The sequence below is a fragment of the Algoriphagus aquimarinus genome (assembly GCF_900112005.1).
Taxonomy (GTDB): domain Bacteria; phylum Bacteroidota; class Bacteroidia; order Cytophagales; family Cyclobacteriaceae; genus Algoriphagus; species Algoriphagus aquimarinus.
Genome location: NZ_FOKK01000001.1, coordinates 461,371 through 519,041 on the forward strand (window position 1 = coordinate 461,371; position 57,671 = coordinate 519,041).

Here is a 57,671-nt window from a genome sequence, read left to right on the forward strand (position 1 = left end):
TTCGATTCCATGGGCCTTCATTTTTTGAATGACTGCGCCCCATTCTGCAGGAATCCAGTATGCCTTTGGCACTTGCACGTTCTCGACAGGTCTATCCATCAAAATGCTTGGTACTATCTGGGTGATTTTTTTTCCTTCCCATACCACGTAATCTCTTCCAGTGATAGCTGAGGTTTCGGTTCTCGAAGCGATCCCTAAAAACTCCATAGAATCTGCTGGGGTTTCTCTGAAAGCAAATTTCACTGTGATCTCACTTGGTTTTTGATTTTTGTCAGATTTCACCGCCGCTTGAAGCTCCGAAAAATGCCTGCTAACTGTTTTGATAGCTTGTTCTAGGAAAACATAAGTTCCTAATACGCGCTGCTCAAATGGCTTTAGCGAGTGATTTTCTATCAAAATCGAAGGTATATGCTTAATGTCTCCATAGGTATGAGAAAATCGTGGGCTAAATGAAAATGCCACATTTCCTTGAGTGAAGTCATTACCATTTGCAGCAAACAATAGCGGACCTGGGATATGTCCTTCATCTTTCAATGCCTGATCTACTTCTGGCTGAAAATAGGTAGATAACCAGTTTGAAATTTGAGGAGAGTAACCGCCGGTCGCTACATAGCCGTAGGTAATGTCGTATTGATAGTCCGCGCCGTCAGTCACGTGAATGTCCACATAAAGATCAGGATCGAAGCTGTTGATAACTTTTGCTACAGCTTGTATTCCTGCAGTTTCTAACTTGGTATAATCTCGGTTTAAATTTAGATTTTGAGCGTTCGTTCTCCAGCCCATTTCTTTTGGACCGCGCTGATTTACTCTACCATATTCACTTCTTCTTTCATGCCCATCCACATTCAGAATCGGGATAAAAAGTAGGTTTGCATCATCCAGAAGTGCTAATTTGTTTCCTTGAGAAATGTCTCGAAGCAACATCATACCTGCATCCTTGCCATCTATTTCTCCTGCATGAATTCCTGCCTGAAAGAATATCAAGGGCTTTTTGGATGTGGATAACTCATCCTCCGAGAAGCTTCGATCTTTGGAAGCGATCACCAACTCTATAGGCCTTCCTTGTTCGCTAGTGCCAAGGGTTACGATTCTGAGGTATTCAGAATTTGCCACTAATTTCTCTACCCAAGCAATAGTTTCTGAATATGTAGGTGACTCTAAACCATCAGAAAGTTCAAAAGGAGTCACCCATTTATGAGACTTATCCACAAGTAATTCTTTGCTTTTGCCACTCCACGGAAGGGTAGGAGGCATAATGTCCTGGGCGAAGGATGCGAAAGGCGAAGTAAGGATAAGGATCGTTGAAAGAATGTAGAGTAATGGTTTTTTCATTTGGAGTTCTTTTTTCAAATATCGAAAGTACTTCGATAGTAGCGAATCAATTTTGGTTAAAGTGACTATTGACCATTTAAAAGATCAATAGTCAAGTCTGGGAAGAAGATGAGCTTTTGATTAAGTGCCTTAATATTAGCTTTTGTACATGATTTCGTAGTATTCCTTCGCCATTCGGTTACTCTCAAATCCCTCGACCACATCTTTCATTCCTTGTTCTACGATGTCATCCCATTTGTCTTTATTTTCATAGTAGGTTGGGACTATTTCCTTTTCTAGCACCTGAAAGATGTTTTCTAAGTCAAAATGGTCTTGTTCCGGAATACTCATGTTTACGTAATCTGCTGTTGGCACAATGAAACTGTTTTTGCCATGCTCGGCAAATTCACAAATCCAGCCATCGAATGTACTGAAGTTCACTGCCCCGTTCATGGCTGCAGTCATTCCCGAAGTGCCGCTTGCTTCTCGGGGAACACGTGGATTATTTAACCATATATCTGCCGCTTGCTTGAGTCGCTTACTTAAGGTGAGTTCATAGTCTACACAGACAGCTACATTTGGATATTTTTTGCTAAGATGTACCAGCTGATTGAATGTGGAAATAGCCCCATAGTCAGAAGGGTATGGTTTTCCAGCCCAAATAATTTGTATTGGTCGTTCTGGATTGTTAATTAATGCTTCGAATCTGGCCAGATCTCTAGTGATTAAATCAGGTCTTTTATATCCAGCAAAACGTCGGGCCCAAACTATTGTCAGCACGTTTGGATCAAGTAATTTTCCCGTCTGATCTGCTACCAGTTCGAAGGCTCTTTTTTTCAAATAGTGCTTCCTGTCTTCAAATGCCGGTTTGTTATCTGTATTCATGAAATGATACAGCTGCTTGTCCGCCCAGTAAGTATAATTCTGCGAGTTGGTAATCGAGGTAATTTCAGGAATATCCGAATATTTACTCCACATCTCTCTGCTCACCTTGCCATGAAGCTTACTTACTCCATTAGCTTTTCTGGCAAATCGAAATGCGGCCAAACTGTGATTGAAAAGATCTCCTTCCATCCCCGTCAGCTCTCTGACTTCTTCCAACGGATAGCCATTGAAATATCCCATTTGATCACATAAGTAGATATCATGCTTCTCGTTTCCAGCTTCTTCAGGAGTGTGTGTGGTGAATACCAAACGTTTTTTTACTTCTTCTTTGGAACCAAACTTTCTCATCAGGTGAAAAACAGCACTGACGCCGTGAGCCTCGTTGAGATGATAGACATCAGGATTGAAATTCAATTCGTCAAGTAATTTGGCTCCACCGATCCCCAACATGATGAACTGCGCTACTTTGGCGGCAGTATCTGAATCATACAGTCTATGTGTGATGGTTTGGCTGAGGTAGTCGTTTTCTGGTAAGTCGGTACTCAAGAGAAACAGCGGCGCACTGTTAAAAGTCTCTGGAGCTAGATACATAGCTTTTACCCAAACAGGATTGCCGTGAATGGTTATTTGAAACTTGATGCCGGTATCTTGGAGAAAGCTATAGGTCTTTTCATACCACTCAGCCTTAAGGGTCTGATCCTGATTTCTTCCTTGATCGTAATAGCCATATTTCCAGAGAATGCCGATTCCGATCAGATTTTGTTTGAGTTCATAGGCACTTCGTAAATGAGATCCTGAAAGAAAGCCCAGGCCTCCACTATAGATTTTGAGAGGTTGATGGATGGCAAATTCCATGGAGAAATAGGCGACCTTCTTGGAGTATTCCGACGAAATCTGATACGGCACGCTATAGTTTCTAAAATCAGTCATTGTGGATTGGTTATTTTTTCCAATTTAGTTGAAATCCGTAGACAAGATTCAGGAAGCGATACGTAAAGTATTTGAACTGAATTCGGGCTTTGATTTATAGTCTTATTTTCTTTAGAAATTCTTTATAAATAGGTGTAAACAGAAAGCGCAGAACTGATATAGTTCTGCGCTTCTACTTTTGTATATGTTGAGTTTTATGCTGGCAAAGCTGCCAGTCCATTTCCATCCGGCTTATTTTTCAAAACTGGATTGTCTTTCAAGATCATAGTTGCGCCGTTGGCTGGAGAATACGCAGTCCACTTTGGAAGAGTTCCAGCATTAGGATCCCCTGTTCTCATGAAGGAGAGGAGAGAAGCCGACATTTTCTCGGATAACTTTCGAGGTCTATCACCTCCACCTGTGTGGGTGTACATTCGGTCAGTATTGTCAAACCAAAAGCAAATATCTATGCAGTGAAAAGCTTTCATTCTGCCACTGTATAGCTCAGGTTCCCAGCCGAACCAAGCCAGATAAACTGGAGCCTTCTGCGTCGATTTTGCGTTTGCTGTAGCGACTGCTCCTTTTCTATTGGAAAGAATCATAGCCCAAAGATCTGCTGGGGAAGCTTCTGGGAAGTCTTTGCGATATCCTGCGATTACTTTATCTGTGGCTGTTCCAAAGTTAGCATTCAGTTTCTCGGCTACTCCAGTCCAATCAATTTTCTCTAATTCGGGGGATGTCCGCGTTGGATTCCACTCGTGGAAAGTAGTGCAGATCATTAAAGGAATGTCCGAAGCCAAGCCATTTGGATCAGAGAAGAACTCACCTTCTGGGATGTTTGCTCCATCCGCCACTGGGCTAAATCCTCCTCTAAATCCAGGCAACGGATTATCTTTTCGCATTTTTGCCATAGCCCTATTTGCTACATCTAGGTATTCCCGCCATGTCAGATCCTGCAACTTATCCACAGTATCTGAAGTCAATCCTGCTTCTTTCATGACGTATTCACCAAGGGTGCGAGAATATTCTTGGTTGGAAGCCTGAAGCATAGATCCACTCAAGGCAACCCCTTTATGCACCAATCCTTTTGCCGCAGGCATAGCCATAGTCGCAGTGACTTTTGCACCTCCTCCAGACTGACCTATAATCGTTACATTTCCTGGGTCACCACCGAAATTGGAAACATTATCCCGAACCCATTCCAGCGAGGCAATGATGTCGAGTTGACTGACGTTTCCGGAATCTGCATACTTAGATCCACCCACTCCCGAAAGATCAGTGAAGCCTATTGGCCCAAGTCTGTGATTGATTGATACGAAAACCATGTCACCACTTTTACTTAGGTTTTCCCCGTGATACCCGTCTTGCTCTACTGCGTTTCCGTTAGTGAATCCGCCACCATGAAGCCAAACGAGCACAGGTCTTTTTTTACCGTCCAAAGCCGGTGTCCAGACATTCAATTTGAGGCAATCTTCACTTAAGTCATCGTAATTCCAGTGATCTGCAAAGGAGTAATCTGGACTTGCATAGCGATTGTCCATGATTTGCGGAGCTGTATTTCCCCACCAAATAGTTGGCTTCACTTCAGTCCATGGAGCGGGTTTCTGTGGAGGCATAAAACGGTTTTTGCCCGAAGTGTCAGCTCCATAGGGAACCCCGAGAAAAGTATAAATATCATTTAATACATAGCCTCTCACCTTGCCTGAATTGGTATTTGCAATGGCAATGTCGTCGCCGATCTGGAGAAATTGACCTCCGTTGGCTGCCGGTTTTGAAGTGGAATTTGCTTGTGTAGAAAAAGGTACAACGGCTGCTAAACCTAATCCCGCCGTTCCTACCCCGACTTTCTTAAAGAATTCGCGTCTATTATTTTTCATGCTTAGGGTTTAATGTTAAAGGTTTGATCTTGAATAAAATATAGCAATTAAAGAATCCAGCCTTGGCGGGAAATGCATATTTAAACCCATAATTTATTTGAATGGGATATTATTGTTTCAAAATGAAAAAATAAAGGCTAAAAGTCAAAAAATCACAAAAAATTAAATAATTAGCTTAACAAATCCTTTATCGCTGACTCTTGAGTTGCATCTTCCAGCATGATCATCAAGTTGTCTCCTTCCATCAATTCGGTGTGTCCGTTTGGTGTGATAAATTTGTTATCACGCTTCACTATTACGACAAGAGAAGTGGGTGGAAATCCTATTTCGAGGATCTTTTTTCCGTTGGCCGCACTGCTAGATGAGAGTCGTATTTCCATAACCGCATTTCTGAAATCATCCGATAATTCTAGATCTAGTAGCGTTTTTCGCTTGAGTTCTGCAGGCAGGGCCAAACCCAATAGTTTGGCAGCCAGAGGCAAAGTAGGGGCCTGAATAGCTACTGAAGTAAGGACAATAAAGAAAACAATATGAAAGAGAGTCCAGGATATTTCAATTCCTGCAATCATCGGTACTGTAGCAAAAACAATCGGAACTGCACCTCGCAATCCTACCCAAGAGATAAAGGTTTTTTCTTTGAGACTGAATTTGAAGAAGGAAAGGGCTAGAAATACGCCCAGAGGCCTCGCGATGAAAATCAGAAACATTGCTGCGCCTAAAGCTACACCAGCAACAGGAAATAGTTGTTTTGGGAATACTAGCAATCCTAGAGTAATGAACATTACCACTTGCATCAGCCAAGCTACGCCGTCAAAAAACTTCATGAGGCTCTTCTTGTGTGCCATATTGGAGTTACCCACAGTGATAGCGGCAATGTAGACTGCCAGAAACCCGTTTCCATTGCAAAGATCTACCACGGTGTAGGTAATCAGCACCATTGCCAGTAGCATGACAGGATATAGTCCCTCGAAATCCAGCTTGACTTTATTGATGAGCAAGACAATTGCCCGGCCGAATACCCATCCTAAAAGTCCACCTACAACCATTTGGATGACGAAAAGGGGAATGATTTCCCAAATGGAATTGGTGTCCAAAGTGATAAAACCAAGGATGGAAATCGTCAGAAAGTAAGCCATGGGATCGTTACTGCCACTTTCTAGCTCTAAAAGTGGTCTCAAATTTCCTTTCAATCCTAGGCTTTTAGCTCGCAAAACTGAGAAAACGGCTGCTGCATCTGTAGAAGAAACTATGGCTCCAAGAAGCATACTTTCTAAAATAGATAATTCTGTAATCCAATATACAAAGCCACCCAAGGATACACTCGTGAGTAAGACACCAATCGTCGATAGCGATACTCCTGGCCACAAAACTGGTTTTATACTAGGCCACTTTGTGTCCATACCGCCTGAAAACAGGATGTAGGTCAGAGCTATAATCCCGAGCACCTGCGTGATTGCTGGATTGTCGAATTTAATGCCGCCAATCCCATCTGATCCGGCTAACATTCCTACTCCCAAGAAAATTAACAGCAGAGGTACCCCTGTTTTACCGGAAGTTCGACTGGCCAATACGCCTGCTAAAAGTAAAAGAGAACTGATTAAAAGTATGTTTTGAGCAGTAAAGATCATAAAGGTTAAGGTGGTTTGGTAAAACTAGGCACGTAAGGCCATTACTAAAAGTTATATAAATAGATTGAAATTGTGGAGATATCTAAATCTGAAGATATCCATAATATAAAATGAAGACCGACCACTTTTAAGTAGCCGGTCTTGATTCTAAATGCTAAAATCTTTTTCTTAAATCTTGACTCCGACTTACTGGCCTACCATAAAGATCGCATTACTCAAAATCAGTTTTCCAGACTCCCAGAATCCTCTGAAGATTGGATCATCCACAAAGTAAACAATCTCACCACGACCTGCACTTTCAACGCCTATCACCATGGATTCACCCATTTTTGATTTGACCTTGTAGCCAATGTAGCCTGTGCGGTGGGCCTCATTGGAGGAAATCACTCCCGCATTTACACCCTTGTCTAAGTAAGCAAATCTGCTCGCATTGTTTTTCAAGGTGTAATATTTCCCGCCTGTTCCGTATCCAAGTGGATGTGTGACATCCATGTCCACTTGATAGATTGCGCCAGCTGCTCCGCCAGAAATCGCTACTCGCTCGCCTTCTTGGTATGGAGCTAGACGTTCGGCTTTTGCTAAGGAATCTGCTTCTTTTTGAGCTGCTTTTTTATCATCATCTGAATCATAAGTTTTCAATGCAAAACCTTCTTTGTTGGCAAAAAGACTTAATGCTCCGTCGATAGCAATCAGTTTTCCGCCTTCACGAATCCAATCCATTAAGTTCTTTTGGCCTGATTCATTCAGTGCACTGCCGCGAGTAGATGGCATGATGATTACATCGTATTTGCTCAAGTCGTAGCGGGACATGTTTCCGGTTTCCAAGTTGCTTAGTGGATAGTTTAGCTCCTTTTCGAAGAAATGCCAGATAGCTCCGTAATTCAAAGAATTAGTGCCTTCTCCACCAATCAGTGCAACTTTTGGTGCCTGAAGTACGCGGACATTAGGCGAACCAAAATCTTTTCCTTTGTCCACATAGCCAGTCATAGTAGTGGCAAGCGTGACGCCGAATTTATTGGCGATGTCTACCATTTTCTGATCAAAATTCGAAATGTATTCGTTACCGCCTTTGGTGATCATGAGTGATCCGGCGGGGAAGCTTTTCCCTTCTACTTCGAAAGGAAATTCATTGTATTTCACGCGAATACCAGCATTCAGAAGCGCAGACAAGAAAGCTACATCACGTGTTCCTTGCCAGGCTGCAATGTAAGCGACAGGAGTTTTTCCTGCTTGATTTGCGGTGAAAGTTGGTTTCTCATATGCTGAGGTAGCTTCGAGTTTTGTCTCTACTGCGAAAGCTTCCAAGCCGTATGCATAAGGCATGGCCCAGCTCGTGATATCATAGGTGATGCTGTCATGCAAAGTAGGACTTGGTTCGAAAAATACCTGAGTTAAGACAGATTTGGGCTGGTGAGCACTGATGATGATGTCCTTATCTGTGGTGGCGAAAGACTCACTCTTGCCAGTTCCATAGGCAAAGCCTTTCAATCCTGATTTTGAACTAGCCATTCCATAGCGAATGCCATTTTTATCTAGCAATTCAAGCAGTTTGGCTACCTGAGCTGGGTTGCTTTCACCTTTGATGATAAAGCTTTTGTATTTGCCTTTAGGATTGGTTGAGTTGTCTTTGTAGAATTTTGCAAACTCAGAAAGCAATCGCTCAGCATTCTTGCTTGTCACTTCGGCAGCCGACATAGCGGCGGTGTAGTGTCCCTCGATTCTATAGCTTAATGTAACCGTGTCTCCTACTGAATTTAATCCACCGATGCCAGCTTGTCCGCCACCACCTTGCTCGATAGTCATGCCGATAGCCCCGTTGAACATAGGGTAGGAATCCCCATAGGATGGATAAAGCAAATCAAACTGCTCTTTGGTAAAGTAAAATCTTCCAGCCTCATCGAAGTATTTAGCTGTATTTCTGCCAAAAATATCCTGAAACTCATGCTGAAATGAGCTCAATTGCTCATGAAGAGGCTCGGCTGCAGGAGCCATGTAGAATGGATTGTTGATGCCTTGCTCATGGAAATCCAAGTGTAAGTGTGGCATCCACTCTTGGTAAACTTTCATTCTCGCCTGAGATTCTACCTGTACTTGCCAAGCCCAATCACGGTTTAGATCAAACAAATAGTGATTTGCACGTCCACCTGGCCAAGGTTCGTTATGCTCCACAGATTGCAGGTCTGGCTGAAGAGTAGTGTTCATTTTCTGGTTGTACCAGTTCGAGTATCTGTCACGACCATCAGGGTTGATCGCTGGATCGATGATCACTATTTGATTTTTCAGCCATTCCTGAGAGGTGCTATTTTCTGGGTTTGCCAGGGTATAAAAAGATGAAATGGCTGCTTCCATACCTACCGACTCATTTCCATGGACATTGAAAGACATCCAATTGATTGGAACTGAAGTTGAAGGTGAGCCTTCTATCAAACCTGCTCTCTTGAGGTTGTCAGTTCGGATCTGCTCCAGATTACCCATATTTTCGGAGCTCGAAAGTATCGCGATGATCAGTGGGCGTTTCTCATTGGTTTCGCCGTATTGGATGAGCTTGACATTCGGATTATTTGCCGCTACATGCTCGAAGTAATCGACCATGCGATGATGGGGGGTGAATCGGTCACCGGGTTTGTAACCCAAAAATTGCTCTGGTGTCTGGATCTGAGCCCAAGAGCTGATGGTGATCGAAAAAACGAATAATGATAAGAGTATGAGTTTTTTCATAGATGGGAATATATTATGCTAGCCTGAAAGTTAAAGTTATTTGTGTTTTGCTTTAGCACCGATTAAAAAAAGCTGGACGAAAGGTCAGGATCGAGCTGGAAATTCCTAATGTGACAAAAGTTGCTGAACGACAAAATCAAAAGTCTGTTCTTTGCAGTATCAAATAGAAGTTTAATCTGAATAATTATAGCGATGTATTTCCAACATGTATATGACAAATCACTGGCCCAAGCAAGTTACTTTATAGGTTGCCAGGCAAAAGGTGAAGCAATTGTAATTGATGCCCAGCGTGATATGGATGTTTACTTGAAAATAGCCAAGCAAAACAACATGAAGATTACGCACATTGCCGAAACGCATATTCACGCAGATTTCCTGAGTGGTTCTAGAGAACTGGCTTCTGTGACAGGTGCTAAAATGTATCTATCGGATGAAGGACCAAAAGAATGGCAATATGAATTTGATCATGAAGGTCTACATCATGGCGATAAAATTGAAGTCGGAAACCTAAGTTTAGAAGTGCTTTACACTCCAGGTCATACGCCCGAGAGTATCAGTTTTCTATTGACAGATCATCCTGCTACAGATAAACCAGTCATGATTTTCACAGGAGACTTTGTATTTGTTGGAGACATAGGAAGACCAGATTTGCTTGAAAAAGCTGCTGGATTAATAGGAACTCAAGAGAAAGGAGCAAAACAGATGTATGAATCTGTTCAGCGATTTGCTCAACTTCCAGAGTATGTTCAGGTTTGGCCGGGTCATGGTGCTGGATCAGCCTGTGGCAAAGCCTTAGGTGCGGTTCCTAGCTCAACGGTGGGTTATGAGAAAGTCCGAAACTGGGCGTTCCAATATGCTTCAGACGAGGAAGGGTTTGTGGATTATTTGTTGGATGGACAGCCGGAACCGCCGAAGTATTTTGCGATGATGAAGCACCTGAACAAGGTGGATAGACCCTTATTGGTAGAAGTACCTAAGCATCCAAAACTTGACAAGGAACAGTTTCTATCTGCTTATAAGGACGGGCTGAAAGTAATTGACACTAGAAATAAAGTGGATTTTGCTAAAGGGTTTTTACCAAATAGCATCAATATCCAAGGCAATAATTCTTTCTCTACGTGGGCTGGGTGGTTGCTTAATTATCAAGAGCAATTCATTCTAGTAGCTGATGAAACTCAGATGGAGGACCTCACTCGAAAACTGATGCGGATTGGTCTTGATAATATCTACGGATTCATTGACGATGTCAGTGAGCTAGGCGTGGAGCTTCAGACTGCAGATGTGATTGAAATTGAAGAGTTCAAATCTCTGGTTGGAAAAGAGGATGTGCAGGTAGTCGATGTAAGAAATACGACAGAATATGCTGCGGGTCATATAAGTGGTGCCGACCACGTGTTCTTAGGGACTTTGCCAGACAATCTGGATAAAATCAGTAAGGACAAACAGGTAGTAATTCATTGCCAAAGTGGAGATAGAGCAGCTATTGCCTATTCTATATTAAGAAAGAATGGATTTGAGCATATTAAAAATTACTCAGGAGGAATGAAGGAGTGGTTGGAAAAAGGAAATGAAACAGTTAAAAATTAAACAATCATATTATGGGGTTTTTATCAGCAATTTTCGGAAGTAAAGACAATACTCAATTGAAAGAGGCAATCGAAGGAGGAGCATTTCTGGTGGATGTGCGTTCTTCAGGAGAATTTGCTTCTGGATCTGTCAAAGGAGCGGTAAATATTCCTTTGGATAAGATTGGCAGTCAATTGACCAAATTCAAGGGCAAGAAAAATATCGTTGTCTTTTGCCAGAGTGGCAACCGTAGCGGACAGGCGAAGAGCATTTTGGAAAAAAATGGTGTTCAGAATGTCATCAACGGAGGTTCTTGGAGCAATGTCAATCAATGTGTAGGATAAGAGAAAAGGGGAGCTGCAAGGCTCCCCTTTTCTTTTGCAACCAAAAGCTTACCATGAAATCCGTAAATCAAATTTTCGATTTTCATGGTAAAAATATTTTTTACTCAGTATAATATTTATCCAGTTATTAGAAATAGCAGTATGGATACTTCTATTTGGTGAGCGAGAGTCATGAGACTCTTGCGTCTTGGTAATTTTGAAACAGATTGCTTCGCTTTGCTCGCAATGAAGCACCACCTTCGCGGGAGACCTTACACAAAAGCCTCTCGCAAATACTTCGCAGTGTAATTTCCTTCTTCCTTCATCATATCTTCAGGTGTTCCTTCGAAAGTGAGGTATCCACCCTTATTTCCACCTTCTGGGCCCAAGTCGATCACCCAATCTGCCGATTTGATGACTTCCGTATTATGCTCGATGATGATGACCGAATGACCCTGATCAATCAGGGCATTGATGGAATGGAGGAGTTTTTTGATATCGTGGAAGTGAAGTCCTGTGGTCGGTTCATCGAATATAAATAGAATATGATCCCCGTGTTTGGTGCCGCCTTTTCCTAGGAATGAGGCCAGTTTCACACGCTGAGCCTCACCACCCGAAAGGGTGTTTGAGCTTTGGCCCATCCCAATGTAACCAAGCCCTACTTCTTGTAATGGCTGAAGTTTATTGATGATTTGGGTTTTTCCTTGGAAGAATTCTAGTGCTTCATCGATGGTCATACCTAAGACATCTGAAATGTCTTTTTCGTTGTATTTGACATCTAAGATCTCATTTTTGAATCGCTTGCCTTTGCAGGATTCACAAGTCAAATGAATATCAGCCATAAACTGCATTTCCACAGTAGTGATACCTTCACCGGCACAGTTTTCACAGCGTCCACCATCTACGTTGAAAGAGAAAAATGCTGGTTTGTAGCCTCTCTGCTTAGAGATAGTCTGCTCAGAGAATAAGGTTCTGATTGCATCGTATGCTTTCACATAGGTCACTGGATTGGATCGGGAAGATTTTCCGATAGGATTTTGATCCACAAATTCCACCTGAGAAATGGATTTGTAATCGCCTTCGATCTTGTCATATTTTCCACTTTCGTCTATGACTGTACCTAGCATTTTGCCTAGGGCAGGATAAAGCACTTTCTTGATCAAGGTAGATTTTCCAGAGCCAGAAACCCCAGTTACACATGTCAGGGTGTTGAGTGGGAATTTGACAGAGATATTTTTCAAGTTGTTTTCTCTTGCGCCTTTTACTAGAATGGAGTCCTTCCAGGGACGATTACCATCTTTTTTGAAGATTTGCTCTTCACCACGCAAATACTTGGCAGTGTGAGTTTGTGCCGAAGTCATAAGCTCTTTGATTGAGCCTTGGAAAAGCAATTCTCCTCCGTGAACGCCCGCGTCTGGCCCGATGTCTATAATCTGATCGGCAGCTTTCATCACTTTCTCCTCATGCTCTACCACGATTACGGTATTGCCCATGTCTCGGAGTGATTTCAGGACATCTACTAGTCGATCGGTGTCTCTTGGATGTAGGCCAATGCTTGGCTCATCCAAAATGTACATAGAGCCGACAAGAGCCGAACCTAAGGAAGTAGCAAGTTTGATACGCTGAAATTCTCCACCTGAAAGTGAGGCGGTCAATCGATTCAAGGTCAAATAACCTAAGCCGACTTGATCCATGTATTCCAGTCGACTCTGAACTTCTTTTAGCAGTCTATTGGCAATCTTCGCTTGATGTGGAGGAAGTTCAAGGGTATTGAAAAAGGGTAATGCCTCATCAATGGGCATCAGAACAATGTCAATGATGGATTTGTCTGCGATTTTGACGTATGAAGCGTCTTTACGCAAGCGAGTTCCCTTGCAATCTGGGCAAGTAGTGCGTCCGCGAAAACGCGAAAGCATAACACGGTATTGGATTTTGTGAGTTTTGGTTTCTAGGTCTTTGAAAAATGCGTCTAAGCCCTTGAAGTATTTGTTTCCAGTCCAAAGCAACGCTTTTTCCGTATCGTTCAGATCCGCATATGCTCTGTGAATAGGGAAATCAAATTCAATCCCTTTTTTCAAAAGAGGCTCTACCCAAGCTCTGGAAGACTCTCCTCGCCAAGGTGCTACCGCTCCTTCATAAACTGAAAGATCCTTATCAGGAATCACCAAATCAGGATCGATTCCCAATACATTCCCAAAACCTTCGCAGGTGCGGCAAGCACCAAAAGGATTGTTGAAAGAGAAAAAGTTAACTGATGGAAGCTCGAATTGAATTCCATCGAGTTCGAATCTATCAGAAAAGCTCTTGGACTCTTTGCCGGGAATCGTGATTTTGCAATCGCCGTGACCTTCAAAAAGAGCAGTTTGCACTGAATCTGCAATTCGGAATTGATTATCCTCGTCTTCCTTATGAACCGCTACACGGTCAATTAGGATCTCGTAATTGCCTTTTTGGATCTTTTTTTCCTGAAGTAAATCTTCCACGAAATATGCTTCATCATCAATTAGAATTCTTGTATAGCCTTTTTGAAGAAGCAATTCCAATTCTTGATTGATCTTCCTCCCACGTTCGATTTGAAGCGGACAAGAGATCATCACTTTCGAGCCTTCTTCAAAAGACTGAACGTAATCTACTATGTCCGTAACTGTATGATGTTTGACCTCTTTACCTGAAATAGGAGAGATCGTTTTTCCCACTCTGGAGAAAAGCAACTTCAGGTAGTCATAGATTTCTGTGGTAGTACCGACCGTAGATCTCGGGTTTTTGGTATTGACTTTTTGCTGAATTGCGATTGCTGGAGCTACACCTTTGATGTATTCCACATCAGGTTTTTCCATCCTGCCGAGGAACTGCCGAGCGTAAGAACTGAGGCTTTCCACATACATGCGTTGGCCTTCGGCAAAAAGTGTGTCAAATGCCAAGGAAGATTTCCCCGAACCTGAAAGGCCGGTGATCACCACAAATTTATTTCTGGGAATCGCAACGCTCAGGCTTTTTAGGTTATTCACCCGGGCATTTTTGATAATAATGAATTCCTTGGGGTCGAGTGAGTCGATTTCTGTAGTAGCGGATAAAGTGCTCAAAGTCATAGCTGGCAAAGTTACAAAAGGAACAGAGGAACTGATCAAAAAGTTGGGAAGGTTGTTTATTTAATGTTCCGGTGGCTGTCGAGACACCCTTGAAATATCTGTTTGACAGGCGCCGCTGACTACCAAATTAGAGCTTTGAAATTGGTCTTTAGAGCATTATTAGGGTAATGAAATGCAGATTTGATACGACTTTGTATTTAAAATAATTTGCTACATTTTGTACTTTACTAAGATACATCTGTTAAATTGTACTATCATTTTTATTAAATCCGCCAACTATCTTGTTTCCAAATTCACCATACTTTTTGAATGTCTGATCTTCGATTTAATATACTGGACAAGGTTCGAGAGAACTCCAGATACATCGTTTATAAAGCGCATCGTGTCTTGGATTCCAAACCTGTTACCATTCAGACCTTTCGTTCTGCCTATCCTACTTTTCGGGATTTGAATCACATGAAGCAGGAGTTTTCGATACTTTCTAAGCTTTCACATCCAAATATTGTACAACCGATTGGATTGGAGCATTTAGAGAATCTCCCTATTCTGGTCAATGAAGATGTGACTGGGGAAACGCTCGCTGAGTACTTAAAGAAGGGAAGGCTGGATTTAATCGAATTCCTGAAAATAGCCATGGGGATCACCAGGGCTGTACTTTACCTACACAGTAAGAATATTATCCACAAAAATATTAACCCCACTAATATCATCGTCGATAGTGATGGGGAAATAAAAGTTTGGGGCTTTGACTTTGCCATTGAACGGGGTCGGGATTTGAATTATTCCAATGTCAGTGAGGCACTTGAACTTGGACTTCACTATATCTCACCCGAACAAACAGGTCGGATGAACAGACCAATTGATCATAGAACAGACTTATACTCTATTGGAGCTGTATTGTATGAAATGATCACTGAGCGACCTCTTTTTAAACTTTCTGATCCTGTAGAGTTGATGCATGCCCACTTGGCTCTATTACCTGAATCACCTCACAAATTCCGTGATGATATTCCGGAGGTGATGGAAAAGTTGATTCTCAAATTATTGAAGAAAAACACGGAAGAAAGATACCAAGGCTGCTCTGGCTTATTGAATGATTTGCAACAGTGTTTGGACCGGCTGCTGGATATCAATGAGGTCTCTAATTTCAAACTTGGTACTCAGGATCATTTGGATCAGTTTCAGATCTCTTCGAAGATCTATGGAAGAGATGAGGATTTGGCTCAAATGCATGAGATTTTCAAGCGGGCAAAAAATCAAAAAGCCGAATTAGCGCTTGTGAGCGGGTATTCCGGTGTAGGGAAATCAAGCTTTGTACGTGAATTTCAAAAATATATAGACCTGGAAGGGGGATTTTTCATTTCGGGAAAGTTTGAGCAGTATAAGAAGAACCCACCGTTGAGTTCGCTTTTGCTGGCCTTAAATGATTTGATAGATCAGATTTTGATGCGTGGAGAAGAGCAACGAACCTACTGGAAAAACAGCATTATGAAGGCTGTGGGGAATTCTGGTCAGTTGCTCATCGATATTATGCCTGATTTGGAGCTTTTGATAGGTGCACAACCTGAAGTACCAATCTTGCCCATGACAGAATCCAAAAACCGGTTTAATCAGGTTTTTAATAGTTTCATCCGCTCATTTGCAAGTCAGGATCATCCGATGTGCATATTCTTGGATGATTTGCAATGGCTGGATACCACGACCAGGCGATGGCTGGAGACTACACTTCAAGATCATAGTCTGAAACACCTACTGATTATCTGTGCTTATAGGGAGAATGAGGTTTCTCCATCGCATCCTTTGATGTTGATGCTGGATAGACTAAAGTCTCATGATGTGATTTCTACTCTGATAGACTTGAAGCCTCTTGATCAGAATTCGGTGGCCGAAATAGTCTCAGATTCCTTGTCTATATCTGTAGAAAAAAGCGCTGAACTGGCACAAATTATCTTCAGAAAAACGCTTGGGAACCCATTCTTTATCAGACAGTGCCTACTCACTCTCTATGAAAGCGGAGCAATCAACTTATCTCAAAATACTCAGCACTGGACATACAGTGCAGAAAAAGCATACCGAGTAAAAATCAGCGATAATGTCATTGACTTGATGGCAGAATTGTTTTTTAGACTACCTGCTGAAGTTCAAGTAACACTAAAATACGCTTCTTGTATAGGCAATACGTTTTCGATAGAAGTACTAAGTGGGTTGATTGATATCAGCGAAGAGGAGCTGGATATGCAGTTAAAGCTAGCTGAGAAGCTGTGCATCATAGAAAACATCAAAACCAAGGAGCGATCCGGTGACGATGATTATGGATTTCAGCATGACAAAATCCAACAGGCAGCACTTGGGATGCTTCCAGATAAAGAGAAAAAAGAGGTTCGGCTAGCTATCGCTAAGAGTATCATAGCGAAGCTGGGAAACATAGAGCAATCCGATCACATCTATACGGTCACGGATCATTTCAATTTTGCGCAAAGTCTCATCACTGATGAATCACTTCTGAAGAAGGTAGTTTCGATGAATATTGCCGCTAGTATTCGCGCAAAATATGCAAACGCCTATGAATCTGGGTTGATATATATTAGAACAGCCATGGAGCTGGTAGAGGAAAAGGGCCTGATTGTACCTGAGAAAATGTTGCGCGATCTGAATTTGCAACGGGCAGAATCGGAACATTTAATAGGAAATAATGATGTCGTCGAAGCATTTTTTGATAAAGCATTAAGCTATACCGATGATGTAATAGACAGAGCAATAGTCACTATTCGAAAAATCCAGTTCTTCAATAATATTCGAAATTTCGAAGCTGCATATAAAGCTTGTAGAGAAGTTACCGCAGAATTGGGAGTGAAAATCCCATCAAGTTTTTCTCCTCCGAGTTTAGCAATTGAGTTTGTGAAATATAAAAGCCTAATGGGCAATCGTGATGTAGAAGATCTGATCAATCTGCCGGAAATGCAGGATGAAAAGCTTAAAACTGCGATTTTGCTTATGGCTGCTGCCGCTCAGTCGGCTTTTCAGATTCGTCCAGAACTGTGTGTTTTGGTCAGTGCTATCATGGTGAACCTATGCCTGAAGCATGGGAATGCAGATGGGGGATTTATAGGATTTCTAGGCTTTGGCCCAGTTTTCCACAGTGGGATTCTAGGCTTTAGAACTACTGGATATAAACTTGGACAGTTGACATTGGCACTGGTAGAAAAGTACCAAAACTACGGTGCAAGGGCTGAAACAAGTTTTGTGACAGGATATTTTGCTATTCCCTGGCGAAAGCCGGCATTGGAAATGGAGACCTATTGGCAGAATGCCTATGAATCTGGATTAGAAGTAGGTGACCTTTTTCATGCGAGTTGTGCGAGTTGCGCTATGATCCAAAGTCATTTTATGCGTGGCGTCCAGTTTGATTCAATATTAGATTCAAGTGCCGCTTACTTGGATTTTCTCAATAGAATTCAGTTGGAGGAGGCTGTGCTTACAATAGCGGCTGTAAACCAAGCGATTAAAAATCTTAAGGGACAGACTGAAAGTAGTCTTTCTTTCTCAGATCAGAATTTTAACGAAGAGCAATATATCAAGCTATTAGCTGGGTTTAACTCAAGACATTTCGCCCACTTCTACTACATCAATAAGATGCAATCGCTCTATCTCTGGGAGGAATATGAAGCGGCTTTTGAAGTGTCTTTGATCTCAGATCAATATTTGAAAGATTCTCCCGGAATGCTCCACACTGCAGAGCATTATTTCTACAAAGGATTAATTCTGGCAGCCCTTATTCCTTCTGCTCGAGCTACAGACAGGCTCAAATGGAAGCGTAGTTTGAGTAAAATTGTGGATAAGTTCAGAAAATATACCCGACACAGTCCGAGTAATTTTGAACATAAATATGAATTATTAGTAGGAGAACTAGCGAAGGTAAATGGCTCAGTAGATGGTGCTCAAAAGCACTATTATCTAGCATTGGATGCTGCAGAAACGTATGAGTATCTCCAAATTCAAGCTTTAGCCAATCGAAAGTTGTTTGAACTACATCTGAACGGCGACAAGAAAAAAATTGCGGCGATTCATTTAAGTGATGCCGAGTATACATATGAATTGCTTGGAGCAAAAGGGATAGCAGATTTGATGGCATCCAAGCGTAGTTCTAGTAATTTTTCTCAGAAAGAATTCAGGTTTGGTCAGCGAGCTGATGATAAGAGTACCATCCAGAAGTTTTCTAATCAGGACTTGGATCTAAAGTCAGTAATGAAATCTTCTGAGGCAATTTCTAGGGAAATCCGACTGAAGGATCTCTTGACTATTTTGATGAGAATCATCATCGAGAATGCAGGCGCCCAGCGCATGGTCTTATTACTGAAAAATGAGGAGGGATTCACCGTGCAATCCGAATCATGTACCAAATATCCAGATCCGAAGCTCTTTGAAAATCTTCCCTTAAAAGACTTTGATTCCATTGCAAAGGAAGTGGTGTATTACGTAGCCAAAAACAATGAAAACGTTATTCTGGACAATGCTGCACAGGATACTCGTTTTGCCAAAGACGTTTATATTCAGCAAGATAAGTTGAAATCCATCTTGTGCGTTCCGCTAATTAAGCAAAATGAAGTTACGGGAATCATCTACCTGGAAAATAACCTGATAGAAGGAGCATTCACTGCTGAGCGTTTGAATTTGATCAATATACTATCAAGTCAAATGGCGATTTCTCTAGAGAATGCACTTCTCTACCAAAATATGGAGGATAAAATCCATTTGAGAACAAAGCAACTCAATGAGGAAAAGGAGAAAGCGGATCATTTGCTATTGAATATTTTGCCTCCTGAGATAGCCTATGAGCTTAAAAACCATGGAGCTTCCAAAGCCAGACATTTCAATAATGTCAGCGTGATGTTCACTGATATTGTGAATTTCTCAGGACTGTGTGAGACGCTTTCTGCTGAAGAACTGGTGGCAGAATTAAACTACTTCTATTGTGAATTTGACAGGATTGTGGAGAAGTACGGTGTCGAAAAGATCAAGACTGTAGGAGATAGCTACATGTGTGCAGGGGGATTGAATCTGCAGAAGGATTTTGATGCAGCAAATATCATCTTGGCAGCTTTTGAGATCAATGACTTTATTCAGGCTCATCAGAGATCAAAAATCTCCCAAGGAAAGCCAGTAATAAGTATGCGAATAGGAATTCACACAGGTCCCGTGATAGCCGGAATAGTCGGTTTGAAGAAGTTCGCTTATGACATCTGGGGCGACACAGTAAATATTGCTTCCAGAATGGAAACGGCTGGAGAGGCCAGTAAAATCAACATTAGCGGTTATACCTATGAGTTAATCCAAGATAAATTCACCTGCTCTTCGCGTGGTAAAATTGAGGTGAAGAATAAGGGACTTGTTGAGATGTATTTCGTAGAGAGTAAAATTTGATCCATACTTTTTGAGAGCTTGGGTCAGTTGAGTGATATAATTTTAATATTCATTTTAAGCCCCATATTATGAGTTACTTATCCTATCCTAGGATCAATTTTTACGGTAGATTTTTTACAGATCCATCCACCGTCAATAATGACCCTACCCATTATGAAGTGGATAACACCGTCCCTTCTCCCTGGCAAAACCCGAAAGGGTTACATCGATTTCAACTACAGGAATGCTCTGTAGTCTCCACTATTGGAGCCAGTGGCGAAGTATCTGATCCACTGGTAAATCTTCCTTTTGTTACTACAGACCAACCATCTTCGGCGAAAATTGCAGACATAGATGTTTATCAGCAAGGCGTTCCGACTATTTACGGAATGCAGGTAAGTATCCCTATTTCAGAAGGTGTAAGTCTCACAGGTTTGGTGGATCCAGCTGTTTTGAACCAACTCTGGTGGGTGGCAGTATTGGCGACGCGCAGCTGGCAGGATTCAGATTATATGATGGACAGCTTCGGCGGAGATATGAATGCCTGTGGAGTTTACCAATCAGTCATCCGAGTGCCACAAGCTACTTGGCCAGCAGACTCTGTTTCGCCAGTTCTTGCATTGCTGAAAAGCCAGACGACTTTAGAAGATGGAAATTACCTGATCTCCATGCGATTTGTAGTCGATGGCTATCGCAATGTACCCGAGGATGTAAATTTCCAAACGGGTAGAATCACCGGATCCTTGGGGCCAGTGATTGGCTCAGAACCTCGCTATAATCCAGGAGCAAGGCTGCTAGCTGGTAGAACTCAGGATAAAAGTGATCCTTGGAATTGGCCAATGTTTAACAATTGCCCTTTTGTCATCGATCAAAACCGAAAGCTTCTAATTCTAGATCTGGCGAATGGCATTTGTAGGCAAAATGCTGGCGGTGCTCCGGTGGATTTGGGGACTTTGACGGCGAATGTTACGTTGGCGGATAATTCTCAGGTGTCACTAGGCAATGTGGATTATTCCGAATTTTGTTACAATCTCTATTCTCACATTGTTGAGATGCCTTTGTCAGATGCACAGTTGACTCAGGTACTTTCTGGTTCACTGAGCTTAACGATTTCTAGGACAGATATAGGTCCGCAAATGATTTTCCAAGAGAATATTTTGCAAACAACTATAGAAGTGGAGGTTCGGCCAATCCGTATGTCTGGTTTCCCAGGTACTACCTCTTCTACGAGTGTATATGTAAGCAGGCTTCAGGAACCATTAGTGGGGAAACAGCTCCAAGTGGATGTGGTGAGTGTGCATGGTAATACTCCTGGAGCAACAGTTCCACCTAGTAATCCAGGAAATACTCCACAAGCAGATGGCGCTATTGAAGCTGCTATTTCACCCACCGACGCGAATGGGTTTGCTACAGTGACCATCAATGTGCTTTCTGATCCAGGCTCACGGACTCCACAGTTAGATGGGCAATTGTATTTCATCAATATCACAGATCCTGAGCAGTTGGTATCTGAGCCTATTTCCCAAAGCGCCATGATTTCCTGTCTGGTTTGGTCGGCGTATCCAATAAATGAAAATCCAACTTGGCCAGAAATTCAGGAGATATTCGCTGGTTACGTGAAGTTGTTTCCGGGCATGACAGAGAAGATCAATCTGATCGACTATAATTCCTTCCAGACTTTTGCACTAAACCCTCCATTCGGCTTGTATCAGGCTCCTCCAGGTCCACTTGGGATTGATGCAGGGGCGATTCCTTTTTTCATGAGTAGAGAAGTCACTGATCCTAGGTATATGCCTGTGACGAGAGATATGTCTCCAGAGCGAACCATGACGGTTTTATATTATGTAAAGAATATGCAAGACAATCCTATTACCCCTCCCACCTCATGAAAAGATCAAATCTAGTAATACTTATAGCTGTAGGGATTAGTACACTTGCTTTTTCCAGCTGTGCTACCTCTGAGAAAACTGAGGAGAAAGCCAATTCAGATGTCTTAGTATCTAATGCAGCCTTGGACTCTAATGAAGTAGCGAATGCGTTACCTTTTACCATTGAATTTGTGGAGCAAAACTATGGAGCAAAAGCTGCTTTACCGAGTTTGCAATCTTATGCGAGTGCAATGAATCAGGCCGGGGAACTATTCATTGCCGGAGGAAGAAGACAGGGACTACATACCTTTAATCCTGCGCCAGCTAATAATTTTGTAAAAGATAGCGCCAATAACTTCTTGTTTATCATAGATCCTGTTGCGGGTGATCAGTGGTCTTTTGATGTGAATCAGTTGGGAGACGAGCTTTCAGCTCCACTTCAATCTACCAATCTTCAGTCTTATCATGATGAGGCTTCGGACTATATGTATATCGTGGGTGGTTATGGTTGGAAAGCCGATGGCTCAAACATGGTGACATTTGGGACAGTGATTCGATTTAAGCTGGAAGATGTATCTGCGGCAATCAAATCGGGCGCTTCTGCCAGTAGTATTAAGTCTATGATGCAGATCGGAAAAGATGATAGACTGGCTATCACAGGTGGAGAATTGTTTATGATGAATGGCAGCTTCTACTTGGTTTTTGGACAAAAATTTGACGGTCAATACCGAGCCTTTGGCGGGACAGATTTCACGCAGGAATATTCTAATCAATTCAGAGTTTTTAGGCTTGACCCTCAAACGCTCAAAGTTACCGCATACGGAGCTACTCCAAATTCTGGTGCAGATCAACCTTTTCACCGTAGGGATGGAAATATCCTAGAAAGTATAGATCCAGCTACTGGTATGGAGAATATCACAGCTTTGGGAGGAGTATTTCGACCAGGAATTATTGGCGGCTATGATTATCCGATTTACATTTCTAGTCCATCCGGCGTGGCAATGGATTCCACTATTCATCAGAGATTCAGCCAGTATGAGTGTCCTGTGATTACTGTTTATAATGAAACTGCTCAGGATACTTCCGTATATCACACCATGTTTGGGGGAATAAGCATGTACTATTATTCCCAGACCCCAGAACAGCGAGCTGCCTTTGACACGGTAACTGCTCAAGGAAGAAATGACGGTTTACCATTTATCGCAGATATCAGCACCTTCCAGAAATCCAGTTCTGGCACCTATCAGGAATTTATTCAGTCAAACCCAATTCCTGGAAATAGACTGCTGGGGTCAAGCATTAGTTTTATAGGAAACAGAAGTCTTGAAGCCGCCCTAATGGCTTTTGACAATGGAGTGATAAGACTGAGTAACGTGCCTACCGGAGAGAGGATTTTGGCTGGCTATATCTATGGCGGTATCGAGGCTCAATATCCATTTCCAAGCATTCCAAATCAAGGAACCTGGGTTTCCAACACAGTTTTTGCTGTCTACGTGACCAACTCACCGGCTGGAGCGATTCCTGCTAGTTTTGGTAAAAAAGCAAGAAATGGCGCTCCGCTGACTAGATTACCTCACTAAATTGAAGCCTGCTTAGTTCTGAACTGAGCAGGCTTCTTTGTGTTTAAACCCTTCTTAATAGCACAAAAATTCGTTATTTCGAGCCATGGAATTACAATACCTGCTAGACGGGTTAGCTGAAGGCTTACAGAATATGACTTGGCTGGAAGCTTTTGCAGTATTTTTTGGAATTGCCTCGGTGTTTTATTCTATGAAGGAGCACATCTGGGTGTACCCGACAGGGATTATTTCCACACTGATCTATGTTTGGATTTGCCTGCAGTACAAGCTGTACGCCGATATGGGAATCAATGCATATTATTTCGCCATGTCTATATTTGGCTGGTATGTGTGGACTCATCCCAAAGAAGGAAAAGCTGAATTACCCGTCACCTGGCTTAAAGCTAGTGGTTGGGCAGTTTCAATAGGCATTTTTGCGGTTTCATACTTTATTCTATCGTATGTATTGGTCAATTTCACGGATAGCGATGTGCCTTATTGGGATTCTTTTACGACAGCTTCGGCATTTGTAGGGATGTGGTTGATGGCAAAAAAGAAAGTGGAAAACTGGATATTTTGGATTATAACTGATTTGGTTGCTGTACCGCTATATTTCTACAAGGGCTTAGTTTTGACATCATTTCAATACCTTTTCTTTACTATTTTGGCCATTATGGGATTATTTGCTTGGATTAAATCTTCACGAAAAAATGCCTAGTCTTAAACGAATTTTAATCTTGGGGCCTGAATCCACAGGGAAAAGCACTTTAGCAGAAGATCTGGCTTCCTATTTTGGAGAACCTTGGGTGCCAGAATATGCTCGAGCATACTTAGAGGATTTGGGTAGAGAATACCGCTATGAGGACATGCTGAAAATTGGCGAAGGTCAAGTCGCTCTTGAGGATAAAATGGCTAAAACTGCTAAAAAGTATCTTTTTTGTGACACTGATTTGAGAGTTATCCACATTTGGTCGGAGCATAGATTTGGGAAGACTGATCCTTGGGTGTTGGGTCAAATTAAGAAAAGGAAATACGATTTGATCTTACTTACAGACACGGATTTGCCGTGGACTCCCGATCCTCAGCGAGAATATCCTGAGTTGGAAATGCGTAATTATTTTCTTGATCTATACAGCAATCTAGCTAAGCAAAGCGGTTTTCCTTATTACCTCATTTCTGGAAATAGGGATGAACGGCTCAAAAAAGCAGTTAAAAAGATTTAGTTTTAAGCCTTAACCCTAGTAAGACATGACTCGAAATATTTTATCCCTTTTTCTTTTGGTGCTCATTTTTTCCTGCGAAACAGCAGTAGAACAGAAGCCTTCAAAGCCAAATGTTATCCTAATCCTAGCTGATGATTTGGGGTTTGGAGAAGTGGGTTATCAAGGTCAAAAGAAGATCAAAACTCCGAATATTGATGCCTTGTCTAAAACTGGGATGGTGTTTACTAATCATTATTCTGGAGCTCCAGTTTGTGCACCTGCTCGATCTGTATTGCTTACAGGCATGCATATGGGACATTCTTACATTCGTGGCAATGATGCCATGAAAGAGCGTGGAGATGTATGGGATTATGCCAAAGCTTCCGCCGATCCCAACTTAGAAGGTCAGCGGAATTTGCCTGTAGATACAGAAACAATGAGCAAAATGCTCCAAAGGGCTGGCTATAAAACAGGTATCGTCGGAAAGTGGGGGCTAGGCGCTCCACTGACCGAAGGAATTCCAAATAACCTAGGTTTCGACTATTTCTACGGGTACAATTGCCAGCGTCAGGCACATAATCTTTATCCAACACACTTGTGGGAAAATAAGGAGAAGGTGATGCTGAACAATGAGCTTGTCATCCCTACTACGAAATTGGATGCTGGTTCCGATCCGAATGACCCAGCTAGTTATGCCAAATATGAGCAGAATGATTATGCTCCAGATTTGATGCATGAGAAGGCGTTGAGTTTTATACAAGAGAATAAGGATGAGCCATTTTTCCTTTACTATGCATCTCCTCTTCCACATGTTCCATTGCAGATTCCAGGTTCGGATAGAGAAGGATACATTGCTGAACTAGGTACAGAAGATCCATATGATGGGAAGAAGGGTTACTTTCCAAATCAATATCCAAATGCTACTTATGCTGCGATGATCACGAAGTTGGATCAGCAGATTGGAGAGATCCGAGCGAAGTTGATAGAGTTGGGGTTGGAGGAAAATACTATGATCATCGTCACCAGCGACAATGGCCCAACTTATACCGGAGGAGTGGATTTTGATTACTTCGAGAGTTCTGCGCCTTTTACCAATGGTTATGGAAGAACAAAAGGATTCGTCTATGAGGGTGGGATTAGAGTTCCCATGCTCGTGAGCTGGCCGGGCACAATCAAACAAAGCACTTCAGATCACATTTCAGTTTTTTACGACATTTTCCCTACACTAGCTGAATTAGTAGGCATGCCTATTTCTGAAGAACTGGATGGTAAAAGCTTCCTTCCAGAGCTATTAGGCAAGGAGCAGGAAAAGCATGAATATCTCTATTGGGAATTTCCAGAAACGGGAGGCCAGCAGGCAGTGAGAATGGGAAATTGGAAAGCCGTGAGACAAAATATAGTGAAAGAAAACAACCTCGATATAGAGTTGTATGATCTTTCAAAAGATATTTTAGAGCAGAATAATATAGCTGCTCAGCATCCGGATTTGATCAAGAAGTTTGAGGAGATTATGGCAAAGGAGCATGAAGTTCCCGTAGTTAGCACCTTCAGAATGGCTGCCTTGGGCGATTAATTGCATTGCATGCAATCTGATTGATTACCATTTTCCCAATGAAAGCGTAGCCGCTTCTACTAATCTCATCATGTCAGGATGAGCGTTGTTATTTAGGATAATGATGGTTTTGCTTTCTTCCAAAAATCGAACAATAATCGTGGAGTAGCCTGGATTTCCTCCGGTATGCATGACCATTTTCCCGAAGGGGCTTTGGGGTTTGATCTCCCAGCCAAAACCGTAATAGCTGCGGGTACCATCATTTAACTTAAAGGCAATATATGCCTCCTCCATAGTTTCTTTGGTGACGAGCTTCTCTGTATAAAGCGCTTGATCCCATTTCAACAAGTCCTGGGCACTACTACTTACCCTTCCTGGCCCTTTTCTGTTGCCAAGCCATACGGTGTAATCTGAGGAATGAAATGTATTTGCATTGACATAATTGCCATTTTCATCCTTTTGGTGACCTGCAGCAAAAGTCTGAACCTTTGCTTTTTCCTCCAGAGATCTGATGGCAGTATTTTTCATTTTTAGCGGATCAAAAATCCAAGCTTTAGAAAGTGCTATAAAGTCTTCACCGGTTACTTTCTCTACCAAAGATGCCAGCATGACATAGCCTGTATTGCTGTACTCATATTTGTCACCTGGATCAAATGATTTCACAGGAGCATATTTCCGTAAGTATTCGAGAATGTCTTGGTTGCCTGCTACCTTACTTTTGTCCCAATGAGTATCCATGACAGCTTGATAATCCGGCAAACCGCTGGTATGGGTGAGCAGGTGGCGGATAGTAATATTGGGATAAGGGATTTCTATGTAGTTGGAAAGCTGATCATCAAAATCCAGCAGACCTTTCTCCTTACATATCATGATCATCATGGCTGTGAATTGCTTGGAAAGCGAGGCTAATTCGAAGATGTCATCTTCATGAAGCAAAATCCGATTCTCGTATGTACGCATTCCCATGGCTTCCTCGAAATGAATTTTCCCATTTTCTGCAACGAGAATTACACCTGAAAACCCTTCAGTTTTAGCTCTCTCAACGGCTTCTTTTAGGATTTTTTGTTGGGCAACTACATTAGCCTGGAAGGAAACAAGTGCCAAAAGTAAGAATGCGAGGAATCTGTTCATGACAAGGTGGTTAGTCAGGAATTTACAAAACCTTTTGCTATTGCACTAATCAGGTGCAAAGGCGCTTTATGATTAAAAAGTTGATAGGTATTTGTTATTAGATGTACTTGTTCATGTATACCTGTTTCGTATGCTATCCAGATTCATATCCAAGTCGATTGTCCCCTTCTTTGTTAAGAGTCTTTTCGCTTGATTAGTTTAATTTGCTCTTCTAACACTTCCTTAACAGCTTGGCTTTTTAGTAGCGCTCCTGTGAGTTCCATTATTTCATCTAATTACTCAGTTGGAATATTTAAAGTCGTCCTTATGGTTTTTGATGCTAGATGGCATGATTCGAACTATAGGTAACGTATTGATATAAGAGTGTTTCGGTTAAAAAAATCTAAAAAGAAAGCCACGGAAAAATCTCCCGTGGCTTTCAGTATTTACTAAAGGGTTTGGATTATTCCACGCCGCCTTTTCTAGTAGGAGAGCGTACAGCTGGCCATTCTGTTGGCTCACCGTTTCTCCCGATTGGAACTCTTACTTCTTTAGAAACCATTCCTTCTTCTTCACTTGCCATGTATACCATGATAGCTGCCATGATTACGTTGTTTTGAACATCGTCAAAAACAATTTTGTCATAAGTATCTAAGTTGGTGTGCCAAGTATAGTTGTAGTAAGACCAGCTCAAAGAGCTCAAAGAGAACGCTGGAACGCCAGCTGCCACGAAGGAAGCATAATCAGATCCACCGCCACCTGGATTGCCAGGGAATGTAGTTTCAATATCTCTAGTGATGTTTCTTGGAACTTTGGACATCCAACGACCTAGGTACTCATAGCTATCTACAAATCCTTGACCTGATACGTTAGCCACTCGGCCGGTACCGTTATCCTGGTTAAATAGAGCTTGGATCTTAGGCATCATTTCAGGATGATCTTCTACGAAACCTCTAGAGCCATTCAAACCTTGCTCTTCAGAACCCCAGTGACCTACTATGATTGTTCTCTTAGGATTAGGATATACTTCTTTCAATACACGCATTACTTCCATCATCATGATGGTACCTGTACCGTTATCAGTTGCTCCTGTACCGCCATCCCATGAGTCAAAGTGAGCGGAAAGCATCACATACTCGTCAGGCTTTTCAGTTCCTTTGATTTCAGCAATCGTGTTGAAAGTAGGCACCATTCCATTTTCTTTGGATTGTGCGTTCAAATTAATCATTGGCTTCTCGCCACCTTCAGCTAATCTGAAAAGTAGGCCGTAGTCCTCAAGAGAAAGATCTACAGTAGGTACTTTTTTAGTAGAAGCAGAGAAAATTTTGTTCGCTCCGAATCCTTGAGACCAGTAAGAAGTGATAAGTCCTAGTGCTCCAGCATCTTCCAATGCAGTTGGCAAGTCTCTACGTCCTTTTCCTGTTTTTTGAAGTCTTTCGTTCCATTCTCTAGCAGAAGCAGTACGATCTTCTTTCATTTTTGCGAATGATTCCTCAGTCGCAAATTCTTCCCAATTGTAATCTGGACGACCAGTCAACTGAGGAGCAGAAATCATTACGTATTTGCCTTTTACAGATGGAAGCCATGCCTTGAAAGCTGCTTCATCAGCTAAATCTGGTATAACAACTACTTCGCCTTGAGCTCCGCCTTTTGGTGAAGAGGGACTCCATGCTAGTTGCATTCCAGCTAGAGATCTAGTCCAAGGAGCCACCATATCGATGTGCGTGATTCCTCTTTCCCAGCCTCTCCACTCGCCCCATTGCTCGTTGCGTGCTTCGATACCCCAACCTTTGTATTTGGCTACTGCCCAATCGTGTGCTTTCTGCATTTGAGGAGAACCAACCAGTCTTGGTCCGATTCCATCCATCAATTCATGTCCGATTTGCTTAAGTTGGGAGTTTTCAGTTTCCTCTTTGATGATTTTATCAATCACCTCGTCTTGAGCTTGGACATTACTGCCTAGGAGCAGCATCAAGCCCATGCCTAATAAGTATCTCTTTTTCATATGTTAATATTTGGTTTTTTTTTATTCCTAAAATTATGATTTGCTGGTATCATTTCCGCGCCGTTGGTGGATTTGTACGGGTGTTGATGGAGTTGTCCTATAGGTTTTGAACCACTTGGCATGGATTTCCAAAAGCTAATACATCGTTTGGAAGGTCTTTGGTCACTATGGATCCAGCTCCGATAGTGACGTTATCACCAATTTTTACTCCTGGGAAAATCACCACATTTCCACCTATCCAAACATTGTCTCCAATGATAACAGGCTTGGAAAAGGTGTGATAGCGAGTGTGATCGCCTTGTTGATAGATTCTGTCGGATGCTTTGATCGGATGAGTTGCTGTATAGATTTGAACCATTGGAGCGATCAAGCCATTTTCTCCTATTTTGATCAGATTATCATCGAGGAAAATGCAATTTGAATTAATAAAGGTATTATCGCCTATCTCTATATTTTCCCCATAGTCACAAAAAAATGGAGCTTCAATCCAAACGCCTTCTCCTTTTTTTGCGAGTAACTCCTCCAAAATTTTATCTCTTTCGATTAGCTCGCGCGAGTCCAGCGTGTTGTATCTAAGCAAAAGTGCTTTCGCCGTATGGTACTGTTCCAAAAGTTCTGGATCACGAGAATTGTACAATTCACCTGAGAGCATCTTTTGTTTTTCAGTTTTATGAAGCATACAAGCCTAATTTCTAGAATTTATGAATGGTCTACTTACTTGTTGCCTTCAAAATAATTATGGAAAAATAGCAGCTGGTACTGCACGGCATCTCTCCAGTAATCCCAAGAATGACCTCCTGGGCCTGTCATGAATGTGTGTGGAATGTTGTTGTAAGCTAGTTTTTCATGGAGTTTCACATTTACATTGTAAAAGAAATCCTCTGTTCCGCAGCTGATGATCAACTTCAGTTTATTTGCGATCAGACGATTGCTTTGAAACATCACAGAGTATTCCTCCCAGCGAGCAGGATTTTCAGCTTTGGTACCTAGGTATTTTTTCATCTCCCAATTTTCAGGAAAAGGTGCAATGTCCACTCCACCACTGAGACTTCCTGCCGTACCATAAGTTTCCTGATGACGGAATGCGAGATATAATGCCCCATGTCCACCCATGCTCAAACCTGTAATGGCTCTTCCTTCCCGGCTATCAATCGTGCTGTACTTTTGGTCTATGAACTCCACCAATTCTTTTCCTACATAGGTCTCATACTTGGAGCCCTCTACTTCTGGACTGTCCCAGTACCAGCTTCCAAAATTCCCATCAGGCGTCACGATGATTAGATCATACTGATCTGCATAATTCTCCAGTTGTGGAACTTGATTTAACCATGCTTTATAATCCCCCGAATACCCATGAAGTAAATACACCACGGGATATTCTTTGGAATCGTTGTAATCTTTTGGTGTGATCACGACTGCCTTAATCTCCTTTTGCATAGCTGCGCTGAAAGTAGCAACGGTATCTACGCTGGCAAGCGTAGGAAGCGATAGCAGGAAGAAAAAAGTAAGTGCTAGTAGGAGGGTGAACTTGTGTTTCATTTCAGAGTCTGAATAAGGTGAATGGGAAGGTTAAGTGTAGTCTAGGCAAATATATTGATCAGATTTTTCTTAAAATATTCTGCGCTCTCTTTCACACTTTGAATGGGGTTCTGCGCGAAATTACCGCCTTGCTCTATGTAGTAATATTCCATTCCAGACATAGCTGCATCAGGGAGGATTTTGGTGTAATCTATGGATCCATTTCCCATCTCGGTGTAGTCTCGGCTGATTTTGTCCATATCCTTGATGTGCCACATGACAAATCGGCCTGGCGCTTCCATGAAAAGCTCATGTGCTGTGCGAGGAGAGCTGTGAGCTACCCAGTACAGATCTATCTGAAGTTTGACTAATTCCGGATCAGTATTGTGCAGAATAATATCGTATCCCATTTCACCATTGTGATCAATAAATTCAAAATCGTGGTTGTGGTAGGCAAAGCCGAGTCCAGCTTTATTCACACGCTCACCTATCAAATTCAGCTTATCAGCTAGGATTTTAAACTTTTCTATGGAGCGAGATTCAGGGTCGAGCCAAGGCCAAGTGATATACTTTTGTCCCAATGCATGAGCACCTTCAATGCTCTGATCCGTATAGCGAATAAGCTCATCTGTAGTGCCGTTGAAATACTTGATAAAATCGTAATGCCCACTTGTGCTTTGAAGGGAATTGTCTTCCAACACCTTCTTGAAATCAGTTGCTGGCATGCCATAGAAACTTTGCGTAGCTCCATCATATCCGTAGGTTTCGGTATCCTGATAGCCAAAACCAGCGATAGTTTTAAGGGCTTTCTTTGGATCCTCAGCCATTGGGGCTCTAATGGTAAAGAGCTGCAGCCCCATTTTGTAGGGCTTTTTTTGTGAAAATTTGAAACTGGAAAGACCAAAACTTGCGACTGATAGCGCAAATCCTGATTGCTTGATAAAATTTCGGCGGTTAAGCATGGGTTTAGGTTTGAGGTAAGAATTCAGCCTTCAAGATAGGGAGTTTGCTTATTCTTTAACTAAAGATTGCACATTGCTGGAAGTGGTAAACCGCCTTTTATCTGAATTTTCTGACTCCAAAAAGGCATAATTTTATGTGACATAGTCTCTTTATATCCAGTAGTCTGGTGCCTTTCTAGTAGTAGCGGTAAAGAATAATGTGGATTATTATAAGACTGAGTATTCTACCTAATTAGGCCTAAATTGAAAACAGATCCTACAAATTATGCTGTCAACACTTACATTTTCCTTACTGACGTTTGCCTGTACTTCTTCCCCATTCGCCAAGAATGATATTGATTTCACTCTGGAGTTAAAAGACACTTTAATCTATACTAATCCTGTTTTTGAGCCGGTGTTGGCAGATCCATCAGTAGTGAAAGTTGGAAATGAATTCTTTGCTTACGGCACAGAGGACAATTGGGGTGATGAAGGAGGCTATCATTTAGTAAGTGTTTTGAAATCAACCGATTTGGTTCATTGGGAATTGCTAGGCAATTCTTTGGATAAGAAGCCAGATTGGAAAGATCGGGGTGGCATTTGGGCTCCGGACGTTACTCAGGTAGGAGAACAGTTTTACATGTACTATTCCTTTTCCACTTGGGGAGATCCTAATCCCGGAATCGGTTTGGCAATTGCAGATAAGCCTGAAGGGCCATTTGTAGATCAAGGGAAAGTATTTGACTCTGATGAAATAGGCGTAGCCAATTCTATTGATCCGTTTTTTATGGAAAATGACGGGAAGAAATATCTGATCTGGGGAAGTTTCCATGGCTTGTATCTTAACGAATTGACAGCTGATGGCAAAAAACTGATTGGAGACAAAATCCAACTTGCTGGAAATCACCTAGAGGCTGCCTATGTCTATGAAAAAGGAGGATATTATTATCTTTTTGGCTCAGCAGGTACCTGTTGTGAAGGAGTAAGTAGTACTTATAAAGTTTTGGTCGGTAGATCAGAGCATTTATCAGGGCCTTACTTAGATCAGGAGGGTAATAGTTTAATGGATTCCGATTCAGGGACTTTAGTAATTGGAGCAAACAAAGGCGACATTGGTTATGCTGGCCCGGGTCATAATGCTGAAATAATCACGGATAAGGCTGGTAATGATTGGCTTCTTTATCATGGCATGGCCAAGAAAAGGCCCAAACTTGCCAATGGCACAAATCGACGGGTTTTGCTTTTGGATAAAATAATATGGTCAGATGGCTGGCCGAGTATTGAGGGCAAGCAGCCTAGTTTTAGTTCTGGGCCATCTCCTGTTTTGGAATAGATTTATGCAAAGATCTGAAAAAGAAGCAAATGAATATTTGAGTTGAGGTTGGAGACATTGGCGAATTGCCTCAGATAATCAGGCTCATTTTAGATTTTCATTATTACCTTGGGATTTAAAGTCAATATTTATTTCAATTACATTAACCCAAACCTATTATGAAAAAGACCTACACTAGAAACACTACTAAGATAAAGCCTAGTTTGAAGCAAGGAGTTGCCCTTTCAGGGACGTTCATTGTCCCAAAACCTGCTAGTAATGTTAAAAAACCGCTTTAAATCAATTCTGGCACTAGTTATATGTGCTGGGCTGATTTCTTGTACTACTGGAAATGATTCCAATAATTCGGTCACACTAGTTGATCGAATCCCTACAGAATATACAAATCAATTTTATGTCAGCAATCGGGCGCCTTTGGCGCCCAGTGCGCTGATCAAACTTCCTGTTGGCTCGGTGAAGCCTGAAGGATTTCTCAAAGAATATCTTATTCGTCAGAAAAATGGATTAACCGGAAATCTAGGGGAAATCTCTGCCTGGCTTCAGAAGGACAATAATGCATGGCTTTCCAAAGACGGTACAGGTGAATGGGGCTGGGAAGAAGTGCCTTACTGGCTGAAAGGCTATGCCAACATAGGCTACATCATGAATGATCAGCGCATGATCGATGAATCCATGATCTGGCTGGAAGCTGTGCTTACTAGTCAGAGAGAAAATGGAGACTTTGGCCCAAAACTTATGGATGGAGATCATCCTGATTTTTGGGCAAAAATGATCATGCTTTATTGTTTGCAGTCCTATTACGAATACTCGCAGGATGAGCGTGTCATCGCTTTGATGACCAACTATTTCAAGTATGAGTTGACGGTTCCTGATGATGAATTTTTAGAAGGATACTGGCAGCGACTGCGTGGAGGAGACAATCTTCACAGTGTTTTATGGCTTTACAACCGAACTGGAGACGATTTTTTGCTAGAGTTGGCGGAGAAAATCCATCAAAACACCTCAGATTGGGCAGGAAGAGATTTACCGATTGACCAGGTTAGGAATTACTACGAAGTGCGCGATGGAGGTGAAGTCCCGGATTGGTATCGTGATCAGGTAGATTGGCACAATGTGAATCATGCTCAGGCTTTTCGTGAGCCAGCTCAGTATTACTTGCTGACGAAAAACGAGAAAGACCTTCAGGCGACTTATGAAAATTTTAAAATCATCCGTGAGCATTTCGGTCAGGTTCCTGGCGGAATGTTTGGCTCAGATGAAAATGCACGCCCTGGGTATGCGGACCCGCGCCAAGGTGTAGAAACTTGCGGAATGGTGGAGCAGATGAACTCAGATGAGCATTTGCTGAGAATCACTGGCGATCCATTCTGGGCAGATCATGCCGAGGAAGTTGCATTCAATACGTATCCAGCTGCAGTAATGCCTGATTTTAAATCGCTGCATTACATCACCTCACCGAACATGGCTGTACTGGATGCTGAAAACCACTCACCAGGAATTGCTAATAGCGGCCCGTTCTTGATGATGAATCCTTTTAGCTCTAGATGTTGTCAACATAATCACGCACAGGGATGGCCGTATTTCATAGAAAACCTCTGGATGGCGACGCCTGACAATGGCGTAGTGGCGGCGATGTATGGAGCGAGCAAAGTGACTGTGAAAGTCGGAGATGGCATTGAAGTGAACATCGAGGAAACCACACATTATCCATTTGATGAGGAAATCAAGTTTACGTTGAATACAGAAAAAGCTGTTGAATTCCCACTTTACCTACGTATTCCAGCTTGGGCAAAGGGAGCTTCGATCACCGTGAATGGTGAAGTAGTGAAAGACAATATTTCTGGAATTGGCTATGCGAAGATCAGTAGAACCTGGATAAATGGAGATCAGGTTGCATTAACTCTTCCAATGGAAATCCAGACTAAAATTTGGGAGAAAAACAGCAACAGCCTGAGTGTAAGCCGAGGTCCTTTGACTTATTCTTTAAAGATTAGAGAGAAGTATTTCAAAAAAGACAGTGACCAAACAGCCATTTGGGATTCTAAATGGCAAAAAGGAGTAGACACGAAGAAGTGGCCTTCTTGGGAGATTCACCCGGTGACGGATTGGAACTATAGTTTGGTAGTGGATGAAAATGATCCAGCCTCTTCATTTGAAGTGATGAAAGGACATTGGCCGAAGTCTGATTTTCCATTCTCACTGGAGGAAGTTCCGATTAAAATCGTGGCCAAAGCCCGACAGATTCCAGAATGGCAATTGGATCAATACGGACTGGTGGGAGAATTGAAAGACCTGCCAAAGACTTCCGATCAGCCGGTGGTGGATGTGACACTAGTGCCCATGGGTGCTGCCAGATTGAGAATCACAGCTTTTCCACAGCTTTTGCATAGCAATAACTAATAAACCTATACTTATGAAGAACACACTGATAATCGGAGCCTGCCTGCTTTTTGCGCAGCATATTGCGATAGCTCAAACGAGCCAATACAAACCTGTAGAAGGTAAAATCATGACCGAATGGGCTGCTCAGGTTACTCCTGAAAATGTCCATCAGGAGTATCCTAGACCTCAGATGACTCGTTCAACTTGGGTGAATTTGAATGGACTGTGGGATTACGCGATCAAGGCAAAGGGTCAGGTAATTCCTACAAGTTTTGACGGTGAAATTCTTGTGCCATTCGCGGTGGAATCAGCACTTTCGGGTGTGGGGAAAACCGTGGGTAAGGACAATGAATTGTGGTACAACACGACTTTTTCCACTCCAAAAAAATCAAGTAAGGACAAAGTGCTATTGCATTTCGGAGCTTCTGACTGGGAAACGGAAGTCTTTGTCAATGGGAAAAGTATAGGGAAACACCGTGGAGGTTATGATCCTTTTGACTTTGATATTACAAATCATCTGAAATCGGGCAAGTCGCAAACTTTGCAGGTACGTGTATGGGATCCGAGTGATGAGGGACCTCAGCCTCGCGGCAAGCAGGTTAATAACCCGAATGGCATTTGGTACACTCCTGTGACTGGTATCTGGCAAACAGTATGGCTAGAAACTGTACCGGCAGCCTATATTTCTGGATTGAGAAATGCATCAGATATTAAAAGCAAGGAGATTATAGTCACTCCAGAGATTGTAGGAGCTACTGCTGGTCAACAAGTGAAAGTATCGGCTTGGAAAGACGGAGTAATGCTCGCTGAGCAGACAGTAAAGCCTTCGGAAACAGCGAAGTTGGCGATCAGTGATGCACAGCTTTGGGCTCCGGGAAATCCAGTGCTTTATGATTTGAAAGTAGAATTGGTAGAAGGAAAGAAAATAGTTGATGCAGTGGGAAGCTATGCGGCTTTGAGAGAAATCAGCATGGCTACAGATGAAAATGGTATTCAGCGAATGATGCTGAATGGAGAGTTCTTGTTCCAATACGGTCCACTAGATCAGGGATGGTTCCCAGATGGTTTGTACACTGCGCCTAGCCATGAAGCTATGGTTTTTGACATTCAAAAAACGCAGGACATGGGTTTCAACATGATCAGAAAGCATGTGAAAGTGGAGCCTGCGACTTGGTACCATGCCTGCGACAAAATGGGCATGCTGGTATGGCAGGATATGCCAAGTGGAGATATGGGGAATGGTTGGGAAATGAAGCTTGCCGTGTTGGGTAGCCAAACTGACAAAGACAGAACTCCAGAGTCAGAGGCGATTTTTAGGGAAGAATGGAAAGAAATCATGGATGATTTTTATAATTTCCCTTCCATCGTTGTCTGGGTGCCTTTCAACGAAGCTTGGGGTCAGTTCAAAACCAAAGAAATAGCCGACTGGACAAAGATCCATGATTCATCTAGATTAGTGAACTCTGCCAGTGGAGGAAACTTCGAAATGGATGGAAGCAAGATCGCCGGTGATATCATCGATTTGCACAATTATCCAGATGCAAAAATGCCAGATCCGAAGATTTACGGTAAAGATAACATCCTTGTTCTGGGTGAATTTGGCGGATTGGGACTTCCTGTGGATGGACACGTTTGGCAGCAAAAAGATAACTGGGGTTATCAGAGTTTTAAGAATCAGGAAGAGCTTTACGCTCGCTATGAAGGTCTGATTACAAGATTGGGAGAATTGGTAGAAGCAGGGCTTTCAGCGGCGGTTTACACGCAAACCACGGATGTAGAAGTAGAGACTAATGGACTAATGACTTACGATAGAAAAGTCATCAAATTCGATGTGTCAAAGATGAAAAGCATACATTCCCCTTTATATAAAAAGTGAGCGCATGAATAATCATTTCAATAAAATCTTTGGTGCAGCCGCGCTGGGGATTTTCTTATACAGCTGCGAAAGCAAACCAAAAGAAGAAATCAAAGCCGAGGAAACTGTGCAAGAGCAGGTTTTTGGCACAACTTTTCAAAACAAAAAAGTGGAAACATACGAGATCAAAAATGCCACGGGCATGAAAATGAAAGTCACCAACTTCGGTGCAAGAGTAACCAACCTTTGGGTTCCGGATAAAGATGGAAATCTGGTAGATGTAGTATTGGGATTTGAGACCCTGGATGAATATTTAGCAAGTAGTGAGAAATACTTCGGTGCTGCCATCGGTCGCTATGGTAACCGGATTGCAAATGGAAAATTCACGCTTGACGGAGAAGAATATACCTTGCCTCAGAATAATAATGGACAAACGCTTCACGGCGGTCCAGGCGGAATGGATTATGTGATTTGGGATGTGGAAAAGTCAGGAGAAAATGGATTGATCTTTAGCTACACTTCTCCAGATGGAGAGGAAGGTTTTCCTGGAGAGCTGAAAGTGAAAATGATCTATACGATTACTGATGACAATGAATTCAAGGTCTCTTATGAAGCAGAAACTGATAAAGCGACTCCGGTGAATTTGACGCATCACTCATTTTTCAACCTGAATGGTGCTGGAAATGGAACTGTGCTGGATCATACCCTGCAGCTGAATGCCAGCAAATACACGCCTGTGGATGAAGTCTTAATTCCTACGGGTGAGATTCCAATTGTGAAAGGAACTCCTTTTGACTTTACTACTGCTACTAAAATCGGTGAAAGAATCGACCAAGAAAATGAGCAGTTGAAATTCGGAGGCGGATATGACCACAACTGGGTACTGGACAAATCGGGAAATGACCTGACTCAAGCGGCGGTGATCTCATCACCACAAACTGGAATTGAGATGGAAGTATGGACTACCGAGCCAGCTATCCAATTCTACAGCGGTAATTTCCTAGATGGAACGATCAGGGGAAAAGGCGGGAAAGTCTATGAGTTGAGATCTGCATTCTGCCTGGAAACTCAGCATTATCCGGATTCTCCGAATCAGCCGAATTTCCCATCTACGATCTTGAAACCGGGAGAAAAATATGAACAGACTTGTATCTATAAGTTTGGGACGAAGTAATAGCGGAAAGCCATCCTGATCAGGGTGGCTTTTTTAGTAGGTTTACTGATAGAGTGGTAAAGGGTTAAAACCTCTAAAAATAGACTAGACGATCTCTAAGAAACCATATTCCGTCGAGAGATTTAAGCCTTCAATTTCTTCTTTGTGTTTGATGAGCAGCTGTTCCAAGAAGGCATTGCTTTGATTGCCTGTTCTTAACAAAACTACTTTAGGTGGGAAACCTTTTGCAGTTGCGAGGTTTAAAAAATCATCGTCATTAGTCACAATAATCATGTCTTTTTTGAACGCAAAATTCCATATCTCTACATCTGTAGCAGGCACGTAGAGCCCTATATTATCTACATGATAGCAGGAATCAAAGTGTGATTTGAGTGTTTTTGTTAACCGCCAAGACAAATTTGCATCTAATAGCAGATCCATTCTATGCAGCAACGATTTTGATAAAAGCTTCTCTATTGGCAGCAAAAGCCAATGCAGCCAATATATGCTCTTCCTTTAACAATGGGTAATCTTCTAGTATTTCAGTATTGTTCATACCAGATGCCAGCCACTGTAGAATATCAACAATGGCAATTCTAGTTCCCTTAATGCACGGCTTTCCGAAGCGGATATTAGGATCTATTGCAATATGTGATGCGAGTTTCTCCACAGAATGAAAGTAAGGAAAATATATGTTAACATAAAACTCAAATAAATTACTGGCTCAAATAGTTCTGCCCAAATATGGTTGGATGTATTTCCTTCCTAATGGGTTTAAAGCAATACTAAATGAGGCTTTTGTTACTATCGCTTTTGTCGATCATTGAGTCCAGCGAAACGGTTTTGAATTTCTCTTCCATAATTATTTGCCTATTAATTCAGCATTTAAGCTTCATACAAAGTATGTTAAGCAGAAAGCCACCCAGTATAACTAGATGGCTTTTATATATTTTATTACTGAGAAAGAAGATTAAATTTTCAATCCAAGTAAGCCTTCACCGCTGCTGCGCGAGAAGTAGCATGTGTTTTTAACTGATTGATGGCGGATTGAAAATCAGAGCTGCCATTGAGGAAGGTGTGACCTGCTATTTCCTTTGTTGCATAAGGAGATACTAACGCTCCGTAACTGGTATACAAATTTTGCATTGCAGTAGCTTCAAATGCTCCGTTTACCACTTGCTCTACATAGGAATCGTAAATCGCTCTATAGTTAGCGTCTGCATATAAATAGCCAATCAATGGCCAACTTGAAGAACTCAAATTAGAAAAATTAAGCGTTAAAGAGCCTTGATTACCCTCTTGAAGCGACTCATTATTGTCCCAAGGAATCCAGGTGAGCTTGTTGTTCTCCGGATTGTTATAGAGGAAGTAATTATGAGTCATTCTACCGTAGGTATCCCAGTTTTGGATCACCGTATTCGTCGCCAAGTATTTTAGGAAGGTATCTGTGTCAAATACTTTTTCCAAGTTTGATCTCCAAGCAGCTGGGTCAGTCGTTCGCGATCCATCGTGTAGAATGGCAAATAGACTTTCTATATCCGACCAGTCGGCATCATCCTCATTTGTCTCTTTGACAAAGTCAGCTTTGCTAAATGATCCGCTGGAAAAACTTGCTCCATCGCCATCAGGCTTATAGAGATTGCCATCATTATCCGAAAACTGCGAATCGATAACTGTATCGTCGACTTCCTCTACAATCGTGTACACTCCAAAATATACTGGGCCATCTCCATGATCTACATATACTTCGTAGATGGCTGTATGTGAACTTACAAGACCAACATTTCTGAAAATATCTGCCGCCACTTTTTCACGAAGCATAGACCTGTCATTGTAATTATTTTTGAGGCTGAGCTTTTTGAACCCGTAGAAGCGCTGATTTTTGATTTGAGGATAATCATCTTCGAATTCATCAAAATCCAGCTTAAATGACAATTTCAGATTTCCTGACTGCCAGGTATTTTGTAAGCTTGAATTTCCCTTAAATCGAACGCCTACTCTATACCACTCCTTGCCTTCATAAAATACCTCAGCAGGAACAAATATTGGGTTTTCATCAGAAAATGAGCCGCCATTTCTAGTGCCAAAAGTTCCGTACAGACTCTTCATATCAGCTAGCATACTTGCCCAACGGGTGGAAGAGATCACAATATCCAATCTCTTTACGCTATTGTCTTCAAATACTTCTTCAAAATCCGGGTCTGCATCATTGCTGTGTGTCTCAACCGTCCAATCCGTAGGTTCGAATTCCGTATCATCTACTTCTTCAATTATCTCTTCAGGTAAAACATCAGAGTCCACAGTATCGCTACAAGAACTCAGAACACTTAGGAACAGAAATAGGATAGGCAGTATCCGTAGGAACTTTGTCTTTTGATTTAACATATCTAATTTTGATTAACTTATTGTTTTCTGATTAGACGGCACAATTGTTATTATCCCTCGCAGGTTGGAAATATTTTGTAAAAATGTCTGCAATGAGAGCCCTTAATACTTTTAGAAAAAGTGTAGCCTAACACAGTATGTATTGATGTTTTAATCATCCAGGAAAAGATTCACATTCAAAACTTTTTTTACTCCTACCCATAATTCCCAACTCTTTCCAGATTTGAATCTTATTTTTGACGTAATGAAAATTTTGCTGATCGAAGACGAACTTGACTTGGCCGAAGCTATTAGGACTTCTCTGGAAAAAGAGTTGTTTCTGGTAGAGCATGCGTCTGATTTTGCATCTGCCTTGGAGAAAGTTTCGCTCTATGAATATGACTGCATTTTGCTGGATATTATGCTACCTGGTGGTAGTGGAATGGATATTTTGGCGAAGATGAAGAAAAAGCAAGGCGGAGAAAATGTGATCATCATCTCCGCAAAGGATTCGTTGGATGACAAGCTAGAAGGGTTGGATTTGGGAGCTGATGATTACTTAACCAAGCCATTTCATATCGCGGAGTTAAATGCTCGAATTAAAGCCGTTTTTCGCAGGAAAAATCTCCAGGGTAGCAACTTGATTGAAATCAAAAATACGATCGTTGATCTAAATGAGCGGGAGTGCAAAGTGGATGGCAAACTGATTGAATTGAATCGAAAGGAGTTTGATATCCTGAATTATTTTCTGCTAAATAAAAATCGTCTAATCACTAAAAATGCACTTGCAGAGCATGTCTGGGGCGATCATATCGATCAAGCCGACAATTTTGACTTCATCTATTATCAGATAAAAAACCTTCGGAAAAAGCTTCAAACGTCCAATGCCCAAATCGAAATTCAGTCGGTTTATGGTGTGGGTTATAAACTCACCGAACTGTGAAACTGCTCAATCAGTCCATTAAGTACCTGTCCGTTTCAATCTTGCTGATTGTGAGTATTTGGTCGGCTATTTTTTACTTCAATATGCTGGACGAAATTCACGACAGCATCGATGATGGATTGGACAATTACAAACTTCTGATTATTAATAGAACCGAAGATGACGAGCAAATTTTTGAGCAAAAAGGTTTCGAAGAGGGAAATTTTACAATTGATCAAATTTCTAAAGAAGAGGCTCTCGGAATGCGAGATTACTTTACTGATACGCTGCTTTACATGCAAAATGAAGATGATCTGGAGCCAGTTCGGATGCTGACTTCGGCTTTCAAGCACGGAGAAGATTATTACCAATTGACTGTTTTCAACTCCACGGTAGAAGAAGATGATCTCATTGAAGATCTTTTATATTCTATTGTTTGGCTGTATATCATTTTGGTGGTGAGCATAGTTCTGATCAATAATGTAGTGCTGAAGCGGCTGTGGAAACCTTTTTATAAGTTGCTATCAGATTTGAAAGCTTTCAGGATTGACAAAGAAGATCCTGTTCCTGTTGTCGAAGGCGATACCAGAGAGTTTAAGGAGCTGGAAAGTGCGGTAAACTCACTGATTTTTCATGCTCGGGAAACCTATTCCAATCAAAAGAGATTTACCGAAAATGCTTCACACGAGCTTCAAACTCCACTTGCGATTATTTCTACCAAACTGGAATTACTGCTGGAAAAGGAAAGTCTCAATTCCGAAAGTGCAGATCACGTTGCCCAGATTCTTCAGGTTATTCAGAGATTGACTCGACTGAACAAATCCCTGCTGCTGCTGTCCAAAATCGAGAACAAGCAATTCTTAGAGAATTCACCTATTTCAGTCAATCAAGTCGTAGCTCAATCAGTGGAGGATCTGGAAGAATTTGCAGAGTTCAAGGAAGTAAAAACCACTGTGGATAACTCATCGGAGATACAAGTAAAAATGGATGAAAGTCTAGCTTCTATTCTGGTTAGTAATCTGATCCGTAATTCAATTTTTCATAACCTAAAAGGTGGTAATGTCACAATTACACTTGTGGATAACACTTTGATAATTTGTAACACTGGTAAATCTGAATCATTAGATCCAGAGAAAATTTTTACACGATTCCATAAGGAAACCAAGAATAGTAGCAGTTCAGGACTAGGTCTGGCAATTGTGGAGGCAATCTGTAAACTATATGGCTTTGAGGTTTCGTATAGATTTGACGGAGCACACTGTTTTGAAGTGAATTTTGGGTGAAAGGTTGAAAAGTGGTAAAGTTAGGTTGTGGATAACTCAATAAATGACATTCTGAATTCAAAGTAAAAACCTGTAGTCTTTAATTCATGGCTATTTTGTTTCCCGCAGACTTCCGATGAAAAATTGCGCGGATTATATCTGTTTCCCACTTTTATCTATAAATAAAATCCGCGTCAATCTGCGGGAAATTTTCCCTTATTTTTTTTAAGTTCTTAGTGGTTTTTAAAAAGGAAATCCAACTTCTGGAGAAGCAGGATAGCTAAGTTGGGTATTTGACAAGGAGTATCATCTAAACATTTGAGGTCTGGGAAAAGACCTCAAATGTTAAAAAATTGCGCCGTTTCGAGAGAATTTTTTTCATCTCCCTACAGATTCCCAATTGTTTCCAGAATCCCCCTTTTTCTTTGAGGTATAAATTAAAACTATACGATAATGAAAAAGCAATTCACAATCCTCGCCACAGCAATTACTTTAATCTCTACAGGCACTTTCGCTCAGGATATCAATCCTAACCAAGTACCTTCTGTAGTTGCAAACTCTTTCAAAAGAGAATTTCCAAAAGCTTCTGACATCGAGTGGGAACTGGATGGACAAAATTACAATGTAGATTTTGAAATCGGCTGGGGAACGGATCATGAGATATGGTATGACGCTGCAGGCTACATGCTGAAGCATGAGGAGGAAATCCCCAAAGGTGAACTTCCTAAGTCGGTTGCTACCACAATCGACTCTGAGTTTAAAGACCTAAGAATCGACGAAGCAAAGAAAATCACAGAAGGTAAGCAAGTCACCTACGAAGTAGAACTTGAGAATTTCACTGAAGAATGGAAAGTCTTTTTCTCCAGCACTGGTGAAGTCCTTCACAAAATCAATGACTAATCGCTAGTCATCGCCGCTTTTCCTTTTTGCCAACCTCTCTTTGCTCTCTTTTCACATTCGATTACCATGTTTAAGAATCTTATAATTTCTGCATTTCTACTTCTTATCACACTTTCTTTTGCGCAAGCTCAAGAAGAGAAGAACAAGGAAGTGAAGTCTTCAGGGGGATGGTTTGAAAAAATCCATTTGGGTGGCTATATGCAAGTTCGAAACAATGGACTATTTCAGACCAATTCAAATCTTGAATGTGAGCAATGTGATGAGGCTTGGGGGGGAGAGCAGAATTCCCTTTCGCTGCGAAGATTGCGATTCAAAATCTATGGCCAGATTCATCCACGTGTGTTTTTCTACTTCCAGCCTGATTTCTCCAAGTCAGTTACTGGAGCACATAATGTAGGTAAAGTGAAAGATGCATTTGTGGATTTGGGATTGGATAGAAACAATGAATTCCGACTTCGCGTCGGGCAAAGTAAGGTTCCTTTTGGCTATGAAAACCTTCAGTCGAGCAGCCAGCGACTCCCGCTAGATCGAGATGATGCACTAAATTCTGGTCTCAAAGACGAGCGGGATTTGGGCGTATTTTTCTATTGGGCAAGTAAGCAGAAGAGATCTCTGATGAAAGAATTGAAAAAGGATGGGATGAAGCATTCAGGAAATTTTGGGGTCTTTGCCTTGGGTATTTACAATGGACAAACAGCCAATCATCCGGATAAAAATGGCAAATTTCACGTGGTGACACGTTTTTCCCTTCCTATAGAAGTAGGAAATCAGGTGATCGAACCAGGGATTCAAGCCTATACTGGAAAGTATGTATTACAAGAAACTAGCCCGGAATTGAACGCTCAAGAAGGAAAGGAATACACTGATCGCCGAGCGGCAGCATCTTTTGTGTTGTATCCCAAGCCTTTTGGAATCCAAGCTGAGTACATGATCGGTCAAGGTCCAGAGTTCAATACAGAAACGCAGAAAATTGAGGTTCAAAACCTACAAGGTGGTTACGTGACTTTTTCGTATATCATTGGTGAATTTATCCCATTTACTCGCTTACAGTATTACGATGGAGGCAAAAAGCATGAGTTGGATGCGAGAAGCTATACGGTAAAAGAACAGGAGCTTGGCCTAGAATGGCAGCCGAATAAAGCCTTTGAATTGGTTGCGATGTACACCTTTTCCAATCGTCGTTATGAAGATTTTCAGTTTCAGGATAATCATCAAGCAGGAAGCTTGTTGAGAATTCAGGCTCAATTGAATTTTTGAAACACTTCTATTGCAAAAAAAAGTACCTGACGCAAAGGTCAGGTACATTGTAATTAGGGGTGTATATTCTTACTAAGGCCGATTAGTCTTTTCTCTGAGGACGTTCTTGGCTTTTCTTCATTTTAGCATATTTCGCTTGCTGATCTTCTGTCAAAGTAGCATTCAGTTCTTCGTCCATTTTCTTTCTGCTTTCCTGAGCGGTTTTTCTATCCTTCATAGCATCTTCATATTTCTCATGAATCGCTGTCCATTCTACTACTTGCTCAGTAGATAGGTTAAGTTCTGCTGTTGCTTTTTTGATCATTTCCTCAGTAGTAGGTGGCTCTGGTCTTTGACCTTGTCCCTGAGCTGGTCTTTGTCCTTGTCCTTGAGCAAATGCAATGGTGGATAAACATACCATGCTGATAATCATTACTAACTTTTTCATTGTTTTTGGTTTAGATGTACTATTAGTTTAATGAGAAGCTTCAATTACTGCTTTGTGAACAGTATAAAAACTACTTTTTTGCTTGAATTTGTAATAGAGCGCTGCTCCCAAGGCGAGGAGTAAAACGCCTAAACTTATGACTAGGTAGTTGGTATCTGTACCAGAAATGGCTGAGACAAACTGATCCCCTTCAGCTAGCACTCTTGCCTCATGCTGATTGTCATTATCGAGAATAAATTGATTGGAGGTTTCACCATTTCGCACGATCCCAAACAGACTCTGATTCTTGTAGATATCCTTAAAGCTTTCACTTTTGACAAATACTTCGCTGATCTCTGCCGGCACGCCTTCCAACTCAAAAACTACTGAAAATGCATGTCCAAGTTTCACATAGGTATTGCTGATAACTGCTGGATTGTCTTGATTGAAGACCAGCTGAAAATTGGCTTTCATATGCTCGATCACCAACCGTTGAAACTCCTCTGGAGTGGCGTAGGAATTTTGTCCGTAGATAGTTTGCACCTCATATTGAAGAGCTGTCAAAGATGTGTTGAATTGAAAAACCCACTGTCCTTCCGATCGTTCTATCAGCATCGCTGTGGAAATGTCGGACTGATGCGCAGTAGCATAAAAGCTGACTAAGAAAAGCCCTATAAATAGTTTCCATTTCATGTTCTCGTTGATTAAATGTCTCAATGAATTGCTTTTTACTTGGCGTATGCACCAGCTAGACAAGGCAGGAAGCTATTTGTCCCTGGAGCAGCCACATGATAGTGGTAACCTCTAATCTCATCTGTGTGTCCTCGGCATTCATCCAAGTCTGACGGTTCATTGCCAGCAGCATCCAAGCGCTCATAGATGCCATGTCCATCCATTGCGTATCCTATCATCGCTGAATGCTTGTCTGCTTGGTCGATTTTGGTAGAAACCCCAGTTGCAGCGTGGTAGTGATAGCCTGCGTGCAAATTGATATGTCCGCCTGCATCATCAAATGGAGCAAGGGTGTACGCTCCTAAGATGGCATCTTGTGGCGCCGGAGCATCGAATACTATTCCATTAAACGCTATTCCTCTCTGTGAAGGGCCTGACAAATCAGGACCAGGACGTCCGCCAGTTGGCCTATTGCCAACAGCTTTACGATCTCCTGCAGGTGGACCCTCACGGCGTTCACCAAGAGGTGGGCCTGCTCCATCTGCTGGTGGTCTGCCGCCTCCCATTCCGAAGTATTTTGGAGAATCCAGCATCACTGGAGTCACTGGAATCAAATAGGTTTGAGTGATATTTGCGACGTAAGAAGGAAGGCATTCCACACAGAAGTTTTTGTACTCCTCTCCTACATTTGGGTTGGCAGCATTTTCACAATCTTCAATCGTTTCGGTCTTATAAATATTCCCGTCAGCATCATACATGTGCCAAGTATCATCATTGTAAAAGGAAGCCATATTTTCTATAAAAGCCCCATCTACATCATATACTTCACCATCCTTCATCCATATACCACCTGCTTCTGCGTCGTCCGAAATATTGTCAGGACACCAAGGACCCATTTCATGGTCAGTCGGAAGACCTTTTGCCACGATTTGATAGCAATCGGTGGCTGTTCCATCAGAAAGAGTACAAGGAACCTTCGTCACAGTAGTACCTTCTAGAAACAAAGCAGGATCTACCTCCACCACATTGCCTGAGTTTTCAGTAGCAATTCTATCAATTCTAGAAATACTAGCGATCCATACTACAGAGCAGATCAATAAGGAAATCAGAATAATTACTTGTGCTTTTTTCATGTCTATTATTACTTACTACTTCTATAGACGTGAAGGAATTCAGCATCCCTCGCAGGAGCTTATATTTCTTTAAAAAATCTCCCTAGCTCATCAAAAAGACAGATCGGCATGGCACTATTATTCTTGAAAAATAAAAAAAGCGTAGTTGGTGACTACGTTTTTTAGTATGGATGAATCCTTGAATTGTTAAGATCAATTAATCTTCTATTTCCTTGCCTACGGCAAAAGGCTCAAGTTCCTCATTGATGATATTTTCGGTGACATGATTGATGTAATTACTCATGGTTTTCAAAGAAATACCCACTATGATTTCCATCACGTTTTCAGGTGAGAATCCAGCATTATAAAAAGTCTCCAAATCTTTAGCATCGATTTCTCCTCGGGTTCTGGTGAGCTTTTGCGTGGTCGCAACTAAGGTGTTTAATCGAGGATCTGCGATTTCCTTGAATTTTCTAACAGCATTCAGAACAGAAGAAGGCATTCCGTTAGCCTTTGAGGCACGGGTATGTGCGGCAGTGCAATAGGCGCAATCATTCACCACGCTTACTGCCAATAAAATAAGGTGCTGCTCTCCAGTAGTGAAAGAGGTTTTTGAAAATGTGTTGAATAGGCCCACATAGCCTTCTATAGCTGCAGGAGCTCCGGCCATGTACCTAAATAAGTTTGGCAACATCCCGTATTTTTTCTCCCCGTACTTTAATAATTCTTTAGACTCCTCAGGTGCACTTTCAATGCTGTGCTTAACAAACTTTTTCATGTTTTAGTGATTAATAGTATTGGCTTAAAATATATTTTAGGATGAAAATCAAGTCTGTTGATTCTTTTCTTGAAGCAAGCTTTTATACGCTCAACTCGGCACTGAAATCCAGGCCAGTTTTCACAGTATTGATGGAAATACATCCTTTTTCTGCGATTGCAATTAGCTTTTCGATCTCTTCTCGGCTTTCAGGTTTTTGACATGTTACTCCAAGATGAACCGCTGTAAATCTGGGCGCTCCTTCCTCAGCTAAGGTTGCGCTGACTTCTACAGACAGACCTTCTACCTCAATTCCGCGAGACTGTGCAGCTGCAAACAAGGTGCTGCAGAAGCATCCTCCTATTCCGATAAGCATGTGTTGACCTCCCATGAGACCAAGTCCCCCACCTCCTTTTTCTATAGGTCTATCTACGAAAATGCTGTGATTGCCTACCTGAGCTTCGACTGCAGTTGCTGAACTTTGAGCTAGATTAATGGATAGTTGTGCCATGGTTGGGTGTTTATTTATGTTGAAATAATTAATTGTTTTAGGATTAGGAGCTTCATCAAAAGTCGAGTGAGGATGATTAGATTAAAGCTCCATTTGCGCCGATGACCTGACCGGAAATCCATTTGGAATCATCAGTGGCTAGAAACAAAACAACTTTTGCTATGTCGCTAGGCTGTGCTAGTCTCTTAAAGGCATTCATACTCTTGAGCTGCTCTATAAATTCTTGTGATTTCCCAGAAATAAATAAGTCGGTTTCTGTAGGTCCAGGGGCGATTGCATTCACAGAAATTCCTCTGCCTATTTCCTTGGAAAATACACGGGTCATTTGCTCCACAGCCGCTTTGGAAGCTGAATAAAGCGCATAGCTTGGAAGCATCAATTTCACGGTACTGGATGAGAAATTGATGATATTTCCATTGTCAGCGAGTTTACTATTTGCCTCTTGGAGAGTGTTGAAAATCCCACGCACATTCACATCAAACTGCCTACTGAAATCTTCCTGCGTATTGTCTTTCAACAACTTGTTTTCCATGATTCCCGCATTATTTACCAGCACATCTAGTTTACCAAAATGTGCTAGCGTTTGATCAAATAATTGGATCACTTCTTCCTTGTTGCTTACATCTGCCTTGATGGCAATCGCTTCTCCACCATTATTCCTAATTGTCTCTACCACCTCCCTGGCTTTGTCTTCACTGTTTGAGTGATTGACAACTATTTTCGCGCCTTCTTTGGCTAAGGTCATGGCGATTTCTTTACCTATTCCCTTAGACGATCCCGTCACTAGGATTACTTTGTCTTTTAACTTCATATCGTTTTTAGTCTATAAATGGAAAAGATGGATAGGACGACAGCGATGACCACGAGAACTGGTTTGACTTCTGCCCTTGCATAAAATTCCAAGCCTATTGCAGATATCATCGTGACCAATAAAAAGCCAAAGGCCAGTCTTCCATGCAAGTTTTTTTTGGTGATAATAAACAGGATAAGTAAGACTGCTATGCCCGATTCAGCTATTCCTGTGAAAATCCGAAACAAATCCGCATCAATCGATAGCGCAGCTCCGAACTCTTTAAATCCCGCTCTGCTTTGCTCCTTTCCCAGTAATTTGGGAATGGCAAAGAATAGCATTATAGCTGCAGAAATGCCTGTGATAAAGTAGTCTAGTATCTTTTTCAAATACTTAACGCAAAGCGATTAGTTTCTTAGCAACTAAGGTCAAGTCTGATTCGGCGATTTCTGGTTTTGGTGCCAAAGGATATAATTGTGCGCCTGGTCTGCTGACGAAAGCTCCTCTCCATCCTGCCCAAATAGCTCCTGCGATATCCCAGCCATGAGCTGCTACTAGCAGGCATTCACTTGGTTTTACACCCATTTTTCTAGCTGCCCAATCGTAAGTGTCGCTATGTGGCTTGAATTTGCCGATATCCTCTACACTAAGGCGCTCATCAAAATAGTCTAACAATCCCGCGTTGGTGAATTGCGTTTCTACACCTTTATTGGATGAGTTGGTGAAGGAAACCAGTTTGTAACCCGCTTTTTTCAGTTGGGTAAGCGCCTCTTTTACTTCAGGATGTGCAGGCAAAGAGCGGATAGGTCCTAAGATTGCTTCTTTGGCATCTGCCTCACTGATGCTTATGCCATTGTTTGCAGCCACCATTTGTAGAGCAGCCGCACCGATTAGGCCGAAATCTGTATACTGTCTTCCGACCGTGGTAACTAGGGAATACTGTAGCATGGTGGTGAACCATAAAGGCAGTAACTCATCTCTGTCTCCAAGCGCTTTTCCTACACTTTTTTTCATCGTTGTCAGGTCAAGCAAGGTCTCGTTTACGTCAAAGAAAAGAACCTTCGGAGGAACTTCTGCTAATTGACTCTTTGGTGAAGCTTCCGCAAAAGCTGTATTTCCAAATGCTGGAACTGCTACGCCAGCTAAGCCCAGCATGGCTGTTTTATTGATAAATTCTCTTCTTTCGTTTTTCATAGTATCCATGATTATATGTTTTATAACAACATACTAACTGGTATGTTATTAGGTAAAAAAAATTACTTTTTGATTTGCTCTATATAATTGGAAAGCCCGGCGATATACTCTTCAAGGATGATGTCATCATCATATAATTTTCGGATCCCTCGAATTCCTTCAAATGCACTAATAAGGTAAATCGCAACTGCCTTGCTCGATACGCTTTCCTTGATGGAATTTTCTGCCTTGCCTCTTTCGATCAAAGCAATCAAGCCAGCTCTCCACTCGTCAATAATCTTCCTCAATGCCAACTGATAAGCCGCTTCATAATCCGCTATTTCATTAATAAAATTGTTCATCGGACAGCCATGCTTTTTATCGTAGAGAGGAAAAGACTTGATTCGATCTAGGAAAGTACTTTCTAGAATTTCCACAGCATTTCCAGACTTGTATAGCGGTGCTATCATTCCTTCATGCACTCTTCTTTGCACCTTCAAACTGATCACAGCCAGCCCCAGCTCTTTTTTGCTTTTGTAGTGATAATAAAATGCGCCCTTGGTGAGCTTGGTAGCCTCCATTATCTTATCCACACTGGTGGTCTTGAAGCCATTTTCGTAAAACAGCTTAAATGACTTGTTAAGGATGATTTCCTTCGTTAATTCTGACTTTTGACCCTGGTGCATGTGACAAAGGTATTAAAAAAATACCAAGTGGTATGTTTTTAAACTTCTTTAACACATCGGACAGATTAGTTCCTGATGCTTTTTAATTCGGATTTCAGTTCGTCTAGAATGAGCTGGTCAGCGTTGCTCAGTGGTAGGTTTTTCAGAAGATCATTCGTCTCAAAAGGATCTGCGCTTAGGTTATAGGATTCTTCTATTCCATCCTCAAAAAGCAAGTATTTATGCGTCAGATTCCGAATGGTATTTTCCTCTCCCCGCTCTGCAAAGACATAATTTCGGAAAGGAAGATTTGCTTGTTCGAGAAGTGATTTGAAGCTTTTACTGTCGTTTATCTCTGAGACTTCCACCCCTGCTATAGCTGCGATGGTCGCAAAAAGATCAGTGGTATTGATGAGTGCATCTTCAGTAGCTTGGATTCGACTTACATTTTTGCCAGAAATCACCATAGGTACATTAATTCCACCTTGGTAGATGGCATCCTTAGCATGAAATCTATCGTAAGTCTGCACAACCTGACGAGGTGTTCCATTATCTCCCAAGAATATAAAAACCGTGTTTTCTCGTTGTTCTGCAGGTATAGAATTGATCAGCCTGCCCATCTCTGTGTCCATGGCTTCCAGCATGGCCAAATAGTAAGGAAGAGGATTTGAATTGATGCTAGCTTGATCATCTGGCAAAGCTCCTTGTGAATGCAAGTTACTTGGTGGTAAATGAAATGGAGTATGTGGAGCATTGTAGGCAAGCCAGAGAAACCAAGGCTTTTCTTGCTCAGCAATCCAATCTATCGCCAGATCGGTGAGCTTTGTAGTGGCATATTCCGTGGAAATACTGGTCGAGCCATTGATCGTTAAGTCCCAATCGTAATAAGACTGGACGGCACCGCGGAGAAAACCAGCATAATATTCTACACCCATTTCACTGGGATGCGTAGCTGAATTGGACAAGTGCCACTTCCCGATGAGCGCATTGCTGTAAGCATCGCCCGTTTGCTCGCTGAGATACTTAAACAAAGAGACCTCAGTAGTAGGTAGATCTATTCCTACTTCAGTCACACCAGTTCTGAATCCATATCTGCCAGTAAGGATAGTTGCTCGGGTAGGTGAGCAGGTAGGATTTGACCATACATTAGTGAACACAATCCCTGTATTGATCATGTTTTGAATTGAAGGCATATTCGGTTTTTGTCCGGCGACGCTGTAGCCAGGACTGGCGTCAAGTCCCATATCGTCTGCGATGATAAAAACGATATTGGGTTGTGAAGTGGAGGGGATTGGCAGAGGAGCAGTTTCTTGGAGACTTGCGTCACAGGAACTGATAATACATACCAAGAGGAGTAAAAGGATATTTTTTAGCAAAGTGTTTTTTAATAATGTGTCTGCGTTTCTGCGATCGTAAGTGATAAATACACCTCTGACAGTTGTCAGTTATACTTCCTTCTTGAGAATTTCAATGTGACGCTTAAGCCTTTCCAAATCCATTTCCAAGGTGCCATTGTAGACTCCGCGGATAAAGCCTTGGCCATCTACTAAGACGAAATTTTCTGTGTGAATGAAGTTGCTGGTGTCAAGGGTTTTGGTGAAGTCCTCATCCGCAAAATATCCTTCTCGAGCGATGGAATAAATTGCTTCCACATCTCCCGTAACTAGGTTCCATTTGGCGTCATTTACCTGATGTTCTATTGCGTATTCTTTCAGCACAGGCACAGAATCGTTCCAAGGCATCACTGAATGCGACAAGAACATAACTTCCTCATCGGATAGATAAGCTTCCTGCAGTGATTCCATATTTGCGGTTAGCTTCGGGCAGATGCCTGGGCAAATAGTAAAGAAGAAATCCGCCACATAGATTTTTCCTCGGTAGCTTTCCTCAGTGATTTCTTCACCATTTTGATTGGTAAATGCAAAGTCTGGTATTCTATGCGAACCTTTCTCCCAAGATGGCGTGAAGTCTGCCGAATTGAAATAGGGTAAAGCCGTGATTTCATCTTCGCGGTTCTCAGCACCTGCACCTTTTCCCGTACAGGAAAAGGCAAGAATGCTTATAAGAAGGATTAAGGGAAGGCTATATGATTTCATCGCTGTTCTCAGTTAGCGTGTGACATTTTTTCAAACCGATCAAGCCGAATCTCTCCCTACCACGAACTTCATAATTAGCTTTGATGCGTCCGTCTTCTTGCCAGAGTTTTTGGCTGCCCATCTCCTTGCCTTCCACAAAGTTGAATTCCTTATAGGCTTGTCCATTGGCATACCATTCTTTGACAGCACCGTCATATTCGCCGGTTTGATTGAAATGATACTCAAACTGAAGTGTTCCATCTGGCCACCAGCCTCTGTGAATGCCAGTTTTGTAGCCTTCCGAATAGCTTCTCTCTAGCGCCAAAGTTCTGTCTTCATACCAATTTTTTTCCTCTCCATCTTTTCTTCCTTCCTCGTATTGAATCTCCGAAGCTAGTTTTCCATCAGGGTAAGTAGTAATCAAAGATCCGGTAAAAGGGGTATCTAAATAATACAGCACACCGTTTTCAAGCTCAAGTTCTGAGTTGGAAGCTTGTATAAATAAGTGCTCGGATTCTGTGCAGGAGATCGCGACAGATAGTAAGAGCAGAAGTATGCTGGAATTTTTGGATAGGGAAATCATTATTGGGTGATGCTTCCTGGAGTTCCGAAATAGCCGTTTCCGTTCAGATAAGGATCTTCGCTAGTGATGTGGTAATGGTAAATTCCGTCAGGAAAATCTGCCGTAGCGCCTAGATGCCCGTGGTACATATCCAAATCAGCATTGGTAATCAACCCGCCATTTTCCATTGGGCCATAGACTGGAAATCCATCTGCCAAGAGTCCTAAAAAAGCATCATTTCCAAATTGCTGCGTCAAATATGTAGGCTCAATGTGGTAATGGTACATCCCACGTCCCTGAGGATGACCTAACCATTGATCAAAGGAATCGATCTCAGTCGTCAAAGGCTGATCTGGACCAGCATACTGGTTGAAAAAGACTACTCCATTTCTAGAAACTCCTATTGGGCCAAGTGGAGTGTTTTGGTGATTGCTTGCTTCGGATGGATTGAGAGGAATCGAAAACACGATATTCTGTGTAGCTATCTTATTAGGATTTTGATTGTAGGCAGGATTAGTACCATCATAGTCACTATAGAGAGGATTGTCTTTTGGCCAGTAGGGGCTGGTATAATTTGGCTGATCTTGAGTAGTGAAGATCACTCGGCCGTCACGCACTTCATAGGAAAGACCAGTGCCCTCAAACTTGGTTAATATTGATGTAATATCGTACTCGGTGCTGTCTGGTAGCATGTCAATATCTGTATCATTAGAACAGGCCAAAACAATGGTGACGATAAGAAGTGAAAAGACGATACTGTGTTTGATGGAATTCATAAAGGAGTTCTAGAGATTTGGGTTTTTGACTCAAGGGCATGCTAATAGTTTAAAATGGGAGTACTTAAAATCTGTTAAAGGTTAGTGAATATGTTAGGAAGTGAAAATTAGGTGTAAAAAAATCCATCAGAGTAAACCTGATGGATTTGTTGGTGGCTTAGATCTTTATCTTATTCAGCTGGTAAATTTGAGTTAAAAATATCTCTGAATAGTTTCCATTTGCCATCTTCTTTTTTCCAAAGCACAATGTACTTTTCCTCTCCGACAGCTTGGTCTCCGGCGAAAAGCGTCAATTGTCCTTCTTCGGCGATCAAGTCCTCGGTTCCATATACATTTTCGAGTCTTAGGTCAACTCCAGTGATGCCAGCCTGAAACATATCTGCTATGGCTGCCTGGATGTTTGCTCTACCTACCGCCGATGGAGCTCCACCGCTCATAAGTTTGGCATCTGTTGTATATAAATTCGCCAAGCCTTCGGCGTCACCTGCGGCTACCACAGCCATAAAATTCTTGTTGGCTTCTATAATTTCAGCTTTGGCAGTTTCCAAATTGAATTCGGAAACTGGTATTTCCTGTTCCTTCGGCTTTTCGGTGCAGCTCTGAATTCCAATGACCACACTAAAAAGTGTCAACATGACAGTCACTGGAATTAATCTTGAGGGGTTTTTCATGATATGTTTAGTTTGTGCCTACTTGGATCGGTTTTCGGCGGTACCGTTTTTTCATTGCTCATGTTAGGTTCACCATTCTATTTGATCCTGTTTTGAAGGAGACAAAGTCACTCATAATTTTCAATGGAATATCACCAAAAAAGGCTTTTATAAGATTCATTTTTTTAGTCACAAGATTCAAAAAATACAATTTATTACGTTGAAACGGATGGATTTCTCTTCGTAATCACTTATTTTCAGATAATTAAGTGATTAATTAGAATAGTAATATTTTTAGTAGACATGCAAGTTTTACCAGATTCATTTTGCTTCACTTTACAATTGAAAGAAAATCCACGCCTGTCGATTTAAGATGTTATAGGGAATTTTTCATTTCCATTCAAATCCCTTCTTCAGGGTAAGTACTTAATGATTAAGGTCGCCTTTTACACGCTAATAAATTTTTATATAGATGAAGGATTCAATAATAAGTTCAAAGTTCAGTACGATTAAGATTTTTACTATTTCACTTTTTGTTCTGTTGACGTTTCAGATTGACGCCCAGGAAATTCAGCTAGAAACAATTTCTATCTCCAATGGGCTCGCTTCGCCTCAGGTCATGGATGTGATGCAGGACAGTTATGGGTTGATTTGGTTGGCAACTGGCAACGGGATTCAGCGCTATGATGGCTACACTTGGAAGACTTTTCGGAATGTCATAGGTAGCCCCAACTCCCTTCAAAACAATGTCACTTTTGATATTGAGGAGGATAAAAATCATGATTTGTGGATATCCAGCGACAAAGGTGTTACCAAGTATGACCGATCAAAAAATACCTTTATTAACTATGATTTTGAGGAAATTTTTGATTTGGCTCTTGGATCTGGAAGAGTGTTCAACATACTTATAGATTCCCAAGGAAGGATTTGGGCTGCCAGTTTAGCCAAAGAAATCGTGCAATATGATTCCGCGAATGACACCTGGGTTCTGGCACCTTATGAGGTCAAGGACTCAAAAAAAGAGAGAGGTGGACTCAGCTTACCGATAATGGAAGATAAGGAAGGCGGAATCTGGTCGGGATCTACTACCTACGGATTAATGCATCTTACCAAAGGGGCAGCAGGGTTTAAACCTATAGAATTTGGCCAATTTGTTGACTTTAACTCTACTGTAAACGGCATTTCTGATCTATTTTTTGATAAAGACGGGATTCTCTGGATTACCAGCAGACTGGAGATTAATAAGTATGATCTAGCCACAAAGGAGCTGAAATTGCTAGCCCAGTATGATTATGCGCTAGAAGATGTGTATAGTCATCTTAATTCCATCAAAGAGGACCGGGATGGCAATATTTGGATTTTGAATAATTTCAGAGGGGTACTGAAGTTTGAAGGGAATAGTGATTCTTTTCAGGAGGTTCTCATTCCCGGTAATAGAAAAATAAATTCAGGTGGCTGGACTCATCGATTTACCCATATGCTAATTGATTCCAGCGGGATTATTTGGTTTGGGTCACTTAGCAACGGTCTATTCAAGTATGATCCGATCAACAAACCTTTCAAATATTACAGCAATCATCCGGAGGAACCAAAATCAATTAGTCCTGGAGGTGTTTTTGGACTTTATGCTTCTACTAATAACCCTGACAAAGTATTCATTGGAACTCGTGGTCATGGCATTAATATTTTTGATAGTTCTGATCAATCAATCAAAAAGGTCAATTTTTCTTCCGCTAACGACATGTTCGGAGGTTCAGCTCGGTCTATTTATGAGCAAAAAGATGGCACCATATGGGTAGGGACATGGGGTGATGGCTTGATAAAAATGGATAAAGATTACAATGAAATCAAGCGTTTCAAGAATGATCCAGAGGATAAGAAGAGCCTTATAAATAATCAAGTCCGAGTGATTAAGGAAGACCGGACTGGCAAACTCTGGATTGGAACAAATGGAGGGTTAAATGTTTTTGACCCAAAAACAGAAACTTATAAGGAAATAGTAAGCCAGTATGCCAAAACGTATTCTGAGGAGATTATCACTAAGGTGAAAAATTGGCTTCAAAATGATGAATCCTTAGCCATTATAGATAAGGTCACTGACAATAAAGAACTCACCAAAGAAGTAAAAATCACAGAAAAAGCCACTTATTTTTTAGTGACCGTTGGCGAAGGAGATCTTGTCAGCATGGCAGATTTTGGGTGGCTGAGAAATCCTGCGGGAGAGACTATCGCAGGAATGGAATTATTTGGAGACAGTTTCTTCGCTGGAGGCGATCCAAAGAATCGAATGCAAATCACCCAACTTGAGCTTTCTCCGGGAACCTACTCTCTTCGATATTCTTCTGATGATAGCCACCATTACAATAGTTGGAATGCTCCAGAGCCTGAGTTTCTTCCACTGTATGGCGTAGCGATTTTCAAGCAGGAAAACCAATCGGAAAGTCAGGCAAAAGTGGTGAACATCAATGAACAAAATGCTGAAATAATCATTCAGGATCCTAATATCTCAGACATTGAAATAGGAGAAAAATACATCTGGATAGCGAGCCTAAACGCCGGTCTAACCCAAATAGATCCTGAAACAAATGCGGTGAAATACTACACCAGTGATCCGCTTGACCCGACTACGCTAA

45 protein-coding genes (2 of these 45 only partly in view) are annotated in these 57,671 nt (G+C 41.7%); 17 read left to right on the plus strand and 28 right to left on the minus strand.

The features are described 5' to 3' along the window. From BM291_RS02095 to BM291_RS02115, 5 genes are all read right to left on the minus strand, one after another. On the minus strand, positions 1-1,332 hold the 5' portion of the coding sequence (locus BM291_RS02095) for a M14 family metallopeptidase (RefSeq protein ID WP_092894512.1). It extends 471 nt beyond the left edge of the window; only the first 1,332 of its 1,803 coding nucleotides appear in the window; its start codon is at positions 1,330-1,332; the stop codon falls past the left edge of the window. A 135-nt stretch (positions 1,333-1,467) separates the two neighbouring features. After that, positions 1,468-3,126, minus strand: coding sequence for an alpha-glucan family phosphorylase (glgP, locus tag BM291_RS02100; protein WP_092894513.1), 1,659 nt, complete (start codon positions 3,124-3,126; stop codon positions 1,468-1,470). A gap of 194 nt (positions 3,127-3,320) precedes the next feature. Then, positions 3,321-4,982, minus strand: a complete 1,662-nt coding sequence (locus BM291_RS02105) for a carboxylesterase/lipase family protein (RefSeq protein WP_092894514.1) — start codon at positions 4,980-4,982, stop codon at positions 3,321-3,323. Positions 4,983-5,152: 170 nt separating this feature from the next. After that, entirely contained in the window at positions 5,153-6,610 is a 1,458-nt protein-coding gene (locus BM291_RS02110; protein WP_092894515.1) for a potassium/proton antiporter, read from the minus strand. Between the two features lie 186 nt (positions 6,611-6,796). After that, entirely contained in the window at positions 6,797-9,328 is a 2,532-nt protein-coding gene (locus tag BM291_RS02115; protein ID WP_092894516.1) for a M14 family zinc carboxypeptidase, read from the minus strand. Between the two features lie 192 nt (positions 9,329-9,520). Here BM291_RS02115 and BM291_RS02120 point away from each other — a divergent pair, with 192 nt between their 5' ends. Beyond that, positions 9,521-10,915, plus strand: coding sequence for an MBL fold metallo-hydrolase (locus BM291_RS02120; RefSeq protein WP_092894517.1), 1,395 nt, complete (start codon positions 9,521-9,523; stop codon positions 10,913-10,915). Positions 10,916-10,926: 11 nt separating this feature from the next. Then, positions 10,927-11,238, plus strand: a complete 312-nt coding sequence (locus BM291_RS02125; RefSeq protein WP_092894518.1) for a rhodanese-like domain-containing protein — start codon at positions 10,927-10,929, stop codon at positions 11,236-11,238. A gap of 251 nt (positions 11,239-11,489) precedes the next feature. Here the strand turns inward: BM291_RS02125 and uvrA are convergent, their stop codons facing one another. Continuing rightward, positions 11,490-14,306 (minus strand): excinuclease ABC subunit UvrA, encoded by a 2,817-nt coding sequence (uvrA, locus tag BM291_RS02130; RefSeq protein WP_092894519.1) that lies wholly within the window; start codon positions 14,304-14,306, stop codon positions 11,490-11,492. A gap of 309 nt (positions 14,307-14,615) precedes the next feature. Between uvrA and BM291_RS02135 the strand changes: the two genes are divergently transcribed. The 6 genes from BM291_RS02135 to BM291_RS02160 all read left to right on the plus strand — a co-directional run bounded on the left by BM291_RS02135 (position 14,616) and on the right by BM291_RS02160 (position 25,908). Beyond that, positions 14,616-19,727, plus strand: a complete 5,112-nt coding sequence (locus tag BM291_RS02135; RefSeq protein WP_092894520.1) for an adenylate/guanylate cyclase domain-containing protein — start codon at positions 14,616-14,618, stop codon at positions 19,725-19,727. Between the two features lie 68 nt (positions 19,728-19,795). Further along, positions 19,796-21,595, plus strand: coding sequence for a hypothetical protein (locus tag BM291_RS02140; protein WP_092894521.1), 1,800 nt, complete (start codon positions 19,796-19,798; stop codon positions 21,593-21,595). Next, on the plus strand, positions 21,592-23,154 hold the full coding sequence (locus tag BM291_RS02145) for a hypothetical protein (protein WP_092894522.1): 1,563 nt from the start codon (positions 21,592-21,594) through the stop codon (positions 23,152-23,154). Before BM291_RS02140 ends, BM291_RS02145 begins: the two co-directional genes overlap by 4 nt. Positions 23,155-23,239: 85 nt before the next feature. Then, on the plus strand, positions 23,240-23,851 hold the full coding sequence (gene pnuC / locus BM291_RS02150; RefSeq protein WP_092894523.1) for a nicotinamide riboside transporter PnuC: 612 nt from the start codon (positions 23,240-23,242) through the stop codon (positions 23,849-23,851). Next, entirely contained in the window at positions 23,844-24,356 is a 513-nt protein-coding gene (locus BM291_RS02155; RefSeq protein ID WP_092894524.1) for an AAA family ATPase, read from the plus strand. Before pnuC ends, BM291_RS02155 begins: the two co-directional genes overlap by 8 nt. A 25-nt stretch (positions 24,357-24,381) precedes the next feature. After that, on the plus strand, positions 24,382-25,908 hold the full coding sequence (locus tag BM291_RS02160; RefSeq protein ID WP_092894525.1) for an arylsulfatase: 1,527 nt from the start codon (positions 24,382-24,384) through the stop codon (positions 25,906-25,908). A gap of 24 nt (positions 25,909-25,932) precedes the next feature. Here the strand turns inward: BM291_RS02160 and BM291_RS02165 are convergent, their stop codons facing one another. The 5 genes from BM291_RS02165 to BM291_RS02185 form a co-directional block, all read right to left on the minus strand. After that, on the minus strand, positions 25,933-27,018 hold the full coding sequence (locus BM291_RS02165) for a serine hydrolase domain-containing protein (protein ID WP_092894526.1): 1,086 nt from the start codon (positions 27,016-27,018) through the stop codon (positions 25,933-25,935). A 442-nt stretch (positions 27,019-27,460) separates the two neighbouring features. Next, positions 27,461-29,002 (minus strand): M20/M25/M40 family metallo-hydrolase, encoded by a 1,542-nt coding sequence (locus tag BM291_RS02170; RefSeq protein ID WP_092894527.1) that lies wholly within the window; start codon positions 29,000-29,002, stop codon positions 27,461-27,463. A gap of 97 nt (positions 29,003-29,099) precedes the next feature. Then, on the minus strand, positions 29,100-29,681 hold the full coding sequence (locus tag BM291_RS02175) for a sugar O-acetyltransferase (protein WP_092894528.1): 582 nt from the start codon (positions 29,679-29,681) through the stop codon (positions 29,100-29,102). 35 nt (positions 29,682-29,716) lie between these two features. Continuing rightward, complete coding sequence (locus BM291_RS02180) at positions 29,717-30,541, minus strand: alpha/beta hydrolase (protein ID WP_092894529.1); 825 nt, start codon at positions 30,539-30,541, stop codon at positions 29,717-29,719. A 41-nt stretch (positions 30,542-30,582) separates the two neighbouring features. Further along, entirely contained in the window at positions 30,583-31,482 is a 900-nt protein-coding gene (locus BM291_RS02185; RefSeq protein WP_217647279.1) for a sugar phosphate isomerase/epimerase family protein, read from the minus strand. A gap of 265 nt (positions 31,483-31,747) precedes the next feature. Here BM291_RS02185 and BM291_RS02190 point away from each other — a divergent pair, with 265 nt between their 5' ends. From BM291_RS02190 to BM291_RS02205, 4 genes are all read left to right on the plus strand, one after another. After that, on the plus strand, positions 31,748-32,794 hold the full coding sequence (locus tag BM291_RS02190) for a family 43 glycosylhydrolase (protein WP_092894530.1): 1,047 nt from the start codon (positions 31,748-31,750) through the stop codon (positions 32,792-32,794). Positions 32,795-33,052: 258 nt separating this feature from the next. After that, complete coding sequence (locus tag BM291_RS02195) at positions 33,053-35,194, plus strand: beta-L-arabinofuranosidase domain-containing protein (protein WP_092894531.1); 2,142 nt, start codon at positions 33,053-33,055, stop codon at positions 35,192-35,194. Positions 35,195-35,207: 13 nt separating this feature from the next. Further along, a complete protein-coding gene (locus BM291_RS02200; protein WP_092894532.1) occupies positions 35,208-37,052 on the plus strand; it encodes a glycoside hydrolase family 2 protein in 1,845 nt (614 codons plus the stop codon). Positions 37,053-37,056: 4 nt separating this feature from the next. After that, positions 37,057-38,205, plus strand: coding sequence for an aldose epimerase family protein (locus BM291_RS02205; protein WP_092894533.1), 1,149 nt, complete (start codon positions 37,057-37,059; stop codon positions 38,203-38,205). Positions 38,206-38,289: 84 nt separating this feature from the next. On the opposite strand, the gene BM291_RS02210 is transcribed toward BM291_RS02205, so the two are convergent. The 3 genes from BM291_RS02210 to BM291_RS02220 form a co-directional block, all read right to left on the minus strand. Then, on the minus strand, positions 38,290-38,625 hold the full coding sequence (locus BM291_RS02210) for a DUF5615 family PIN-like protein (RefSeq protein ID WP_092894534.1): 336 nt from the start codon (positions 38,623-38,625) through the stop codon (positions 38,290-38,292). 1 nt (position 38,626) lies between these two features. Continuing rightward, on the minus strand, positions 38,627-38,854 hold the full coding sequence (locus BM291_RS02215; RefSeq protein ID WP_092894535.1) for a DUF433 domain-containing protein: 228 nt from the start codon (positions 38,852-38,854) through the stop codon (positions 38,627-38,629). A gap of 308 nt (positions 38,855-39,162) precedes the next feature. Next, positions 39,163-40,569 carry a CotH kinase family protein gene (locus BM291_RS02220; protein ID WP_092894536.1) on the minus strand — a complete coding sequence of 469 codons (1,407 nt, stop codon included), beginning with the start codon at positions 40,567-40,569 and terminating at the stop codon, positions 39,163-39,165. A 223-nt stretch (positions 40,570-40,792) separates the two neighbouring features. Between BM291_RS02220 and BM291_RS02225 the strand changes: the two genes are divergently transcribed. From BM291_RS02225 to BM291_RS02240, 4 genes are all read left to right on the plus strand, one after another. Beyond that, positions 40,793-41,491: a response regulator transcription factor gene (locus tag BM291_RS02225; protein ID WP_317045633.1), complete on the plus strand. Its 699-nt coding sequence runs from the start codon at positions 40,793-40,795 to the stop codon at positions 41,489-41,491. Next, complete coding sequence (locus tag BM291_RS02230) at positions 41,488-42,753, plus strand: sensor histidine kinase (RefSeq protein ID WP_092894538.1); 1,266 nt, start codon at positions 41,488-41,490, stop codon at positions 42,751-42,753. Before BM291_RS02225 ends, BM291_RS02230 begins: the two co-directional genes overlap by 4 nt. Before the next feature lie 432 nt (positions 42,754-43,185). Continuing rightward, positions 43,186-43,632, plus strand: coding sequence for a PepSY-like domain-containing protein (locus tag BM291_RS02235; RefSeq protein WP_092894539.1), 447 nt, complete (start codon positions 43,186-43,188; stop codon positions 43,630-43,632). Positions 43,633-43,698: 66 nt separating this feature from the next. Next, positions 43,699-44,889, plus strand: a complete 1,191-nt coding sequence (locus tag BM291_RS02240) for a porin (RefSeq protein WP_092894540.1) — start codon at positions 43,699-43,701, stop codon at positions 44,887-44,889. 82 nt (positions 44,890-44,971) lie between these two features. Here the strand turns inward: BM291_RS02240 and BM291_RS02245 are convergent, their stop codons facing one another. The 14 genes from BM291_RS02245 to BM291_RS02310 form a co-directional block, all read right to left on the minus strand. Then, on the minus strand, positions 44,972-45,316 hold the full coding sequence (locus tag BM291_RS02245) for a hypothetical protein (protein WP_092894541.1): 345 nt from the start codon (positions 45,314-45,316) through the stop codon (positions 44,972-44,974). 27 nt (positions 45,317-45,343) lie between these two features. Then, entirely contained in the window at positions 45,344-45,988 is a 645-nt protein-coding gene (locus BM291_RS02250; RefSeq protein WP_092894542.1) for a hypothetical protein, read from the minus strand. 35 nt (positions 45,989-46,023) lie between these two features. Continuing rightward, positions 46,024-47,100 (minus strand): YHYH protein, encoded by a 1,077-nt coding sequence (locus BM291_RS02255; RefSeq protein ID WP_092894543.1) that lies wholly within the window; start codon positions 47,098-47,100, stop codon positions 46,024-46,026. Positions 47,101-47,296: 196 nt separating this feature from the next. After that, a complete protein-coding gene (locus tag BM291_RS02260) occupies positions 47,297-47,857 on the minus strand; it encodes a carboxymuconolactone decarboxylase family protein (protein ID WP_092894544.1) in 561 nt (186 codons plus the stop codon). 82 nt (positions 47,858-47,939) lie between these two features. Beyond that, entirely contained in the window at positions 47,940-48,347 is a 408-nt protein-coding gene (locus tag BM291_RS02265) for an OsmC family protein (protein ID WP_092894545.1), read from the minus strand. 76 nt (positions 48,348-48,423) lie between these two features. Continuing rightward, on the minus strand, positions 48,424-49,158 hold the full coding sequence (locus tag BM291_RS02270) for an SDR family oxidoreductase (protein WP_092894546.1): 735 nt from the start codon (positions 49,156-49,158) through the stop codon (positions 48,424-48,426). Further along, positions 49,155-49,526: a hypothetical protein gene (locus tag BM291_RS02275; protein WP_175499634.1), complete on the minus strand. Its 372-nt coding sequence runs from the start codon at positions 49,524-49,526 to the stop codon at positions 49,155-49,157. Before BM291_RS02275 ends, BM291_RS02270 begins: the two co-directional genes overlap by 4 nt. A 4-nt stretch (positions 49,527-49,530) precedes the next feature. Continuing rightward, positions 49,531-50,340, minus strand: coding sequence for a haloacid dehalogenase type II (locus tag BM291_RS02280; RefSeq protein WP_217647280.1), 810 nt, complete (start codon positions 50,338-50,340; stop codon positions 49,531-49,533). 53 nt (positions 50,341-50,393) lie between these two features. Next, positions 50,394-50,996, minus strand: a complete 603-nt coding sequence (locus BM291_RS02285) for a TetR/AcrR family transcriptional regulator (protein ID WP_092894547.1) — start codon at positions 50,994-50,996, stop codon at positions 50,394-50,396. Positions 50,997-51,061: 65 nt separating this feature from the next. Then, entirely contained in the window at positions 51,062-52,351 is a 1,290-nt protein-coding gene (locus BM291_RS02290; protein ID WP_092894548.1) for a sulfatase-like hydrolase/transferase, read from the minus strand. 69 nt (positions 52,352-52,420) lie between these two features. Beyond that, positions 52,421-53,071, minus strand: coding sequence for an SCO family protein (locus tag BM291_RS02295; RefSeq protein WP_092894549.1), 651 nt, complete (start codon positions 53,069-53,071; stop codon positions 52,421-52,423). Beyond that, positions 53,058-53,633 carry a toxin-antitoxin system YwqK family antitoxin gene (locus BM291_RS02300; protein WP_139229023.1) on the minus strand — a complete coding sequence of 192 codons (576 nt, stop codon included), beginning with the start codon at positions 53,631-53,633 and terminating at the stop codon, positions 53,058-53,060. The genes BM291_RS02295 and BM291_RS02300 overlap by 14 nt, the downstream gene beginning before the upstream one ends. Next, positions 53,633-54,388, minus strand: coding sequence for a YHYH protein (locus BM291_RS02305; RefSeq protein WP_092894550.1), 756 nt, complete (start codon positions 54,386-54,388; stop codon positions 53,633-53,635). Before BM291_RS02305 ends, BM291_RS02300 begins: the two co-directional genes overlap by 1 nt. Before the next feature lie 170 nt (positions 54,389-54,558). Next, on the minus strand, positions 54,559-55,059 hold the full coding sequence (locus BM291_RS02310) for a YybH family protein (protein ID WP_092894551.1): 501 nt from the start codon (positions 55,057-55,059) through the stop codon (positions 54,559-54,561). Between the two features lie 451 nt (positions 55,060-55,510). Between BM291_RS02310 and BM291_RS02315 the strand changes: the two genes are divergently transcribed. After that, on the plus strand, positions 55,511-57,671 hold the 5' portion of the coding sequence (locus BM291_RS02315; protein ID WP_092894552.1) for a sensor histidine kinase. The gene runs 1,724 nt beyond the window's last position; the window shows 2,161 of its 3,885 coding nt (coding positions 1-2,161); its start codon is at positions 55,511-55,513; the stop codon falls past the right edge of the window.

Bases quoted from the DNA above. Each gene is read 5' to 3' on its own strand.
- pnuC (WP_092894523.1), top strand. From the start codon at position 23,240: ATGGAATTACAATACCTGCTAGACGGGTTAGCTGAAGGCTTACAGAAT.
- uvrA (WP_092894519.1), bottom strand. From the start codon at position 14,306: ATGACTTTGAGCACTTTATCCGCTACTACAGAAATCGACTCACTCGAC.
- BM291_RS02190 (WP_092894530.1), top strand. From the start codon at position 31,748: ATGCTGTCAACACTTACATTTTCCTTACTGACGTTTGCCTGTACTTCT.
- BM291_RS02155 (WP_092894524.1), top strand. From the start codon at position 23,844: ATGCCTAGTCTTAAACGAATTTTAATCTTGGGGCCTGAATCCACAGGG.
- BM291_RS02170 (WP_092894527.1), bottom strand. From the start codon at position 29,002: ATGAAAAAGAGATACTTATTAGGCATGGGCTTGATGCTGCTCCTAGGC.
- BM291_RS02135 (WP_092894520.1), top strand. From the start codon at position 14,616: ATGTCTGATCTTCGATTTAATATACTGGACAAGGTTCGAGAGAACTCC.
- BM291_RS02195 (WP_092894531.1), top strand. From the start codon at position 33,053: ATGTTAAAAAACCGCTTTAAATCAATTCTGGCACTAGTTATATGTGCT.
- BM291_RS02240 (WP_092894540.1), top strand. From the start codon at position 43,699: ATGTTTAAGAATCTTATAATTTCTGCATTTCTACTTCTTATCACACTT.
- BM291_RS02265 (WP_092894545.1), bottom strand. From the start codon at position 48,347: ATGGCACAACTATCCATTAATCTAGCTCAAAGTTCAGCAACTGCAGTC.
- BM291_RS02260 (WP_092894544.1), bottom strand. From the start codon at position 47,857: ATGAAAAAGTTTGTTAAGCACAGCATTGAAAGTGCACCTGAGGAGTCT.
- BM291_RS02305 (WP_092894550.1), bottom strand. From the start codon at position 54,388: ATGAATTCCATCAAACACAGTATCGTCTTTTCACTTCTTATCGTCACC.
- BM291_RS02110 (WP_092894515.1), bottom strand. From the start codon at position 6,610: ATGATCTTTACTGCTCAAAACATACTTTTAATCAGTTCTCTTTTACTT.
- BM291_RS02120 (WP_092894517.1), top strand. From the start codon at position 9,521: ATGTATTTCCAACATGTATATGACAAATCACTGGCCCAAGCAAGTTAC.
- BM291_RS02245 (WP_092894541.1), bottom strand. From the start codon at position 45,316: ATGAAAAAGTTAGTAATGATTATCAGCATGGTATGTTTATCCACCATT.
- BM291_RS02115 (WP_092894516.1), bottom strand. From the start codon at position 9,328: ATGAAAAAACTCATACTCTTATCATTATTCGTTTTTTCGATCACCATC.
- BM291_RS02105 (WP_092894514.1), bottom strand. From the start codon at position 4,982: ATGAAAAATAATAGACGCGAATTCTTTAAGAAAGTCGGGGTAGGAACG.
- BM291_RS02270 (WP_092894546.1), bottom strand. From the start codon at position 49,158: ATGAAGTTAAAAGACAAAGTAATCCTAGTGACGGGATCGTCTAAGGGA.
- BM291_RS02165 (WP_092894526.1), bottom strand. From the start codon at position 27,018: ATGAACAGATTCCTCGCATTCTTACTTTTGGCACTTGTTTCCTTCCAG.
- BM291_RS02180 (WP_092894529.1), bottom strand. From the start codon at position 30,541: ATGAAACACAAGTTCACCCTCCTACTAGCACTTACTTTTTTCTTCCTG.
- BM291_RS02175 (WP_092894528.1), bottom strand. From the start codon at position 29,681: ATGCTTCATAAAACTGAAAAACAAAAGATGCTCTCAGGTGAATTGTAC.
- BM291_RS02145 (WP_092894522.1), top strand. From the start codon at position 21,592: ATGAAAAGATCAAATCTAGTAATACTTATAGCTGTAGGGATTAGTACA.
- glgP (WP_092894513.1), bottom strand. From the start codon at position 3,126: ATGACTGATTTTAGAAACTATAGCGTGCCGTATCAGATTTCGTCGGAA.
- BM291_RS02280 (WP_217647280.1), bottom strand. From the start codon at position 50,340: ATGGATACTATGAAAAACGAAAGAAGAGAATTTATCAATAAAACAGCC.
- BM291_RS02310 (WP_092894551.1), bottom strand. From the start codon at position 55,059: ATGAAAAACCCCTCAAGATTAATTCCAGTGACTGTCATGTTGACACTT.
- BM291_RS02160 (WP_092894525.1), top strand. From the start codon at position 24,382: ATGACTCGAAATATTTTATCCCTTTTTCTTTTGGTGCTCATTTTTTCC.
- BM291_RS02125 (WP_092894518.1), top strand. From the start codon at position 10,927: ATGGGGTTTTTATCAGCAATTTTCGGAAGTAAAGACAATACTCAATTG.
- BM291_RS02300 (WP_139229023.1), bottom strand. From the start codon at position 53,633: ATGATTTCCCTATCCAAAAATTCCAGCATACTTCTGCTCTTACTATCT.
- BM291_RS02235 (WP_092894539.1), top strand. From the start codon at position 43,186: ATGAAAAAGCAATTCACAATCCTCGCCACAGCAATTACTTTAATCTCT.
- BM291_RS02200 (WP_092894532.1), top strand. From the start codon at position 35,208: ATGAAGAACACACTGATAATCGGAGCCTGCCTGCTTTTTGCGCAGCAT.
- BM291_RS02285 (WP_092894547.1), bottom strand. From the start codon at position 50,996: ATGCACCAGGGTCAAAAGTCAGAATTAACGAAGGAAATCATCCTTAAC.
- BM291_RS02210 (WP_092894534.1), bottom strand. From the start codon at position 38,625: ATGGATCTGCTATTAGATGCAAATTTGTCTTGGCGGTTAACAAAAACA.
- BM291_RS02185 (WP_217647279.1), bottom strand. From the start codon at position 31,482: ATGCTTAACCGCCGAAATTTTATCAAGCAATCAGGATTTGCGCTATCA.
- BM291_RS02220 (WP_092894536.1), bottom strand. From the start codon at position 40,569: ATGTTAAATCAAAAGACAAAGTTCCTACGGATACTGCCTATCCTATTT.
- BM291_RS02295 (WP_092894549.1), bottom strand. From the start codon at position 53,071: ATGAAATCATATAGCCTTCCCTTAATCCTTCTTATAAGCATTCTTGCC.
- BM291_RS02255 (WP_092894543.1), bottom strand. From the start codon at position 47,100: ATGAAAAAAGCACAAGTAATTATTCTGATTTCCTTATTGATCTGCTCT.
- BM291_RS02250 (WP_092894542.1), bottom strand. From the start codon at position 45,988: ATGAAATGGAAACTATTTATAGGGCTTTTCTTAGTCAGCTTTTATGCT.
- BM291_RS02205 (WP_092894533.1), top strand. From the start codon at position 37,057: ATGAATAATCATTTCAATAAAATCTTTGGTGCAGCCGCGCTGGGGATT.
- BM291_RS02140 (WP_092894521.1), top strand. From the start codon at position 19,796: ATGAGTTACTTATCCTATCCTAGGATCAATTTTTACGGTAGATTTTTT.